Raw genomic sequence first — 57,671 nt, forward strand, 5'->3', positions numbered from 1 at the left:
CGGTGAAGTCGCTCATGGCGAGCATCAGCTGGACCCGACTGGTCGGGCCGGGGTGCCGGCGCAGGTGCAGCGCGTCGTCCCGGTGCAGCGGCTGCCTGCCCTGACCGGGCCAGATCTGGATCACCTGGGTGCCGCTGATCTGGATCGAGGGAGTCATCTCCACCCGGGATTTGCCGATCCACATCGGCACCGGCTTCTGCATGATGGCGCGGGCGGCGCCCAGGTAGAGCTGCTGGGTCACCACCGGCGTCAGGTGGGTCGTGCGGGCGAACAGTGAGGACACCCGCTTGGTCCGGGTTCCGTTGTACCAGCTGTCCTCGAAGCTCTGGGCATCGAGTGACGGGCCGAAGTCGGCCCAGAGCGCCGCGAGGGTGCTGTCGTCGACGAAGTTCTCGACGACGACGGCACCGTCACGCTCCAGGATGTCGACCACCTCGGTCAGGTCGGCATCGGGGCCGACCCGCATCAGATCACGCATCACGCGTCACCCGTCTTCGCGAGGTTCACGGTCCCCGCCGCCTTGGCCCTCACCGCCGACGCGAGCGACTCCAGGTTCGGGTCCTCCTCGAAGATGTCGCCGATGTCGATCCAGACATCGAGCTCCTCCTCGATGCGGGACACCAGGCGGACCGCCGAGATGGACTCCCCACCCAATTCGAAGAATGTGGCGTCTTCCTGCCCGCTCGGCACCTTGAAAATGTCTTTCCAGATCTGTTCGACCTTCTTGTCGATGTCGCTGCTCATCGGCGTCCTCCGGAATGGGGTAGACGGATCACAATTGGGCGTCCGGTGCCAGGACCGCTCTCCGGAGCACCCGGAGATAGGCGAGCACCAGCTCGTTCGCTGATTCCCCGCGTATCACGTTCGTGTTGTACTGCAGGCAACCGACCAGGTCGTGATTGGCCGAATCGAGATCCAGCGTCCACAGCGCACCGTCCGGCACTTCCGGGCCGACGTCCTGAGGCAGCAGCCGCCGGCGTATTTCGGAGAACTCCAGGTCACCGATCAGCTCGCCGCTCATGACGTAGGGAAACTGGAAGACCTGGAAGGGGTAGACGGCGAGATTGTCGGCCATGAAGGTGCGGCCGAGATTGGGCGAGTCGGCCATGACCTGAGCAAAGGGAATCTGGTGCGCATAGGCCTCGAGGCAGGCCGCGCGTGTGCGCTTGAGCACCTCCCGGAACGTCGAGCATCCACTCAGGTCCGTCCGGAGTGGAATGAAGTTGAAGAAGCTGCCCACGGTCTGCTGGAACCGGGCCTCGCCGCGGTTGGACGCGAGTGTCGGCACCACGATGTCGGTGGCCCCCGTGGCGTCCCGGAGAAACACCTTGTACGCGGCGAGCATGACCATGAACGCGGAGCTGCGGGTGTCCTTCGCCAGGGCCAGGGCGGCCGAGGTGACGTCCGGGTCGACCAGGAACCGGTGGGCCGCCGTGTCCTTCGGACGCCCGGCGGACTTCGGCCAGTCCGTGCGCAGCCCGAGAATCTCCGCCCCCTGCAACTTCTTCCGCCAGTAGTCGCGGGACCTGGCCGCCGCGCCCGAATCGCTGGCACGCTGCCGTTCCCAGGCCACGTACTCGCGGTACTGAGCCGGCTCCACCAGGTCGGGCACGTCGTGCCCCCGCGCCGCGCCGTAGCTCACCGCGAGGTCCTGGATGAGCACGTGCATGGACCATCCGTCGACGGCCGTGTGGTGCGCGGTGAGCACCAGGACCGCGTCGTCGTCACTGAACTGCGCCAGGACGACCTGCACCAGCGGCAGGTCGGAGACCGGGTAGTCGCCGGCTTCGAGCTCGATCAGCAGCTCCTCGGCCCGACGATCCCGGTCGGCCGGATCGACGTGCCGCAGGTCGAGGACCCGCAGACGCGGCGGGCTCGCCGGGAGAACCCGCTGGTGCCGGTCCTGTTCGGCCCGGACGACCACGGTGCGCAACGCCTCGTGCCGGCGCACGACGCGGAACAGCGCCTCGCCCAGCACATCGACGTCGATGGCGCCGCGGACGCGCCACCCGTACACGATGCTGTAGCGCGGGCCGAACGGACCTCTGTCGTCGCCCTGGTCGAACATGCACAGGAAATCCTGGTTGAACGACAGCGGAATGTGATCGGTCTCCTCGGGTGAGACCGCCGCCTCGGCGTCAATGGATGTCATGGCCTCTCAGCCCCTCCTCGAATGAATCGACGACCACGGCCGGTCAACGCAGCTCGATGGCGTTGGAACGGGCGGCCTCCAGGAACGCCCCGCGGGACAGCGCGGCGGCCACCGACTCGATCTCGTCGGACATGAAGCGGTCCCGGTCCAGGGTCGGCGCGAGCGAGCGAACGATGTCGTGGGTCGCCTTGCCGACCGGGCTGAGCTGGCCGTACCGCTTGGCCACGTCGATGGCCTGCGCGGCCGCCAGCAGCTCCACCGCCAGGATGTAGTTGTTGTTCGTCAGCACCCGGCGCGCGTTGCGGGCCGAGATCAGGCCCATGCTGACGACGTCCTGGTTGTCGCCGTTGGAGGGCACGCTCTGCGTGCTCGCCGGGGCGATGGTCCGGTTCTCGGCGACCAGCGCGGTCGCCGGGTACTGCGCACCGGCGAACCCGCTGTTGAGCCCGGGCTGGCCGGATGCGACGAGGAACTCCGGCAGGCTGGACAGGTGCCGGTTGAGCAGCCGGTTGGTCCTGCGCTCGGAGAAGACGCCCAGTTGGGTCAGGGCGATCGTGACGTAGTCCATCACGAACGCGACCGGCTGCCCGTGGAAGTTCGCGCCGTGGAAGACCTCCTTGCCAGGGAAGAACAGCGGGTTGTCGTTGGCGGAGTTCAGCTCGACCTCGATCGTGTCCGACGCGTGGTACAGCGTGTCCCGGACGGCGCCGACGACCTGCGGGATGGCCCGCAACGTGTACGCCTTCTGGATGTAGACGTCGGTGCGCGACACCTCTCCGGTCTGCTGTGCCTGGGCCTGACGGCGCAGGTCGGCGTGGTCGAGTGCGAGGCCGGTGCCCGTGAGCATCGCCCGCATGTTGGCCGCGCTGTCGATCTGGCCCCGGTGCGGCCGGGCCACGTCGTGCCCGTCCGACTGGAACGGGCTGGTCGAGCCGAGCAGAGCCTCCACCACCAGCGCCGCGGTGATCTCGGCCTGTCGTACCTGTTCGAGCGCCCGCCCGACGACCAGACACCCGAGGCCCGTCATCGCCGAGGTGCCGTTGATGAGCGACAGCCCCTCCTTGAAACGGAGTTCCAGCGGCGTGATGCCATGCCCCTTCAGCACGGGGCCGGTCTCGGTGCGCCCGCCGTCGCTGAGGACGTACCCTTCGCCGATGACGGCGCTGGCGATGTGTGCCAGCGGTGCGAGGTCTCCGCTGGCGCCGAGCGACCCGATCTCCGGGATCGCCGGGGTGATGCCGAGGTTGAGGTAGAGCGCCAGCCGCTCCAGCAACTCGCCACGTACCGCGGAGTATCCCTTGGCCAGCCCGTTCAGCCGGGCGACCATGATGGCCCTGGCCACGTCCTCGCTGAACAGCGGGCCGACGCCTGCGCTGTGGCTGCGGACCAGGTTGGTCTGCAGCTGCACCTCCTTCGAGGTGCCGATCAGCATGTAGATCATCTCGCCGTAGCCGGTCGTGACACCGTAGACCGGAGTGCCCTCTCGGACGGTGTTCTCGAACATCTCCCTGCTCACGGCGGCTCTGTCCAGCACGTCCGACGCCAGGTGGCAGGCCGCGCCGTTCTCGGCGATTTCCCGAACATCCGCGACAGTCAACTTCTCGCCGTCGACGTTGACGGACGACGTGTTCTCAGGAACACCCACTTTGCACTCCTTCACTGGTTCGTGACAGCCCGCGCTGTGCGTGCTGACGACGAATGGACGTCGGCTGCGGTAGCAGCCGCTGTTGGTTCACCTCGTCGCCGATCCGCGCATTGGTCACCGGGTTTGACCCGAAGGCCTCATCGCTCATCGTGGGCTCGCCCGGTCGACGGCACACCTCAGGATGTGCGGTTTGACGGGTCGGCATGTGCGGCGTTCTTCCAGATTGCGCACCGTGCCGCGCACCCCGCCATCGGCCTTCTCACGGTGTAGCGTCGGCGGCGGCTGCCGGTATTCACAACGTCCTGATCCCTCGGGAAGGTGATCGATGCCCAGCGAAGACCCGATGGCCCGCGACCTCTACCTCGATCTGTTGAAGAGGGTGCTGACCAACGTCATATATGAGGACCCGCCGATCCCGAACCCGGTGTTCGACGGACAGGAGTTCAATCCGTGGGCCCGGAACACCGGCAGCGACTGGCCCAGCGTTGCGCACACAATGGTCGGAATGGCCAGGCTCAACAATGTGCAGCACTGTCTGGAACGCGCCATCGCGGACGGTGTGCCGGGCGACTTCATCGAAACCGGCGTGTGGCGAGGCGGTGTGTGCATTCTTGCCCGAGGTCTGTTCAAGGCCTACGGGATCACGGATCGCAAGGTCTGGGTCGCGGATTCCTTCGAGGGAATGCCGGTCATCGACCAGAGCGGTCATCCGGACGACCAGAGACTCCTGCTGCACGAGCACAACGCCGTCCTCGGCGTCACGGCGAAGGTCGTGCGGGACAACTTCGACCGGTACGGCCTGCTCGACGACCAGGTCGAGTTCCTGGTCGGCTGGTTCCGCGACACCCTGCCGACCGCGCCCATCCGCCAGTTGTCGGTGCTGCGGCTCGACGGAGACCTCTACGAGTCGACCCGCGATGCGCTGACCAGCCTCTACCCGAAGCTGTCGCCCGGTGGCTACGTCATCGTGGACGACTACCTGATGCCCGGCTGTCGCGCCGCCGTCGAAGAGTTCCGCGCGCAGCACGGTATGGAACACGACCCGATCGAGAGGGTCGACCGGTGGAGCGTGTACTGGCGCCGTTCCCGGTAGGGGACACGAGGCTCCGCGCCGGCGAGGACGTCATCCGAAACGACCAGGAGGTCCGCTGTGGGAAGGCTCGTAGCAACGACATTCATGTCTCTCGACGGGGTCATCAAGAACCCCGAAGAGTGGCAGGGCCCGTTCTTCGGCGAGGACGCCGGCCGGTTCGCCGAGGAACGCCTGTTCGCCAGCGACGCTCTTCTGCTGGGCCGCGGCATCTACGAGGTCTACGCGGCGACCTGGCCCACCATGGACGACGACGGTGGGTTCGTCGAGAAAATCAACAAGATGCCCAAGTACGTGGTGTCCACGACCCTGGACAAGGCCGAGTGGGAGAACACGACAATCATCCGGGGTGACGTCGCGGACCAGGTGGCCAAGCTCAAGCAGGAATTCGAGCAGGACATCCTGGTATACGGCGTCGGCCAGCTCGCGCACGAGTTGTTGGCGCACGGCCTCGTCGACGAGCTGGAGGTGTGGGTACACCCGATTCTCGTGGGCAGGACCGGCGGGGAAGCGTTGATCGGTCGCGAGGGAAGTCGGCACGAATTCGAACTCGTCGGGACCGAGACCACCGAACTCGGCGTCATCATCTGCCGTTACCGGCCGGCGGTCGGGAAGGACTGACACTGCCCCGTTCGGGGTATTTCCCGCATCAATCGAAGCTCCGGTCCGGACGGAATTCCACTGCCCGGGCCGGAGCTTCGGCGCACCCGAGAAGACCACTGCGCAGAACCGCACGCGCGGAGATGTGGCCATTCGACCCGCGCGACACCATTGCCCTACGTGATCGCGTTCTGCCGCCTTGCGCCGATGCCTCGCGCGAGGTGCGAAAAGGAGGAGTCGAATGAAGAAGACTGACATCGACGTCTGGGTCGCCGATCTGCGCTTTCCGGGGTGGATGGACCGGTGGCACCAACAGGCAGCGGAATTCAGCCGGCTCCACCCGGAATACGAAGTGGTCGTCCGGGGCATGGACTTCTTCACGTTTCCGCAGGTGCTCGCCGAGGAGGCCGCCCAGGGGCGCCGCCCGGCCCTCGCGGAGTACTACTTCTACGCGAGCCAGGTCGCCCGCGACACGGTGGCCGCGGATGGCAGCCCCCTGTTCACGTCGGTCTCGAAGGCCATCGGCGACCGCACCGAGATCCTCGGCGAACCGGTCGTCCTCCACGACCTCCACCCGGCGTTCCGCGACTACTACACGTACGACGGCGACCTCGAGTCGATGCCGTCGGCCGGCACGACGAGCCTGCTCTTCGCCAACCGTGACCTGCTGGACCGGGCCGGGGTGTCCGGGCTCCCGCAGACGTGGGACGAGGTCACCGCCGTGTGCGAGCGGGTGGCCCGGCTCGACGGCGGCCCGTCGCACGCCATCACCTGGTCGAACCACGGCACGTTCGTCCAACAGGCACTCGCCTGCCAGGGCGGCCACTTCGTCAACAACCGCAACGGCCGGGACGGCCGGGCCACGAAGATCGACCTCACCTCGAAGGAGATGATGTCCTGGGTGAACTGGTGGCAGAAGCTCCACCAGGACGGCCACTACCTCTACACCGGTGAGATCCCGGACTGGGCGGGCACCCTCGAGGCGTTCCGGGACCAACGGGTGGCGATCCGGATCTCGTCCTCCAACGACGTCAACTACATGGCACTCGCGGCCGAGATGGGTGGCTTCACCATGGACGTGGGGGCCTTCCCCCACAACGATGACGTCCCCTACGTCGGCAACGCCGTGGCCGGTACGTCCATCTGGCTCGCCAACGGCCTGGACGAGGTGACCCAGGAGGGTGCGCTGGCCTTCCTCATGTGGCTGCACAATCCCCGCAACGCCGCCCAACGGCACAAGGACAACAGCTTCGTTCCGATCACCCGCGCCTCCTACGAGCTGCTGGCGGAAGAGGGCTGGTTCGACACGCACCCGCACCACTCGATCACGTACGACCACGTCAACGACTTCCCGGCGGGGGTGTCGGCCCGGCCGGCCGGCGGCCGACCGCTGACGGAGGGCGCGTTGTTCGGGGACTTCGCGGGCGCCCAGGACATCATGACGCACGCCATGCACGACGTGCTCACCCACGGAGCCGACCCGCTGGCCCGGTTCACTCAGGCCACCGCCGAGGCGCAGAAGCTGCTGGACGACTACAACGCCTGGGTGAGCCGTGTGCCGCGGGACGTCGCCAACATCCCCAACAGCAGCCACCGGGTGGAGTTCTGGACCGACGCCAAGCCGTACACCGCCCAGGATCTCGAAGACGTCGTACCGCTCAACAGCTGACCAGACAGGACAGGCGCAGCCATGACAGTCAACATGACCGCCCCCACCCACGGCCTGTCCCGCCCGCCGGAGCCGGACCTCACCCCGGCCGAGGTCATCGCGCGGGCCGAGGCGATGATCCCGATGCTGCTGGCACGGCAGGCCGAGACCGAGGAACGCACGTACTACGCCCAGGACACGCACGACGAGTTCGCCAGGGCGGGCTTCTACCGGATCCTCGTTCCCCGACGCTACGGCGGCTACGAGTTCGGCATCGACACCTTCATGCGGGTGGTGACGACGCTCGCGCGCGGCTGCCCGTCGACCGGCTGGATGTTCTGCCTCGGTGCGGTGCACGCCGTGGTGACCGCCACGATCTTCGAGGAACGGGCACAGGACGAGATCTTCGGCGTCGGTGACTTCATCTGTCCCGCCACCGTCATCCCCAGCGGCACCGCCCAGCGCAGCGCCGACGGCGGTTGGGTGCTCAACGGCACCTGGTCCTACTGCTCCGGTGCGCCGTACGCCACGCACTTCCTCGGCCACACCCTGATCGCCGCCGACGAGGGCCAGGAGCCGACGCCCGCGCTCTTCATCGTCCCCCGCGACCAGTGGCGGTACCTGGACGACTGGGGCCAGCAGTTGGGGCTCAAGGGGAGCGGGTCACACAGCATCGTCATCGAGAACGGGTACGTCCCCGAGCACTTCGTCCTCGACACGCACATGAGCATGTACACGGTCAGCGACGAGACGCCGGGGGTCCGGCTGCACGACAACCCGCAGTACGGCGGCGGGCCGCTCAGCTTCATGATGCTCGAGTCGGCCGCCCTGGCCGTGGGCATCGCGCAGGGAGGGCTCGACGCCTACGCGGACCTGATGCGGTCCAGGACGACGTCGTTCCCCCCGATCCTGCCCAGGACCGAGGATCCCGACTACCAGATCTGGTACGGCGAGGCCGCCGGCCGGCTGGTCACGGCCGAGGCCGCCCTTCTCGGTGCGATCCAGCAGTGGACCGACCTGTGCGCTCAGGGGCCGGCGGCGTTCACCAAGGAACGGGAGTGGCTCATCGCCACCATCTGCCGTGAGGTGGTCAGGCTCAGTTGGCAGGCGGTCGAGAAGTACATATTCCCCACGGCCGGATCGAGCGCGGTGCGTCACGGCCAGCGCATCGAACGGATCTGGCGCGACCTGTCCATGATGCAGAGCCATGCCGGAATCTCGATCGTCATGAACACCATGGCCAATCGGGAGCTCACCAGGGCCCGGTTCGGCCTCGAGTAGTGCGTCGTCCGCCCTCCCGGCCGGTCGCCGCCCACGGCTGGCGGCCGGCCGGATGAGCAGGGCAACCGCAGAGATGCGACCCGCCGCGCGGGCGTGTGACGCTCAATCGCGAGGCCGGCCGGCGGCCGTGTGCACGGCACGCCTCGCGGACAGCCCGATTTCCCAATCAGAGGTGGGAGACAACAACCATGGAACAGCGCTGCCCTGTGCTCGACACCTCCGGCAAGGACATACACGGTGAGGCCGCCCGCCTTCGGGGGCAGGGTCCCGCGACCCGGGTGGAACTTCCCGGTGGCGTCCTCGCCTGGTCGACCAACAGCTATGCGGTCATCAAGCAACTGCTCACCGACCCGCGGGTGACCAAGAGTGCCCGCAACCACTGGCCGGCGTTCATCGACGGCGAGATCCCGCCGGACTGGGAGATGATCAGCTGGATCGCGATGGACAACATGGTCACCGCGTACGGCAAGAACCACGTCCGGCTGCGCAAGCTGGTCGGCAAGGCGTTCACCGCGCGGCGTACCGAGGCGATCAAACCGCGCATCGTCGAGCTCACCAACGAACTGGTCGAGGCCCTCGCCCAGGTCAAGCCGGGTGAGGTGGTGGATCTGCGGGAGCGGTTCGCCTACCCCCTGCCGGCCCGGCTGGTGGCGGACCTCATCGGCATGTCCGAGGACGCGCGGGCGAAGACCGCGAAGGTCATCGACATGATGGTGGACACCACGGTCACCCCGGAGCAGGCCCAGTCCATCCTGCTCGGGTGGCGGGGTGCGATGGCCGAGCTGATCGAGGTCAAGCGGCGCGAGCCGGGGGAGGACATCACCAGCGACCTCATCGCGGCCCGCGACGAGGACGGCTCCCGACTCAGTGAGGCCGAGCTGACCGACACGATCTTCGCGATCCTGGGCGCCGGCTCGGAGACCACCATCAACTTCTTCGACAACGCGATCACCGCGCTGCTCACCCACCCGGACCAACTCGAGCTGGTCACCAGCGGCCGGGCGTCCTGGGCCGACGTGATCGACGAGACGCTGCGGGTGGAGTCGCCGCTGGCGCACCTGCCGCTGCGGTACGCGGTGGAGGACATCCAGCTCGACGGGGTGACCATCCCCAAGGGTGACCCGATCCTCATCAACTACAGCGCCGTGGGGCGGGATCCGGCGCTGCACGGCGACACCGCCGGCAGCTTCGACATCACCCGGCCGGACAAGGAGCACCTGTCCTTCGGGCACGGCCCGCACTACTGCCTGGGCGCCGGCGTGGCCCGGGCGGTCGCCACGATCGGCCTGTCCACCCTGTTCGGCCGCTTCCCGGAGCTGTCCCTGGCGGTCCAGCCGGACGACCTGCGGCCGCTGCCGACGTTCATCATGAACGGCCACCGCACGCTGCCGGTACGGCTCACCAGCCCGGTGCCGGCGGGGCTCTCCGCCGCCTGATTCTCCGCCGGACCACTCCAGGTCCGGCCGGCAGGATGCCTACTTCCGCTCTCGACGGCATCCTGCCGGCCGGCACCGGTCCCGCTCGGCTGCGCGACTGTCAGCACGCGCCCGCGTTCGACGTGCCGGGCCGACCTTCGCGGCTCCAATCCGGTCGTCCGGCTTCCACAGTGGACGGCCGTACAACAGTGGTTCGAAGCTGCCCGTCAGCGGTCACAGGGAGAACGCAATGTCAGAGGTGCCCGGCCCGGGACTCCGATGTGATCCTGACTGCATGACCGACTTTGATGGTAAGAACGTACTGGTCACCGGGGGTGGCAGCGGCATCGGGCTGGCGACCGCCCGGCGGCTCGTCGAGGCCGGCGCGCGGGTGGTGATCGCCGGCCGCAACGCGGACCGGCTCAACACCGCGGTGAAGACCCTCGATGCCGACGACCGGGTGCTGGCGGTACCCACCGACGTGTCCCGCCTCGCCGACCTGGACCGGTTGTCCGCGCAGATCCGGGAGCGGTTCGGCCCGCTGCACGGCGTGTTCGCCAACGCCGGGATCGGGCTGAACGCGCGCACCGCCGACGTCACCGAGGCCGACTTCGACCAGGTGGTCGGCACCAACTTCAAGGGCGCGTTCTTCACCGTGCAGAAGGCGCTCCCACTGCTCGCCGAGAACTCCTCGGTGGTGCTGAACGCCTCCTGGCTGGTGCACAGGGGGATGGCCACGGGATCGCTGTACGCGGCGAGCAAGGCCGCCGTTCTCAGCCTCGCCCAGACGCTCGCCCCCGACCTGGCCGGGCAGGGGATCCGGGTGAACACGATCACCCCCGGCCACATCAGGACCGAGATGTTCGACGGCGTGACCGGAAACGATCAGGTCCGGGAGTTCTTCCGTGGCCAGGTGGCCCTCGGTCGGCTGGGCAGGCCCGAGGACATCGCGGACGTGGTGCTGTTCCTGCTGTCGTCCCGGTCGTCGTACATCACCGGCCAGGAACTTGTCGTCGACGGCGGGCTGGTCGGTTCCGTTCCGGCCTGACCGGTCGACAGGGGAGAAGAGAGGAGGAAACCGGATGGAAGACGGGACTGGAACCCGCGCGGTCGTGATGGGCGGAAGCCTGGCCGGACTGTTCGCGGCCCGGGTGCTCGCCGACGCGTACGACGAGGTGGTCCTGGTGGACCGCGACGAACTCGTCGGCGTGGAAGGGCCGCGACGGGGCTGCCCGCAGGGGCGGCACATCAACGGGCTGCTCGCCCGCGGCCAGCAGGCCATGGAGGAGCTGTACCCGGGGATCACCGAGGAGCTGTTCGCCGACGGGGTGCCCACCGGCGACCTCGCGGGCAACGTGCGCTGGTACTTCAACGGCCAGCCGATCAAGCAGCAGCATGCCGGCCTGGTGTGCGTCGCCGCCAGCCGACCGATGCTGGAGAAGCACATCCGGCGGCGCACCGCCGCCCTGCCGAACGTCGTCTTCGCCGAGCGGCACGACATCCTGGGCCTGCACACCACGGTCGACGGGCGGCGCGTGGACGGGGTCCGGGTGCACCGCCTCGGCGAGGGTGGCGTCGAGGAGGTCATCCGCGCCGACCTGGTGGTGGACGCCACCGGCCGGGGGTCGCGGGTGCCCATCTGGCTGGAGAGTCTCGGCTACCCGCAGGTCCGGGAGGAGCGCAAGAAGATCGGTCTGGGGTACGTGACCCAGCACTACCGGCTGCGCGAGGACCCGTACCACGGCGACCTGTCCATCAACCCGGTCGCCTCGCCGGCGCTGCCCCGCGGTGCGATCTTCACGAAGACCGACGGCGGACGCGTCGAACTGACCACGTACGGGATCCTCGGCGACCACCCGCCCACCGACCAGGCGGGCCTCTACGCCTGGCTCAAGTCGCTGGCCGTGCCGGACATCTACGACGCTGTGCAGCACGCCGAGCCGCTGGACGAGCCGGTCGCGTTCCGCTTCCCGACCACGCTGCGTCGCCACTACGAGGAGATGGACCGGTTCCCGGACGGCCTGCTGGTCACCGGCGACGCGGTCTGCTGCTTCAACCCGGTCTACGCCCAGGGGATGACCGTGGCGGCGCTCGGCGCGCTCACCATGCGCCAGCACCTGCACACCGGCGCCGCCCCCCAGCCGGGGCAGTACTTCCGGGACCTGGCCCGGGACGTCATCGACCCGCCCTGGGAGATGACGAACACGGTGGACCTCAGCTTCCCCGGCGTGGAGGGGAAGCGCACGCTGAAGGTGCGGATGGCGCAGGCGTTTCTCAAGCGGGTCCAGCTAGCGGCGACGCGCGACGGATCCGTCGCCGCCGCGTACATGCGGGGGGCCGGGCTGGTCGACCGCCCGGAGGCGATGATGCGCCCCGGCTTCGTCCTGCGGGTTCTGGTGAAGTCCTTCGGCCGGGCGGCCGCGACGAACGGGACGGCGCCGAAGGTCACCGACCGGACGCCGGCCCCGGCGGGGTGAGGGGGGCCGGAGCCGCCGCGGGCGGCTGGTGCGTGCCGGGGTCGGCCGGGGTCGGCCGGCCCCGGCACGCACCGTGACCACCGACCGCCCGGATTCCCGCTCGGCCACCACCGGCGCTGGCGTGTCGCCAGCCGTGATCGCCAGGACGCCCCTTGACCGCGACGTAGACTCCTCACAGGTGACGACCCGGGCCGGTCACATCGACCGCCCGCCCGTCGTCACCTGCCCTGGCAGCCACACGAAGGGGAGCCTCCGGCGAGATGATCCGGCGTTCCACGACCACCGTCGAGGAGGCCGTCGCCGACGCGCACCGCCACGAGTGGGCCACCGTGCTGTCCTCGACGGTCAGCGCCGCCCGTGACTTCGACCTGGCCGAAGAGTGCGTGCAGGAAGCGTACGTGGAAGCGCTGGAGGCGTGGAGCCGCGACGGCGTCCCGCACCGGCCGGGTGCCTGGCTGACCACCGTGGCGAGACGGAAGGCGCTGGACGCGCTGCGGCGGGAGCAGACGTTCCGGTCCAAGCTGCCGCTGCTGGTCGAACCGGAGGACACCGACCAGGGCGACCGCGACGACGATGCCGCCGTACCGGACGACCAGCTCAAGCTCATCTTCACCTGCTGCCACCCGGCGCTGTCCCAGGAGGCGCAGATCGCGCTGACCCTGCGCCTCGTGTGCGGCATGAGCACGACCGACATCGCGCGGGCTTTCCTGGTCTCCGAGTCGACCATGGCGGCCCGGCTGACCCGCGCCAAGAAGAAGATCAGCACCGCCCGCATCCCCTACCGGGTCCCCCGTGCCGACGAGCTGGCGGACCGGCTGGACGCGGTGCTGACGGTGATCTACCTGCTCTGCGCCGCCGGGCACACGGCGCCGTCCGGGGACCAGCTGATGTCCGAGGACCTGGTGGACCGCGCGCTGGACCTGACCCGCACGCTGGTCACGTTGATGCCGCGGGAGCGGGAGGTCCAGGGCCTGCTCGCGCTGATCCTGCTCACCAACGCCCGCCGGGCAACCCGCGTCAACGACACGGGCCGCCTGCTGCCGCTGATGAACCAGGACCGCACGGCCTGGGACCACGCGGCCATCGACGAGGCGCACCAGTTGGTCGTCGAGGCATTGCGGGAGGGCAGTCCGGGCCGGTACACACTGCAGGCCGCCATCGCCGCGCTGCACGCCACCGCCCCCAGCTACGCCGAGACCGACTGGCCGCGGGTCCTCGCCTTCTACGACCGGCTGCTGGCCGTCTGGCCCTCACCGGTCGTCGCGCTGAACCGGGCGATCGCCGTGGCCATGGTCGAGGGACCGGCCGCCGCGCTGCCCGAGATCGAGGCACTGGAGCGCGACGGCAGGCTGGTCGGCTACCGGTACCTGCCGTCGACCAAGGCGGATCTGCTCCGGCGGCTCGGCCGCCACCCCGAGGCCGTCGCCGCGTACCGGACCGCCCTCGACCTGGCCCCCAACGACGCCGAACGTCAATTCCTCGCGACCAGGATGGCCGAGATCAGCGGCCGCTAGGCCGTCCGGTGCACCGCGCACTCTGGAAGGGCTTCAGCCCGCAGGGCGGATGCCACGATGGAGATCCACGAAGCCACCAACGGCGAGGGATGAAGTCCGATGAAGACGCGTCCGCTGACCGGTGCCGAATACATCGAGAGCCTCCGCGACGACCGCGAGATCTACATCTACGGTGAGCGGGTCAAGGATGTGACGTCGCATCCGGCGTTCCGCAACCCGGTCCGGATGACCGCCAGGCTCTACGACGCCCTGCACGACCCCGAGCACCAGGGCGTACTGACCGCCCCGACCGACACCGGCAGCGACGGCTACACGCACCGGTTCTTCACCACCCCGCACTCGGCCGAGGATCTGGTCGCCGACCAGCAGGCCATCGCAACCTGGGCGCGGATGAGCTACGGCTGGATGGGACGCAGCCCGGACTACAAGGCCGCCTTCCTCGGCACCCTCGGCGCCAACGCCGACTTCTACGAGCCGTACGCGGACAACGCCCGCCGCTGGTACAAGGAATCCCAGGAGAAGGTCCTCTACTGGAACCACGCCATCGTGCACCCACCGGTCGACCGGAACCGTCCGCCGGACGAGGTTGCCGACGTGTTCATCCACGTGGAGGCCGAGACCGACTCGGGTCTGGTGGTCAGCGGCGCCAAGGTGGTGGCCACCGGGTCCGCGCTCGCCCACTACAACTTCATCGCCCACTACGGCCTGCCCATCAAGAAGAAGGAGTTCGCGCTGGTGGCGACGGTGCCGATGGGCGCGCCCGGCGTGAAGCTGATCTGTCGCCCGTCCTACACCGCCACGGCCGCGATGATGGGCAGCCCGTTCGACTACCCGCTCTCCTCCCGACTGGACGAGAACGACACCATCCTGGTGCTGGACAAGGTGCTCATCCCGTGGGAGAACGTGTTCATCTACGGCCACCTCGGCAAGGTGCAGTTGTTCACCGGGCGCTCCGGCTTTCCCGAGCGGTTCACCTTCCACGGCTGCACCCGCCTCGCTGTGAAGCTGGACTTCATCGCCGGCCTGCTGGCCAAGGCGCTGGAGATCACCGGCACCAAGGACTTCCGCGGCGTGCAGAGCCGGCTCGGCGAGGTGCTGGCCTGGCGCAACCTGTTCTGGGGGCTCTCCGACGCGGCGGCCCGCAACCCCGTGCCGTGGCGTAACGGGGCGGTACTGCCCAACCCGCGCTACGGGCTGGCCTACCGGTGGTTCATGCAGATCGGCTATCCGCGGGTCCGGGAGATCATCATGCAGGACGTGGCGAGCGGGTTGATCTACGTCAACTCCAGCGCCGACGACTTCCGCAACCCGGACGTCCGGCCCTACCTCGACAAGTTCGTCCGTGGCTCGGACGGGGTCGACGCGGTGCAGCGGGTCAAGGTGATGAAGCTGCTCTGGGACGCGGTCGGCACCGAGTTCGGCGGGCGCCACGAGCTGTACGAGCGCAACTACGCCGGCAACCACGAGAACACCCGGGTGGAGCTGCTCTTCGCCGACATGGCCTCGGGTGACGCGGAGAAGACGGCCGCCTTCGTCGACGAGTGCCTCGCCGAGTACGACCTGGACGGCTGGACCGTGCCGGACCTGTCGTCCTTCGACGAGCTGCGCGGTGTCCGCAACAACATGCTCAACGGGTGACACCGGTGGCCGCGGAACGGGTCGACTTCGGCCGACACTACGACGAGCGTTCGCCCATCACCGACGAGCTGCGCGACGGCCAGGTCCACATGTGGTACTGGTACGACCGCCGCGACGACGCGTCGCTGACCGAGGCGGTGCTGCGGATGACCCGGAAGGTGACCGACACCCTGGGCCTCCGGCCCGGCGAGCACCTGCTGGACGCGGGCTGCGGGCCGGGGGAGACCGCCGTGCACGTGGCCCGGACCACGGGCGTCCGGGTCACCGGGATCACGGTGAGCGGTTTCGAGATCGACCGGGCCAACGAGCGGGCCAGGGCCGGCGGCGTCGGCGACCGCGTCACCATCCAGTACGGCGACTTCATGGACCTGTCGTTTCCGGACGACACCTTCGACGCGGTGCTGGCGCTGGAGTCGCTCCAGAACGCCCCCGACCTCGGACGGGTGCTCGGCGAGCTGTACCGCGTGCTGCGCCCCGGCGGCCGGATCTCGCTGTCGGACTTCAGCCTGGAGTCGGCCCGCGAGCCGGAACGGATACGCCAGTTCATGGCCGCCATCGAGCTGCGCGAGCTGCCCACGCTGGCGCAGTGGCTGGATCACCTGCGTACGGCCGGCTTCGAGGTGGAGGAGTACACCCAGTGCGGGCCGCGGGTCTTCGGCCGTAAGGCGAAGTACGTCGAGGCGGCTATGGTCCGGCAGCGGGAGCTGGTGGAGAAGTTCGGGGCGCCGGCGCTGGCCGAGTTCGGCCGGCGGCACCACGGGTTCTTCGCCCCCCGCCGGGACCAGATCGGCTACGTCATCATCGCCGCCCGCAAACCCTACCGGTGAGCCGGGCCGGACCGGACGCAACGATTCACCCCCGGACCGTGCGGTCCGGGGGTGAATCGGGATCGAGGTTCGAGCGGTACGCGCTACCGGTACGCCGGGTCGAGGACATCGCCCCGGAACAGACCGGTCGGGTCGACCCGAATCCGGGTCCGGTCCACCCTGTCCGCCTGCACAGGGTCGAGGTGCCCCTGCGGATGCTCCCGGTTCTCCACGAACGTGGGGGCGGTCCGGCCGGTGTCCCACGGGGTGAGCGCCGCCCGGATCTGCGCGCACCGAGCCGTGATCGCCGCGGTGCTGTCCTGGTCCACCGGCACACCGGCAGCGGTGTACGCGTACGCGGCGGTGAGGTGGCTCAGCGCGCCACCGGCCGGGTCGGGCACCGCCAGCCGCCCGCCGAGCTGGCGCAGCCCGGCCGCGACCAGCGGCGAGTCGGGGTCCACCGTGGCCTCGAGGAACGTGGCGGCGGCATCCGCGTCGAGTTCGCCGAGCAGGAGGTGGTCTCCGACGACCGGAACCGGGTCACTGGGCTCCAGGTGCACCTCCAGCACGGTGGCCGGGGTGGCCACCTGCCAGTTGTCCAGCACCGGCTCGGCCACCGCGCGCAGCGGCCCCAGCAGGTCGTCGGCCTGCTGCTGGGCGGTTGCCGGGTCCGCGCCGGGCTCGGCGAGCACCGCGCCGTCCAGTGTGAGCACCGGGCCGCCGGTGAGCTCCGGCGGGACGCCCGGCACCGCGGGCATGTTCAGCACCCGCAGCGACGTGGTTGCCGTCCACGGCGCCTGCCGGGTCCAGGCCAGCCAGTGGTCCAGCAGTCGCGCGGCGTGGGTGACCGGCCAGAACGACGCGCCGGTGACCACGGTGGCGGCCGGGAACAGCGCGAACTCGACGGCGGTGACGACTCCGAAGCCGCCGCCTCCGCCGCGCAGCGCCCAGAACAGCTCCGGGTCGGTCGCCGCGTCGACCCGGCGCAGCTCGCCGTCGGCGGTGACGAGCTCCACCGCCCGCAGACTGTTCACCGCCAGCCCGGTGTACCGCCCGTAGAAGCTGAGCCCGCCGCGCAGCAGGTAGCCGACGACGCCGACCAGGGGGGACGAGCCGTGCGCCGCGGCCAGCCCGGAGCCGGCCGCGGCGGTGACCACGTCGCCCCACTGCGTGCCGGCCGGAACGCGGGCCACCCGCCGGGCGGTGTCGATCTCGACACCGCCGGCTAGCCGGGTACGGATCAGCAGCGCGTGGTCCATCGGGGCCGCGGTCGTCGAGGCGTGCCCGGTGGCGTGAACCCGCACCTCGAGCCCTTCGGTGCGGGCGTGCCGGATGGCGGCGCGCACCTCGTCGACGGTGTGCGCGGTGGTCGCGGCGGCCGGCCGTACCGGCGCGTGCAGGTTGAACACCCCGGTCGCGGCCGCGTACGCCGGGTCGCCGGGTCGGGCGACGGCCCCGGGGGCACCGACCGCCGTCATGCTTTCGTCTTCTCGGCGGTCACGAAGACGAACGTGCCCTGACCGGAGATGTCCCGCACCGTCATCCCCGCGTCGGTCAGCCACTGGCGGATCTCGTCCACCGTGAACAGCAGCATCCCCTCCAGGCGGCTGGGGAAGTAGTGCGACGCCTGGAAGTACCGGGCGATCGGGTCGTCGTCCCAGCGGAACGTCATCATGGTGAAACTGCCGCCCGGCCGCAGGCACCGGCCCATCTCGGCGATCCCGGCGGCCGCGTCGTCCGGAAAGGCCTGCAGCGCGTTCCAGCAGTTCACCGCACCCAGGCTGGCATCGTCGAAGGGCAGGGCGGTGGCGCTGGCCAGCACGGCCGGCACCTGGGGCAGCCGGGCGCGCAGCACGTTCAGCATGGGCAGGGCCATGTCCAGCGCGATCACCCGGTCGGCGCCCACGGTCCTGGCGACCACCTCGGTCCACCGGCCGGCGCCGGCGGCCACGTCGAGCACGGGCCCCTCCACCGGGCGCAGGTGCCCGGCCAGGTACCGGTCCTCGTCGGCGGGGGTCACCGCGTTGTCCCAGTTGGCGCCGGCGATCCGCAGGAAGGCCGGGCGCAGCACCGACTCGTAGTAGATGCCGAGCGTCGGCATGGCGGCCAGCTTGCTCAGCAGGTCCGCGGTGACCTCGTCGGCGGTTCCCTCGGTGATGCCGGTGGTCAGGTCGAGCACGCCGTTGGCGATGGGGTAGGCGGTGCCGCAGCTGGCGCAGCGCACCCCGTCCGCACCGAACGACAGCCGGCCGCCGCACCTGCGGCACCTGAACGCGGCCGCGTGCCGGGCGAGGATGTCGCCCTCCGGCGCCGGGCCGGGCTGTACCGGCCGGTGCGGGGGGACAGCGTCGGTGACCACTGCCGGCGCGCCGTGTCGGGCCGCCCAGTAGGCCTTCGCGCCCGAGTACGCCAGCACGGTACGGCTGTCGTTCTCCCAGTTCGCGGCGACCTGCGCAGGGGTGAGTGTGCGGGTCTGCGCCTGGTGGTAGGCGCGCTCGGCCTCGTCGAGGGGCCACGCCGACGGCGACGGCCAGACCCGGCCCAGGTCCGGGTCGTCCGGGTCCAGTCGTTGCAGGCTGCGCTCCAGCCGGCTGCGGTCCTCCGCGTCGAGGTCCAGGTCGGCCACGGCGGCGAGGATCTGGTCCCGGTCGTCGGTGAACTGGCTGAGCAGGTAGAGCAGGGCCAGGGTCAGCGGCTCCCGGCTGTCGCGGTTCTTCACCAGCTCCAGATAGCGGGGGAGGCCCTTGCGCACCTCGGCGGCGACCGGGCCGTCGGTCGCCGGGTGCTCGGCCTCCGCGAGGAGGCCGAGCAGCACCAGCAGATGCCCCTGCCGGTCCTCGCCGATCCGGTCCAGCGACGCCACCAGGGTCGCCGCCGCCGGGCGGGCCAGCTCGGTCAGGGTGCCGTCGCGCCAGAGCGCGCCGGCCAGCCGCTGGAACTGCGCGTCGATTCGGTCGGGTGTCGCATCCGTGAAAGCCGTCAGCAGTTCGGCCACCGTCGCGTGTGTCATGCAAGAAACCCTGGTCGCTCCATGTCGCCTCACGCACATCCCAGATTGCGGCCGCAGGACATTCTCGGAGATGCGACGTCGCCGGGCGAGGTATGACGCTGGCGTTGACCGGCTGTGGAGGGCGATACGACCTGGGCGGCGACGACGAGCGCGTCGATCGCCTCCCGCAGGCGTACCCGCCAACTCCCGGACCGGACCGTACCCCGGCGCAGATCGCGACCGGGCCGACCCGGCCCTCATCTCGTGACCACACGCCCGTGGCCTTCCCGGGTTCACCGCCATGACCCGGTTCGGCCACGGCTGCCGCCCGCCCAACCGACGGAGGAGATGTGTACGCGACGACCTCGCCGCTCCAGGACGGAGTGTGGTTGCAGCACCGGATGGACCCGGGGTCCCCGGCGTACCAGGTGGGTTGGGCCTACCGGCTGACCGGCGCACTGGACCTGGCCGCGCTGCGCGCCGCCTGGCGCGCGGTGGTGCACCGACACGAGATCCTGCGTACCACGCTGGTCGAGCGGGACGGTCGGGCCGTGCAGCTGGTCAACCCGCCGGGCGACGTGACCCTGTCCATTGAGGACACCCATGAGTCGCCCGAGACGTGGTGTGCGCGGCGGGTGTGGGAGCCGGTCAGCCTCGCCGACGGGCCGCCCGCCACGCTGAGCGTGGCCCGACTCGGCCCGGCCGAGCACGTCCTGCTGCTCAGCGGGCACCGGGCCGCCCTGGACGACCGTTCCGCCGCCATCGTGCTGGACGAGCTGTCCCGGTACTGTGCCGGCCGCCCGCCGGCCGGTCCGCCGCCCGCCCAGTACGCCGATTACGCCCGCTGGCAGCGCGGTCTGGCCGGCACGCGGCGGTGGCACGACCTGGTCGACTGGTGGACCGCGGCGCTGTCACCCGCGGTGCCGCCGCTGGTGCTGCCGGCGGACCGGGCTCGCCCAGCCGGGCCGTCCTGGCCCGGCGGTGAGGTGCGGTTCGACTGGGATGAGCGGATGGGGCGGGCGCTGGCCGGGTTGGCCGCCGCGGCCAGCGCCGCGCCGCGCCTGGTGCTGGTCGCGGCCTTCCTGGCGCTGCTGCGGCGCTGGGGCGGCGGGGACCGCGTGGCGGTCGCCGTGCCGGTCCCGGTCCGCCCGGAGGCCGCCTTCGCCGGCCTCGTCGGGCCGTGCGCCAACCCGCTGGTGCTCTGCGTCGACCTCTCCGACGGGCCCACCTTCCGGGAGTTGCTGGACCGGGTGACGCGCACCGCCCGGGCCGCCGCCGACCACCGCGAGCTGCCCTTCCCCGACCTGGTCCGGGCGCTGAACCCGGACCGCGACCCGCGCCGCGTCCCGTTCTGCGACGCCATGGTGGTGCTCCGGGACGACCCGGAACCCTCGTTGCGCCTGCCCGGGGCGGTGGTTCGGCCGCTGCTGCTGCCGGCCGGGGCGGTGGCCACCGATCTCACCCTGACCGTGGACCGCGCCGGCCCCGCGGTCCGCGGTGCGCTGGCCTACCGGGCCAGCCTGTTCGACCAGGCGTCCGCACGGCGCCTGGTCGAACAGCTCCGCACTCTGCTCGCTGCCGCGCTGGCCGAGCCGGGTACGCCGGTGGACGCGCTGCCGCTGGAGGAGCCCGACCGGTTGCGCGCCGCGGTGCTCACGGCCGACCAGGTGGCGGTCGGCGCACCCCGGCTGTCCGCGCCCGCGCTGGTGCACTTCTGGGCGGCGCGCCGGCCGGACGCGCCGGCCGTGGACGGCGGCGCCGAGGTGCTGACCTACCGGCAGCTCGCGGCGCGGGCCGCCGCAGTGACCCGGGCGCTGCGCGCCGGCGGCGAGGTGGCCGGAGCGCCGGTCGCGGTGCGGATGCCGGTCGGGCCGCGCCAGGCCGCCACCCTGCTCGGCGTGCTCGACGCCGGTGCGCACCTGGTGTGCCTCGGGCCCGGGGACGTTGGGGAGCGGGGCCGGGCCGTCCTCGCCGACCTGCGGCCGGCCTGTCTGTTGCTGGACCGGGCACCGGATGGGGACCGGCTGGCCGCCTGGTACCGCGACGAACTGGCCGGTCGCGTGCTCGACGTGACGACGCTGCCGGACCACGACGGCGAGCCGCCGGATCCGCCACCGGCGCTGGCCGACCGGGCGTACGTCGCCTACACCTCCGGATCGACCGGCCAGCCCAAGGGCATCCCCCAGTCGCACGCCACGCTCTCGCAGTTCGTCACCTGGCTGGGCACGGAGTTCCGGATCGGCCCCGGCTCCCGGGTCGCCCAGTGGGCGGCACCCGGCTACGACGCCAGCCTGTGCGAGGCGTTCGCGGCGCTCGTTGCCGGCGCCACCCTGTGCCCGGTAGCCGACCGGATCCGCGCGCATCCCGAGAAGCTGCTGGAGTGGCTCGCGACCGAGCGGATCACGCTGTTCCAGACCGTGCCCAGCGTCGCCCGCGAACTGCTGGCCGTCCTCGTCCGGCAGGGTGGCGCCGAGCGGCTCGCCGCCCTGGACCATCTGCTGCTGGCCGGGGAGGCACTGCCCGCCGAGCTCGCCGAGGGCCTGCGTGCGGCCCTGCCCTGGGTCCGGCTGATCAACCTGTACGGCCCCACCGAGTCCATCCTGGCCACCTGGCACGACGTCACCGGCCACCCGGGCGGTGGGCCGGCGGGGGTACCGGTCGGCCGGTCGATCCCCGGCCGGCAGGTGCTGGTGCTGGACGACCAGGACCGGCCCTGCCCGGCCGGGGTCACCGGCCAGTTGGTGGTCCGCGGCCCCTACGTCACCCCCGGCTACCTGGGCGCGGCCGCCGAACAGACAGCGCCGTTCCGGTCGCTGCCCGACCTGCCCGGGTACGGCATTCCGGCCGGCCCCTGCTACCGCACCGGTGATCTGGGCCGGCGGAGGTTCGACGGGCTGCTGGAGTTCCGGGGGCGCCGGGACCTCCAGGTCAAGCTGCACGGCACCCGGCTGGAGCTGACCGACGTCGAGGCGGCGCTCGCCGGGCAGGAGACGGTGTCCGAGTGCGTCGTGGTCGCGGTCCCCGGCCCGGACCGGATGGTGGCCCGGCTGGCCGCCTACGTGGTGCCACGGTCCGCGCCGGACGGGACGATGCCCGGCGTGGCCACCTGGCGGTCCGCGCTGCGTCGCCGGTTCGGCAGGGCGATGCCGCCGGTCTCGTTCACCACGATGGACGCGCTGCCGCGCAACCTGGGCGGCAAGGTGGACCGGCGGGCGCTGCCCGATCCCGATCCGGTGTCGGCGGCGGACCCGCCGGAAACCCCGGTGGAGCATCGGGTGGCCGGGATCTGGGCCGAGCTGCTGGGCGCCGCTCCGGCCGGCGCCGACCAGTCCTTCTTCTCCGCGGGCGGGCACTCGCTGCTGGTACCGCGGCTGCTCGCCCGGGTCCGGGAAGCGTTCGGGGTGGACGTGCCGCTGTGGCACTTCTTCGCCGACCCGACCGTGCGCGGCCTGGCTGCCCTGGTCGGATCGCCCCTGGTCACCGAGGTGGCGGCATGACGCACGGCGGAAGATGCGGACGCCGGACGGCGGATGCGACGGTGTGTGCGGGGTGCGGCTTCCGTGTCTCGTCTGAGCCTTCTAATGGGAGGAAATGGTGCTGACCACCGATGTCCCGACGCGGGAACAGCTTGTTCATCGCGCGGCTGAACTGGTACCGGTGCTGCGGAAGAACGCGGCGTGGTCCGAGGAGAACCGGCGCATCCACAACGAGACCATCGAGGCGCTGGCCGACGCCGGTGTCTTCAAGATGCGGGTGCCGACCCGCTACGGGGGGTACGAGTCGGACACGCGGACCCTGGTCGACGTCGCCACCGAGCTGGGCAGGGGCGACGGGTCCGCCTCGTGGACCGCGTCGGTGTACTGGATTCCGACCTGGATGGTGGGTCTGTTCCCGGACGAGGTGCAGGACGAGGTGTTCTCCACCCCGGACGTACGGGTGTGCGGCACGCTGAGCCCGTCCGGGATGGCCGCCCCGGCCGACGGCGGCATCGTGCTCAACGGCAAGTGGGGGTTCATCACCGGCGCCCTGCACAGCCACTGGCAGGAGATCATCGCGGTTCTGGTGAGCCCGGACAGCGAGCCGATGCCGGTCATGGCGCTGGTCCCGACGTCGGAGCTGCAGATCGTCGACGACTGGTACACCGCCGGCCTGAAGGGCACCGGCAGCGTCAGCACGGTCGCCCAGGACGTCTTCGTGCCGTCCGCCCGGGTCCTTCCGCTCGGCCAGATCATCCAGGGACAGTCCGCCTCGAAGGCGAACGCGGACGCCCCGATCTACCGTGCGCCGCTGCTGCCGGTTGCCGCGGCGTCCTCGGTGGGCACCGTGCTCGGGCTGGCCGCGGGCGCCCGGCAGGCGTTCTTCCAGCGGCTGCCCGACCGCAAGATCACCTACACGAACTACGCCAGCCAGCGTGAGGCGCCACTGACCCACCTCCAGGTCGCGGACGCCTCCATGAAGATCGACGAGGCGGAGTTCCACGCCCACCGGCTGGCCACGGTGGTGGACACCAAGGGCGTCGAGGGCGCGGCCTGGACGGTCGAGGAGAGGGTGCGCGCCCGCGCCGACATGGGCGCCGCCTGCCGGCTGGCCAAGGAGGCCGTGGACATCTTCAACACCGCCAGCGGCGGCTCGTCGATCTACGCCGACGTGCCGATCCAGCGCATCGAACGCGACATCCAGGCGGTCAACCTGCACGCGCTGATGCACCCGAACACCAACGCCGAGCTGTACGGCCGGGTGCTGTGCGGCCTGGAGCCCAACAGCCTCTACATCTGATCCCGCAGACACGGGAGGAAGGCGATCACAATGACTGTCACGGACGCGGACAAGGCGGCCGTCGCCGCCGTCCCCGGGCGCATCGTCGCCGCCTGGGCCAAGCACGACGGCGCGGCGTTCGCCGACGTCTTCACGGCGGACGGCACCATGATCCTGCCCGGCGTCTTCCGCAAGGGCCGGGCCGAGATCGAGTCCTACATGAGCACCGCTTTCCAGGGCCCCTTCAAGGGGACCCAGGTCACCGGGCAGCCGCTGGACCTGCGGTTCCTGGGTCAGGACGCGGCGCTGGTGATCACCGTTGGCGGGGTGCTGGCCCCGGGCGAGGCGAAGGTCTCCGATGATCGGGCCATCCGGGCCACCTGGGTGGTGGTGAAGCAGGACGGGCAGTGGCGGCTCGCCGCCTACCAGAACAGCCCACGCGGCGACAGCTAGTGAGAGTGTCGTCCCCGCCGGGCTTCTGCCGCTCTCCGGAGCAACCGGAGACCGGCGGGGACGACGTCCGTACGCTCAGCTTTTTCGAAGATGCCGAACAGGTCGACGGACTCCCATGATTGTGTGGTGCGGGTCTACGACATGATCGTCAGCTATCGCCACCGGATGGCGGACCTCCTGGCCGGCCTGACCGACGAGCAGGTACGGCAGCGAACCCTCTGCGAGGCGTGGACCGTCCACGAGGTGGCGGCGCACCTGATCAGCTTCCTCCGATTCGGCCGGACCAAGCTCTACCTCGGGTTGCTCACGACGGCGGCGGACCTCGACAGGGTCAACCTGCGCCTCACCGAGCGGGAGGCCGCACGGCCCACCGGCGAGATCGTCGAGTTGCTCCGTCGGTACGCCGATTCTCGGATCGCCATCCCCCGGGCGGGTTACGACCCCGTTCTGACCGACCTTGTGCTGCACGAGCTGGACATCCGCCTGCCGCTCGGCATTCCCGGCGCCGTCCCGGAGAGGCAGCTGCGGGTCGCGATCCACCATCTCGCCACGAAACCCGCGCTCGGTTTCACCATGAACTCCCGGCTTCGGGACCTGCGGCTGGTCGCCACGGACACGGGATGGAGCCACGGCAGGGGCCGCCTCGTACGAGGTGACGCCGAGACGCTGCTGCTCGGGATGGGCGGGCGGCGGTCGGCATTCGACCGGCTCGACGGCGACGGCGTACCCCTGCTGGCCCAGCGGGTGGCCTCGCCGCCGCGACCCGGCGCGGCCCGGCGGCTCGGGATGGTCCTCGACGTCCTGGTCCATCCGGCTCCGGCAGAGCGTCGCTCCCGCGCCGCCGCCGGCTGAGGTCGTCCGCGGGAGCCGCAGCCCTCACCCGTCGGCCGTGGACCGGCCGCCGCGCAGGACCCGGAGAACGATGGCCGGGTGCAGTAGCCGGGCCGGCGGGTCGACCAGGTTGAGTACCCGCAGGAAGGCGGAGCCGAGCACCGGATCGGTCTGCGCCGCGGCGTGCAGCCGGTGCACGTAGGCGTTGACGAAACGAACCTTCGGTGTCCGCCTGCCTTCGACCTGGGGGAACCGCAGGTCGGTGCCCACCGCGATCGACCACGGCCCGTCGATGAGTTTCGCGGCACCCCGGAAGAACCGCCGCCACAGCTTGTCGCCGCCGCTGGTCAGCAACCGCCGCAGCAGCAGCCCTTCGTCCGCGGCCACGGTCATGCCCTGCCCGTAGAGGGGGTTGAAGCTGCACAGCGCGTCGCCGATGACCAGGTAACCCAGGGGAAAGCGGCGCAGGCGCTCATAGTGGCGCCGCACACTGGCCGGGTACCGCATCCGGGCGGGGGCGCTGACCGGGGTCGCCTCACGCACCAGTTCCGCGATGTGCGGCATGCCCAGCGACTCGGCGAACCGTACGTAACCCTCGTCGTCGACGGGCGGTTCCTCGCCGAGTACGCCGCTGAGGGCGACGGCGAACCGCTCACCCTCCTGCACGGCCACGATGCCGGTACGCGGGCGTTCGGGTCGAGCGTTGGTGAGGGCGCCGAGGAGCCCGTCGAGGTGCCGTGGATCGCGTTGGTAGAGCCGGGTGACGTACGTGACCTCGATCGGCACCCGTTGCTCCCGGGGCGTCGGGTAACCCAGCTCGCCCAGCCACAGCGGTGTGCGGGACGCCCGGCCGCCGGCGTCGACGACCAGGTCGGCGTGGAGTGTGCCCCGCTCGCCGTCACGCTCGGCCACGGTGACCCCGACGACCCGGCGCCCGTCACCGGAGGTGACGAGGCTCGACACCTCGGTCCGGGCACGGAACCGCACGTTGGGCAGCTTCCCGACCCGGGACCGCACCGCGTGTTCCAGGAGGGGCCGGCTGACACCGAGGCCGATGAGCCCGCTGGGGGAGCGCCGCATCGGGTAGCCGTCGTTCTGCCAGTGCACCTGCTCGTTGAGGTCGACCAACGGCGCACCCATCGCGTTCAGTTCCTCGCTGAGCCCGTCGAACAACTCGTCAAGGGCCTGGCGTCCTCGGGCCAGGAGCACGTGCAGCTGCCGCGACTGCGGCACGCCGCGCCGCGGTGCGGCGGCGTCCGGCATCGAGTCCCGGTCGACGACCGTGACCTGGTCGTACACCTCGCTCAACACCTGGGCGGCGATGAGGCCACCCATTCCGGCACCCAGTACGACGGCGTGGCCCGCGAACACCATGTCCGGACGATAGGCGCTCCGCCGTACGCCGGTCGTCTTCCGCCGTGCTCAACGGTCCGCGGGTACGCCTTGTCCCCAGCGCAACGTCGGAGTGGGGCCGCCGGTGACCAGCCGCAGACAATCGATGCGGCGGGCGACCAGCGCCGGTCAGCCAACGGGCACGGCGCGGCGCCGCCTCGGCAAGCGCCGACGCGAAGGGCAGCTCCCGGCGCGTCGCCCCCGCCCTGTGAAGGAGTCCAGATGTCCGGCAACTACGTGAACCCAGCGACGATGGATCCCAGGGAGTTCGCGCGGATGGTCAAGACGACCTCGGCCGACGAACTCCGGCGGATGATGCACGGCAACCAGCGCGCCGCCGTGCTCGACGAGCTCTTCGCCCGGATGCCCGGTGTGTTCCGCGCGGACCGGGCGGGTTCGACGAACGCCGCGATCCACTGGCAGATCGGGGACCGGCCGGACGGCGGCGTGGACATCTACGAGCTGGTCATCGCGAACGGGACCTGCACGCTGTCCGACAGCCCAGACAGGGAGCCGAAGCTGACCTTGATGCTCGGCGCGGTCGACTTTCTGAACCTGGTGACCGGCAATGCGCATCCGGTTCTCATGGTCATGCGGGGCAGGCTGAAGACCAGGGGCGACGCCGCTCTGACCGCCAGGTTCCCGAAGTTGTTCGACATTCCCAAGGCGTGACCTTTTCGCCACGACCCCACCCCTTCCCGTGATGCGGCGAATCGGCCAGGACGTGACGCTGCCGCAACGACGAAGAGGACCGGGCCACCCCGCCCGGCGCATGCTCGATCTGCAGCATGCGTACGGGCTTGCCAGGAGAGCCAAGCCCGACATGCCGTCGGAGAAGAGAGGTCACAGAATGGTCCAGCAGTCAAAGGTGGTTTCCGACCTGGTGGCAGACGGAAACGAGGTCGACAGCCTGGTGAGCAACCTCGACGAGGCGGGGTGGCAGACGCCTACCCCGGCACCCGGGTGGACGATCGCGCACCAGGTCGCGCATCTCGCAGCGACCTTCCGGCTGGCGGCCCTCGCCGCATCGAATGCGGGAATGTTCAAGGACGTGACGTCCCGGCTGAGCCCAGACTTCGGCGCCAACGTGAAGGCGGCGATGGCGGAGTACCTCGCCGAGCCGCCGGACGTCCTGCTCCGCCGGTGGCGTGCCGAGCGGGCCGGCGTCGAGCAGGCGTTGTCCGCCCTGCCGGGAGACCAGATGGTGCCCTGGCTCGTCCGGCCCCTGCCGGCCGCGGTGCTGGCCGCCGCCGGCATGATGGAACTCTTCGCGCACGGTCAGGACATCGCCGACGGGCTCGGCGTCCGACGCACGCACACCGACCGTATCGGCCACCTCGTGGCCTTCGGGGTGCGGACCTGGGACTTCGGTTACCAGGCGCGCGGTATGCAGACGCCGGACGTCGAGTTCCGGTTCGAGCTCGTCGCCCCCTCCGGCACGGTGTGGGCATTCGGGCCGGAGGACGCCGAGCAGCGTGTCACCGGGCCGGCGGTCGACTTCTGCCTTCTCGTGACGCGCCGTCGCCATCACGCCGACCTCGGCGTCAAGGCCACCGGTGCGGACGCGGAGCGCTGGCTCGACATCGCACAGGCCTATCGGGGCCCCGCCGGCGAGGGACGCAGGCCGGGCCAGTTCCCCGCCCAGTGACGGACACACCGTAGGGGCCGCCACCGAAACCTGGTGGCGGCCCCTACGGTTGCCGGGCCCCGGACGAGTGCGCCGAGGCGTCAGCCGCCCGATGGCCCGCCGGCGAACCGCTGATTCACCAGGTGCTCGTAGGCCATCCGCCTCAGGGCCGTGTTGGCGACATCGACGAGGATGGCGCGGACGATGGCCGAGGCCCGGTCGCAGCCCTCGTCACGCTTCCCGAGCAGATCCAGTTCCCGGCTGGCGTGTTGCTCCGCCGCCTTGGCGTACGGCTCGAAGAACTCGACACCCTGACCGCAGTTGAGCCGGTCCATCGCAGCGAGCACCTGGGACAGGATGGCGCGAGCGGAGGCGTCGGGCTCGACCTTCCATCCCAGGCTGTCGATGAAGGCGGTGACCCGCGCCTGCTCCGTCGAGGTCTCCGCCTGATCCTTGGCCGTGTCGACCGGGGGGAGGGCACGACTGACCATCGTGAAGAGTTCGGGGAGGCAGCGGCCCTCGTCCTCCAGTGCCCTCAGCAGCTCCCGCACCGCCGACAGCTCGAGCTGCCCCAGACTGGTCAGCGTACGGATCATGCTGAGCCGTCGGCGGTGTACCTCGTCGTACTGCGCCTGGTTTCGCGCCGTGGGTCTCCCCGGCGGGAGCAGTCCCTCTCGTAGGTAGAACTTGATGGTGGCCACGGGCACGCCGGTCTGCCTGCTGAGATCCGAGATGCGCATCGAGGTTCCTCACTTAGCCAGCCTGCAAGACTTCTTCCAAGCGACACTCGTCAGCGACCGACCCCGCGCGGTTCGCATGACGGCGTTGAGCCGACCCTGGGCCGCGTTGGCCTACGCCGCTGGGCGGGAAGCGGTGCCCATCCGCATCATCTGGCGTCGCCCGACCGCGAAGGTGGGGACTCCGGACGGTGACGTGCCTTTCGCCACGGGTGCCAGGTTCGGCGCCCTGTCGTCCCGGGCCTCGTCCTCCGCCATCCTCTCCAACGCCAGCTTGCGGGTGTCCTGCAGCGCCAACAGGACCGGCGGATCCAGCGCGCGGACCGGCCGCGGCTCGACCTCGACCTCGACGACCGTCTCGTTGCCCACGACGATGGGGCCGTGGCTGGCGACGCAGATTCCGTGGCCGTCCGGTGCGTCGTCGGCCTCGCCGTCGGCCGGTAGCGACTGCGCGAGCAGGTACCAGGTTCCCGGTGGCACCTGCTCGAACTTGAACCGGCCGGAGCCGTTCAGCACGGTGCACCGCACCGGCTTGCCTTCCGGGATCCGGTCGACGAAGAGGCCGACGAACACCAACCTGGCCTCGCTGCCGCTGTGCTCGCGGATGTGGCCGGACACCTGTGCACCCGAGGACGTCGTGGCGCCGTCCTCCTCGCTCAGGATCTGCGGGGCGAACCCGGCACGCCGGCGGTAGGTCGTCGGGGGCATGCCGACGCTTCGGCTGAAGCGGGCGCTGAACGTGCCGACGCTGTTGTAGCCGACCAGCAGACTGATGTCCGCGACCTTGAGAGACGTCGTGACCAGCAGGTGCTTGGCCTGTTGCAGGCGAAGCGCCGAGAGGAAGCGGCCCGGTGAGACACCGGTCACCCGCTGGAAGATCCTCGTGAAGTGGAACTTGCTGAACAGCGCCGCACGCGCCATGTCGTCAACCGTCAGCTGTTCCCCCATGTTCTCGCGCATGGTCGTGATAGCGCGCCTTACAGCTAGCTCGATCGACTCCTCCACCGTGCCTCCGATCGCTCACAGTGCTGAGGCCCTGGGCGCGACTGCCTGGCGGTGCGGCTGGTGGGCATGGCTGTCCCAGCCCCCAGCCCTACGACAATAGTTGCGACGCTGCGATGAGTCACAAGCCAGAATAATCGCGTTTAGTAATCGAAGCAGATGAATTGCTCTGCGTCCCAGGCCCCAGCTGGCGGTACGTCCGTCCTGGACGAGATTAGCGATCCTTGGGCTCCTTGGCAATCCCACGGTCACGGCCCGACCACGTAGAGCAATCGTGAAGAGGGAATGTGGCGTGGGCAGCGCTTTCCAGGGTTCGCACAGCTCACGGAACGTCGGGTATGGATAGTCGAACGTTCCACTTGCCAGAAGGTGTCGACCCCGCGCGGGCGGTGCGGATCGGCCTGCTTCGGCGGTGCTCGGGGCGGGCGGGAGCACGCACCGGAATTGAAAAACGCATGTCACGTTCCGTGACGATCTGTGGGTTGAGTGGGCAGGTGTTCGATATCGGACATCACCTTACGTAACCGCCGAGCTGGACGTTCTATGATCGTTGAGGTGGGTGGGCATGTGACTGATAGTTACCCTTCGCGCGGGGGTTGACCGGGTCCGCCGTGCACTGATATCCACTCGGCGATGCGTTTAGGACGACATCCGACATCCGCGAACGATCCCTGACAGATCGTCGATTGTGGAGTCCGTGTCAATTACCAGACTGCCGTCCGGTGCGGGCTGTGGGCCGACGGGCGAACAATTCCTTGAGCCTTCCAAGCGATTGTTCAGACGCTCCGTCGGCGAATGTAATTGGCGGATAAATGCTTTTCGGTGTTGCCCGGGTATTGCAAGCGGCGATAGCGGCTATTCAGCGCGACATCGAATGGAAATGGGGCAGGTGCAGCCGTGCGTCGCTTGTGGATTTGAGCATGCAAACGCTCGGACAAATCGTTTCCAGGCACAGCTCGCCGGCGTAAAGGGCGACTGCGGGCGTTGACGGCGCCGTGGCGCGCATCGGGTGAGTCAACGGCGTTGCCAGGCGGACAGGCGCGCCACACAAGACGCCGCGACGCGAACTCCGGTCATGATCCGGAACTGCGACCGCCGCACCGAACAAGCTGGTCGTTACTCGGGATCAGGAATCCGAAGTCGTCGAGAACTCCTCGCCCAGCAAAGCACCGGCCCGCCGCGCGGCCGTGAAACTCGCCCACGAAGCGAGCTCGATGAGCGAGGCGCCGCTCACGTCCGCGCCGGCCGCGTCGACGACGGCGTCGGTGACCCGGTAGGCGGCCAGGGCGACCGACAGCGCGAGGCGTCCCGTCGGGCGCTCCTCCTCGGGCAGTCTGCTGACCGCGTCGTCGAGCCAGAGAGCGCCACCGGTCAGCGACGGCGCGCCGGCCGGCAGGAGATCGGTCACCAAACGCCGGACACCGGCCGGTACGGTCCGCCTGCCGCCCGCCTCGAAGACCGTGGCGGCGCGGGACATCGCGGCCGCGACGTGTGGCTGGCCCGCTGCCCACCGGAGGTCCGTCGGCAGTGGCGCAGCCGGCAGCAGATCCACCGAGGCCCCCGGCAGGGCCGGTACGCGGGCGAGGCGGCCCATCATCCGGGCGGCGACGCCCCGGGCCACCTCGCGCGCTCGACCTCGCACCGGTGGCAGCGGCGAGTCCTGCAGGAAGACGTTGACCATCCGGTTGTAGTAGTGGAAGGCGACGGCGACGCCCAGCAACTCGGGCGCGTGCGAACGCGGGAAGGGAGCGGAAACCGGCTGCATCGACCGGACGAGACCGCTCGCCCGCGCCCACCCCGCAAGCTCGCGCAGCGACGGGTCGGCGATGGCCTCGATCCGGTCCGCCATGACGTGCCCGGCATCCGCTCCCTCGGTGAGCCCGGCCAACGTGGCGCCATGGACGTCCACGCAGTACGGGCAACTGTTGGCCAGGGACACCGCCGCAGCGACGATCTCCTTGGCGGCGCGGCCCACCTCGCCCTCGACGACGAGCGTCTCGCGCAGGATCGCCCAGGCCGCCGCCAGGTGGTCCGGCGCCGGCGCGTGGAGCGCGACCGGTGGGGCGAGAAGCCCGAAGTCGTGCTCGACCTGTTGGTAGACCCGTGTGACGACTCCGGTGGCGCCGCTCGGCGGAATCCGAGGGACGTGGCGGATGTGCGCCAACGTGATCCGACGAGTGGTACGCGCGAACAACGAACTCACGCTTGCTCCATCCCCGCAGGACTGCGGCGTGGGCTCGGGCCGGCGCCGCCGTGGTGGGATCAGACGGTGTTGGCCACCGCGCGGCGGCCTGCCGTGGCGCCGTCGGGTGACGGCGCACCGTAACGGACGTTGACGCCCCGCGCTCTCGCTGCCGCGACGATTCCGGGCATCGCCCGCTCCGCCAGGGCGGCGATGGTGGACGCCGGATTGACCGTCAACGCCCCCGGGACGGCGGATCCGTCCGTGACGAAGATGCCCGGGTGGTCGCGCAACTCGTGGCGGTCGTCCAGGGCGGACGTCGCCGGATCGTCTCCGATGCGGCACGAGGCGAGCGGATGGACGGTGTACGCGCCGACCAGGTCGTTGGTCCACGGCATCACCCGGGCGAGCCCGTCGCGTTCGAGGATGTCCTTGATCTCCGCGTCGGCGAGGGCCCATCCGCGACGGGTGTTGGCGGTCGGTGTGTACCGCAGCGGGCCGTGCCCGAGCATCTGCTGGGAGAACCGGTTGGCGTTGCCGGTCTCGGGGAGCGGACCAAAGAAACCTTCGTTGTCGTCCTCGGACATGACGAAAATCGTCAGCCAGGACTGCCAGCGCCGGAGCAGCTCCTTTTTCTCCATCCCGAACCAGCTCGGCCCGGTCGCGTCCGGCACCTGCGCGAGGATCGTGCCGAGCGCCGGAGGAAAGTACAGCTGTTCCAGCGAGAATCGCTCATATTCCGGTAGCGAACCGTCGAGGTGGTCCCAGTTCGCCACCGTGGGTCCCCGGCCGATCTGATAGGCCTCGTACGCCTTCCCGCCCTCGCGAGTCAGGCCCAGTACGTCGCGGACGCGATCCTCGTCAAAGACGGCGGTGTTGAGCCGCTCGCCGTTCCCGGAGAAGTACCGGCCCACCGCGTACGGCATCGTGCCGAGTTGGGGCTCCGAGCGCCGCAGGATGACCGGCGTCGCGCCCGCACCGGCCGCCAGAATGACGATCTTCGCGTCGATCTCGCCGGCGTCGTGCAGGACCCGGTAGTCCTCCCCGTCGACGATCCGGTAATGCACGCGATAGCTGCCGTCGTGGTTACGGGTCAGACTCTGCACCTCGTGCAGCGGCCGGATTTCCGCGCCGTACGAGAGCGCGGCCGGCAGGTAGTTGAGGAGGAGCGACCGCTTCGCGTCGAACCGGCAGCCCGCCATCATCCAGTTGCAGTTGGTGCAGAGAGACAGGTCGACCGCGGATGGCGCCGGGTTGGCGGTACGACCCGCGTGGTTACAGGCCGCCGCCCAGAGGCCGCCCGCGTACGGCACCTGGTCCCAGGGGGTCGTCGTGATGGGCAGGGCTTCGGCCACCCGGTCGTACCACGGGTCCAGCGTGTCGCGGGTGATGGTCGCCGGCCACATGGGACGGCCGATGCTTCCCCGCCGGTGGAAGACGAACCGCGGCGCCCGGGGCATGGTGGCGAAGTAGACGACACTGCCACCGCCGACGCAGTTGCCACCCAGCACACTCATGCCGTCACCCACGACGAAGTCGAAGATGCGGGTGAAGGAGCTGCCGAGCTTGTAGTCGTGGTCGAACTCCTCGGCCTGCAGCCACGGTCCCCGTTCCAGGACCGTGACCTTGGCACCTCCGGCGGACAGGTGGTAGGCCGCGATGGCACCACCGAAGCCGCTGCCCACGATGAGGACATCGGTCTTTTCCACAGTGGTCATGATGGGCTGCCCGTCGACGTGGTGTGTGGGTGAAGGTCGGCCAGTTGGCGGCCGTACGAGAAGCGGGGGAAGCGCCACAGGCCGTCCTCCTGGGGCGGGGCGAAGCCGATTCCCAGCAGCCCGGGATGGCCCGTGGAGAGTGCCTCCGTGGTGCTCAGGTGGGCGCCGCTGTCGTACGCCATGTTGCTGAACAGCGCCAGGCCGACCCACATCTGCTTCTCCGGGTGGTCCGGGGCGCACAGCCTCGCCACCAGGGCGGTCCGGTCGGCGAACGACAGCGCGACGAAGGGCGGCACGTCGGCGTCGAGCGTGAGGTCGTGCTCGCGGGCGTACTCCGTGGCGTACTCGTCGAGCTCCATCGCCGCGACCTCGAGCGCCGGAGCGAGCCCGCCCGCCGGGTCTCCCAGGAGCGTGACCGCACCCGCCTCGACCGCGCCGGGGTCGTCGACGACCCCGGCGATCGCCCTGTCCTCCGGCGACCGTTTGGCCCCGGGAACGATGGTGTCCGCGAACGCTTCGAGGACCAGGATCTGGTCCGGATCGTGCTCCGCGTTTCCGAGTGGCACAGGCGTTTCTCCTCTCCGATCTCACACAACGGTGCGGGGCGGGAGCCGGAGACCTCATCTCTGTCGTTGCGGACGTCGCCGCCGGCCGGGCCACGCCCACCCCGGGCTGCGGTGATGCCGGAAGCCGGACGGCCGCGCAATCTGGGAGATGTAGGTGACGGTGGCCTACGGGAGATTGGGGGTTCGGTCGGGACCGGTACGCGGTGCCCGGCCGGGCATCCGGACGTCACGCAGGAGGATCTTGATGGCTGTTGGAAGTGTCCCGCTGCGACGGGACGGTCTCCTGGGAACGCTGAACGGGCGGCACCACCGGACCGGGGTCAACATCTTCATGCTCATCGTCGTCGCGCACTGGGCCGAGCACCTGACACAGGCCTTCCAGATCTGGGCCCTGGGCTGGCCCGTACCGCAGTCCCGTGGCGTCCTGGGGCTGGCCTTTCCCTGGCTGGTGACCTCGGAGTGGCTGCACTACGGCTACGCGATCGTCATGCTGGCCGGGCTGTGGCTGCTGCGCGACGGCTTCAAGGGCCGGGCCAGGACGTGGTGGACCGTCGCACTCGCGATCCAGTTCTGGCACCACATCGAACACCTGCTGCTGCTGATCCAGGCGCAGACCGGCACGCTCTTCTTCGGCAGGACCGTGCCGACCAGCCTGCTGCAACTGGTGCTGCCCCGGGTCGAGCTGCACCTGTTCTACAACTCCGTCGTGTTCCTGCCGATGGTGATCGCCATGGTCTACCACCTGCGGCCGAGCAAGGCCGAGGCGGCGATGGCGACCTGCACCTGCGCTCCGAAGGCGCGGGCCAGTGCGGTGGCTGCGCCCGCGATATGACGTCCACGACAACCACCGAGCCATCCACCTGGCTGACCTGGCATCAGTTGGGTGGATGGCTCATTGCCGCCATCGTCGTCTCCGTGGTGACGCTGGCCGTCGTGGCGGAACCAGCCGCGCTGCGGGTGGTCTCGTCCTACCCCGCCGACCGGGTGGTCCTCGACCGGCCACCCGCGTCGGCGACCGTGTCGCTCGACGGAATGCTCCGCCCGGCGGAATACCACCTGTCGGTCGGTCCCGCCGCCGGAGGCGGCCTGGTCTCCACCACCGCGGCACAGCTCGACGGTCAGTCCCTGGTGGTCCCCCTGCGGATCGTCGAGCCGGGAAACTACCGGATGGTCTACCACGTGCGGCTGGAGGACGGGCGGCAGCTCTCGGGCAGCTCGACGTTCTCGGTCACCACGGCCGGTGATCCGAGCGCGGCGTCGCCGCCGGTCTCGGCCGCACCATCGGACGCCCACGCCCACCAGTTGCACGACGACCCCCTGACGGTCGTGCTGATCGTCGCCGACCTCCTGCTGATCGTCGTACTCGCCGCGGTGTTCGTCCTGCGTCGGCGGCCGCGCGGCGTGTGACGCCGTCCCGGCAGATCGCACGGCAGGAGGCGTCCTCGCAGGATCTGGCGTACGACGATGGCCTCGCGGTCGTCGCCCCGGCGCCGCGAACCCTGAGGAGGACGATGTGCCGACCACCCTCGGCTCCCTGCGTCGGTTGATCCTGACCCCGTCCCTGGTGGAGACCACGTTCTCGCGTCGCGGCTTCCCCGTCGCCGACAACCAGGTCACCCGACGGCTGGAGGCGATACCCCAGGCGGTGATCTGCGGCTTCGAGTGGGGCGTCGACACGCGCAGCCTCTGGGAGTTGGAGCGCCGGCTCGAACTCGTCGACATCGAGATGCGGGGCTTCGCGTACGAGGGCGCGGCGATGGCTCTCACCGTGCTCGACGCGATGGGTACCGGCCGCGCCCAGCTCGCCCGGCAGTTCCTGAGCGGGCCCGCCGTGCCGCACACCTTCCTGACCTACATCGGCATCGGCTTCGCGATGGCCCGCCTGCCGCGTGTCCTCTGGAAGAAGGTGCTGCCGGATCTCACCGGCACGCCGTACTACCCGACGATGAGCTGGCTGGCCGTCGACGGGTACGGCTTCGACAAGGCGTTCTTCCACACCGAGCGGTACGTGACCAGGCAGGAGTTGCTTCCGGCCTATCCGTGGCAGGGTCGGGCCGAGTACTTCCCCCGTGCCGTCGACCAGGGCATCGGCCGGGCACTGTGGTTCATCCACGGCGCCGGCTGCGAGGCGGTCGCCGCAGCCGTCGAACGGTTCACCCCCGGGCGCCACGCCGACCTGTGGAGCGGCGTCGGGCTCGCCGCCACCTTCGCCGGCGGCGCGGACAGCGAACAACTGGTGGCGATGCGAAGCGCCAGCGGTGAGCACGCCCCGCATCTCGCCCAGGGCGCGGTGTTCGCCGCCCGGGCCCGCGACTTCTCCGGGCACGTGCCGCCACACACCGGCGTGGCCGTGGGCGCGCTCACCGGGCTCGACGTCGACGCCGCGGTCGTTCTGGCCGACAAGGTCGCCGACGAGGGCCTCGACTCCCCGACGGAGCCGCCGTACGAGGTCTGGCGCCGCCGGATCCGCGAGTGCTTCCCGGTCGCGGTCGGCGACAGCCCGGCCTAGCGCTCCTCGCGTCTCGACGACGATCACAATTCGCCATTCTTGGCGATTTCCACTATCCGCTTCTCGGCGACGAATAGCCGGATTGTGTATCGGTGCTCACCAAACATGTCTCACGTCGCGCAAACCTGAAGAAGAAAGTCCAGGTAGAGGCAGCAAAGATAGCACCATGGTGGACAGCAATGGAGACCCCGAGTGAGCGCTTTGGCGGCGTTGAGGCGCCGCATTCTCACCCCCGACGTCTCGGAGACGAGGCTCGACGTCCGGGGATTCCACGTGAAGGACGACGCATCCCGGGATCGCCTGGAGACGGTCGGAAGTACCTTCCTCGCGGGCTTCGCCGTGGCGGCCGAGGTCAGTCGGGTCTCCGACGCGACCGAACCGCTGGAGCGGATCCCGTCCAACTTCAAGGGATTCGCGTACGAGGGCGCGGCGATGGCCTTCGCGATCCGTGACGGCCTCCCGCTCGGCGGGCGGCGACACGTTGCCCAGTTCATCGCCGGCGCGGGCGAGCGGCACTCCTACATGGCCTACGTCGGCGTCGGTTGGGCGATGGCGAGGCTGCCGCGGATGTGCTGGTCGGCCCTCTACGGCGACGACCCGCTGCTGCGCTGGCTCGTGCTCGACGGCTACGGGTTCCATCAGGCCTACTTCAAGACAGCGAAGTACGTGCACCAGGCCTACCGGCACCGCGACTTCCCGTGGCCCGCCGACGACACCAGCGGATACGCGCCGCGCGTCATCGACCAGGGCGTCGGCCGTGCCACCTGGTTCGTGGCGGGCACGGACCCGAAGCGGGTCGTGCGGTTCTTCGAGGGGTTCGCCGAGGACCGCCGCCCGGATCTCTACGCGGGTGCCGGCCTCGCCGCCACGTACGCCGGTGGCGCCACCGAGGACGAGCTGAAGTGGTTCCGTGACGCGGCCGCTCCCTACCGCGCGGACCTGGCGCAGGGCGCCGCGTTCGCCGCGGGCGCCCGGCACCTCGCCGGTCTGACGTCGCCGCACAACGAGCTGGCGACGCGGGTGTTCTGCGGGATGTCGGTCGCCGAGGCATCCCGGGTCACCGACGAGGCGCGGGTCGGCCTGACCAACGTCGGAGTGCTGCCGTCCTACGAGGTATGGCGGCAGCGGATCGCCAGCGCGTTCGTGGAATCAGGCCCACCGCGTCGGCATCTGCCGAGCGGTCAGAAGCTCTCAGCGCGGACGCGATCGCCGCAGGAGGAGAACGAAATCAAATGACGAGAATCGCTGTGGTCGGGATGGCGTGCCGCTATCCCGATGCCACCTCACCCACGGAACTGTGGGAAAATATCGTCGCCGGGCGACGCGCTTTTCGCCGACTGCCCGACGTGCGGATGAACCTGGCCGACTACTGGGACCCCGATCCCACGACGCCCGACCGTTTCTACGCGCGCAACGCGGCGGTGATCGAAGGCTACGAATTCGACCGTTCGGCGTACAAGATTCCGGGCAGCGCATTCCGGTCGACGGATCTGACCCACTGGCTCGCCCTCGAGGTCGCCGCGACGGCCCTGGCCGACGCCGGCTTTCCGATGGCCGAAGGGCTGCCCCGGGAGCGCACCTCCGTGATCGTCGGGAACACCCTCACCGGGGAGTTCTCCCGCGCGAGCACGTTGCGCCTCCGCTGGCCGTACGTCCGGCGGGTGGTGGCGACGGCGCTGAAGGACCGGGACTGGGACGACGACCAGCTCGCCGACTTCCTCGGCGGGCTGGAGGAGTCGTTCAAGCGCCCCTTCGCCCCCGTCGACGAGGACACCCTGGCCGGCGGCCTGTCCAACACCATCGCCGGCCGCATCTGCAACCAGTTCGACCTCAAGGGCGGCGGCTACACCGTCGACGGCGCCTGTTCCTCATCCCTGCTGTCGGTGGTGACCGCGTGCAAGAACCTGGTCGACGGCGACGTGGACGTGGCGATCGCCGGTGGCGTCGACCTGTCCATCGACCCCTTCGAGATCATCGGGTTCGCGAAGACCGGTGCTCTCGCCACCGGTGAGATGCGGGTCTACGACCGCGGCTCCAACGGCTTCTGGCCGGGCGAGGGCTGCGGCATGGTCGTGCTGATGCGCGAGGCCGACGCCGTCGAGGCGGGGCACCGCATCTACGCGGTGATCCCGGGTTGGGGCATCTCCTCCGACGGCAAGGGCGGCATCACCCGGCCCGAGATCGGCGGCTACCGGCTCGCCCTGCGGCGGGCCTACGAGCGCAGCGGCTTCGGCGTCGACACCGTCGGGCTGTTCGAGGGCCACGGCACGGGCACCCGCGTGGGCGACCACACCGAGCTGACCGCCCTGTCGCAGGCCCGGCTCGCCGCCAACCCCGATGCGCCGCCCGCGGCGATCAGCTCCATCAAGGGGATGATCGGCCACACGAAGGCTGCCGCCGGCGTGGCCGGTCTCATCAAGGCCGCCCTGGCCGTGCACCACGAGGTGGTGCCACCGGCCATCGGCTGCGTCGACCCGCACGAGATCTTCACCGAGGGCACGCCGGCGCTGCGCGTCCTGCGTCGTGCCGAAGCCTGGCCGGCGGACCTTCCGGTGCGGGCCGGCGTCACGGCGATGGGCTTCGGTGGCATCAACACCCACGTCGTGCTCGAAGGCCAACGGCCGCGCCGCCGCACCCGGCTGACCGGCGCTACCCGGGCGCTCGCCGCCTCCGCTCAGGACGCCGAGCTGCTCGCCGTCGACGCCCGCTCGCCGCAGGACCTCGCGGCCCGTCTGAACCAGCTCATCGACTACGTGCCGATGCTGTCCTACGCGCAGCTCGCCGACCTGGCCGTCACCCTGCACCGGGAGCTCCGTGGCCTGCCGTTCCGAGCGGTGGTCGTGGCGACCTCGCCGGAGGACGCGGTGCGGCGGTTGACCCGGGTGCGGGAGGCCGTCGAGTCGGGCGAGACGTCGATGCTCAGCGGCGACGGTCGCTCTCTGCTCGGCCACGCCAGCGGGCCGGCCCGGGTCGGTTTCCTCTTCCCCGGGCAGGGGTCCGGACGGGGCATGAGCGGCGGGGCGCTACGCCGGCGGTTCGCCGAGGTCGAGGAGGTCTACCTCAACTCCGGCCTGCCGAGCAAGGGAGACGTCGTCGCCACCGAGGTCGCGCAGCCGCGGATCGTCACGGGGGCCGCCGCCGGCCTGCGCGCGCTCAGCCTGCTCGGCATCGACGCCACCGTGGCGGTCGGGCACAGCCTCGGCGAGATCGCGGCCCTGCACTGGGCCGGCGCCATCGACGAGGAGACGCTGCTGCGGATCGCCGGTGTCCGTGGCCGCACCATGGCGCAGCACAGTTCGTCCGGCACGATGGCCGGCGTCAGCGCCGCCCCGGAGGCCGTCGAACCCCTCATCGCCGACCTGCCGGTCGTCATCGCCGCGTACAACGGTCCGGCCCAGACGGTCGTCGCCGGCACGGTCGACGCGGTCCGGGCGGTGTGCGATCGGGCGACCGCCGCCGGTCTCAACGCCCGGGTCCTGCCGGTGTCGCACGCGTTCCACTCCCCGCTGGTGGCGCCGGCCGCGTCCGCCTTCGCGTCCGCGCTGGGCACGGAGCGTCTCGGCCCGGTGGAGCGAAAGGTGATCTCCACCGTCACCGGCGACGTGCTCGCCGCCGACACGGACATCACCGAGCTGCTCCACCGGCAGATCACCGACCCGGTGCTGTTCACGCAGGCCGTGGCGCTCGCGGCGAAGAACGTCGACCTGTTCGTCGAGGTCGGACCCGGTCGGGTGCTGACCGGCCTCGCCTCCGGTGTCGCCGAGGTGCCCGCCGTGGCGCTGGACACCGACGACGAGTCCCTCGCGAGCCTGTTGACGGTCGCCGGCGCGGCGTACGTCGTCGGTGCCGCCCCGCTCGAGAGCGCGCTGTTCGACGGCCGCCTGACCCGGCCGCTCGAGGTCGGCGCCCCGATGACCTTCCTCGCGAGCCCTTGCGAGCAGGCGCCGACCGTCGACCTCCCGGCCGCGCGAACCGTCGCGCCGCCGGCAGAGAAGGCCACGCAGGCGACCCCGGCGCCGGGAGTCGAGATGCCCGGGTCTGCGGAGTCGTCGGAGGACCTGCTGCGGCGGCTCGCCGCCCAGCGGGCGGAACTGCCGCTCGACCTCGTCCGGCCGGACAGCCGACTCCTCGACGACCTGCACCTCAGCTCCATCACCGTGGGTCAGGTCGTCAACCAGCTCGCACAGCAGCTCGGAGTTCCGCCGGCGCGGGTGCCGACGAACTTCGCCATGTCGACCGTCCGGGAACTCGCCACGGCACTCGACGAACTCGTCGACACCACGGCCGGCGGCGCGGCCGACGCACCCCCGTACGTCGTCGGCGCGGCATCGTGGTCGCGACCGTGGCGGGTCGACCTCGACGCCGTACCGGTCGGGCCGCGCTCGGCACCGGAGGGCACCGGGTCGTGGCACGTCCACGCCCCGGCCGAGCACCCCCTCGCCGAGCGTCTGCGGGCCGAGCTGCACCGGGCGTCGGTCGGCGGTGGCGTCCTGGTGTGCCTGCCGGAGCAGTGTGGCGAGGCTGATCTGCAACACGCCCTGGACGGCGCGAAGCGGGCGTTGGCGGGCGAGCCCGGCAGCCGCTTCGTGCTCGTGGGCAACGGGCGTGGCGCCGCCGCCATCGCCAGGACCCTCCGGCTGGAGGCGCCGCACCTGAGGGTGACCATCGTCCACCTCCCGGCCGACGCCGCGGCGGTCGAGCGGGTCGTTGCCGAGGTGGCCTCGACGGTCTCCTTCACCGAGGTCGTCTACGGCAGCGACGGCGTCCGTCGCGTACCGACGATGCGTGCCATGCCGGTGCGCGCCGACCGGTGGGAGTCCCCGCTGGGCGCTGAGGACGTGCTGCTCGTCACCGGCGGCGGCAAGGGCATCACCGCCGAGTGCGCCCTCACCATCGCCGTGGACAGCAAGGCCCGCCTCGCGCTGCTCGGTCGCTCGGACCCGTCCGAGGACCAGGAGCTGGCGGCGAACCTGGACCGGATCCGGCTCGCGGGGGTGACCGTCAGGTACGCGCGTGCCGATGTCACCGACGCGGATTCGGTACGCCGTGCGGTGGCGGAGCTGACCGCCGAGCTGGGCCCCGTCACCGCCGTCCTGCACGGCGCGGGCCGCAACGAGCCGGCGGGACTGACCAGCCTGGGCATCGACGACTTCCGCCGGACCCTCGCGCCGAAGATCGACGGCCTGCGCGCGGTGCTGGACGCCGTCGACCCGGCGCGGCTGCGTCTGCTGGTCACCCTCGGCAGCATCATCGGCCGCGCCGGCCTGCGCGGGGAGGCCCACTACGCGACCGCCAACGACTGGCTGGCCGAGGAGACCCGGGCGTTCGGCGAACGGTTCCCGGAATGCCGGACCATCTGCATGGAGTGGTCGGTCTGGTCGGGTGTCGGCATGGGGGAGCGGCTCTCGGTCGTGGAAGCCCTCAGCCGCGACGGGGTCACGCCCGTCACCCCGGAGCAGGGCCTGTCCATCCTGCGGCGGCTGGTGAACGACCCCGAGGCGCCCAGCGTCGTGGTCATCAGCGGGCGCACCGAGGGCATCGACACCGTCCGCAAGGACCTGCCCGAACTGCCGCTGCTGCGCTTCGTCGACCGCGTGCTGGTCCGCTATCACGGCGTCGAGCTCGTGGCCGAGGCCGACCTCAACGTCGGTACCGACCGTTACCTCGCCGACCACCTGCTCGACGGGAACCTGCTCTTCCCCGCCGTGTTCGGCATGGAGGCGATGGCCCAGGTCGCGCAGGCGGTCACCGGATCCACCGTCGTGCCGGTCATCGAGGACGCCGAGTTCGTGCGGCCGATCGTCGTACCGCAGCAGGGCAGTACCCGGATCCGCGTGGCCGCCGTGGTGACCGACGACGACGTGGTGCGGGTGGCCATCCGCAGCGAGGAGACCAACTTCACGGCGGACCACTTCACCGCGACGCTGCGACTCTCCGCCACGGAGCCGGCGGACGGGCCACCCGACCAGGTCGACGACGGCGGCGATCCGGTCCCGCTGTCCCCGATGGACGACCTCTACGGTCAACTGCTGTTCCAGGGTGACCGGTTCCAGCGGCTGCGCCGCTTCCACCGGTCCGCCGCCCGCCATGTCGACGCGGACGTCGAAGCGCTCGACGTCGACTGGTTCGCGCCCTACGCCGCGGCGGAACTGCGCCTGGGCGATCCGGGAGTGCGGGACGCGCTCATGCACGGCAACCAGGTCTGCGTACCGCACGCGACGCTGCTGCCGGCCGGTGTGGCTCGCATCCATCCCGGCGGCCCCGCCCTGGCGGCCGCTCGCGCCCTGCGCTACTGCGCGACCGAACGCAGCCGGGACGGCGACACCTACGTGTACGACATCGCCCTGCGGGACGAGAACGGCACCGTGGTGGAGCGGTGGGAGGGACTGCGGCTGCAGGCGGTCCGCAAGCAGGACGGTCGCGGCCCCTGGGTGGCACCGTTGCTCGGCCCCTTCCTGGAGCGTGCCATCGGCGATCTGACCGGCGCCCGGGTGGCCGTCGCCGTCGAACCCGACGACGCGCACCCCGACGATGCCGCACCGGGTGGTCACGTCGCCCGGCGCCGCGCCCGCACGGCCGTCACCGCGAGCCGGGCCTACGGCCGCCGGGTCGAGGTGAACTACCGGCCGGACGGGCGTCCCGAGGTACGCGGCGAGGCGCCGATGTCGGCCGCCCACGGCGCCGGCGTGACGGTCGTCGTCACCGGTGCCGGCACGGTCGGATGTGACGTGGAGACCGTCGTGTCGCGTACGGAGCAGGAATGGTCCGGCCTCCTGGGCCACCACGCCAGCCTCGCCGCGCAGGTCGCCAAGGACACCGGCGAGGACGCGGACACCGCCGCGACGCGCGTCTGGACCGCCGTCGAGGCGCGGCACAAGGCCGGGCTGCCACCGGACTCCCCGTTGACCGTCGCCGCGGTGCCCAGCGACGGATGGGTCTCGTTCCAGAGCGGTGACGTACGGATCACGACGTTCGTCACCGCCCTCCGTGACCTCGACACCCCTGTCGTCTTCTCGATCCTCACCGAAGGGAACGCCGCGCGATGACGCTCGTCTACTACGAGATCCGGCACATCGTCGGCTTCGAGGAGACCAACCTCGTGGGGAACGTCTACTACGTCAACTACCTGCGCTGGCAGGGCCGCTGCCGGGAGATGTTCCTCAAGGACAAGGCGCCGGAGGTCCTGGCGGACCTCCGCGGCGACCTGAAGCTGTTCACCCTCAAGGTCGAATGCGAGTTCTTCACGGAGATCACCGCCTTCGACGAGCTCGCCATCCGCATGCGTCTACTGGACGTGGCGCAGACACAGCTCGAGTTCGGTTTCGACTACGTACGGCTGACCCCGGACGGCGGCGAGACGCTCGTCGCCCGGGGGGCCCAGCGGGTGGCGTGCATGCGTGGACCCAACACCCGCACCGTCCCCACCCGAGTACCGGAGCCTTTGGAGCGCGCACTGGCCCCGTACTGGAGCGCACGTGTGTAGCACCCCGCAGGAGGTCTCGTGAACGCCCATCCCAAACCGGTCGAGGAACTCATCGACCCGAAGCTGCTCCGACGCGTCTACGGCGCGTTCGCGACTGGCGTGACCGTCGTGACGGTCGGCGGGCAGAACCCTCACGCGATGACCGCGAACTCGTTCACCGCGGTCTCGCTCGATCCCGCACTCGTGCTGGTGTGCGTCGAACGGAACGCCATCATGCACCGGGCGCTGCTCGACGGCCGGAACTTCGGCGTGTCGGTGCTCGCCTCCGACCAGGAGGAGGTGGCGCTGTACTTCGCCGACCGTCGCCGACCACTCGGCGCCGCGCAGTTCGAGTACGGCACCTGGCGTACGGGTGAGCACACGGGCGCGCCACTGCTCGAGGGCGCGGTCGCCCACCTCGAGTGCGAGCTGTGGCGGGCCTACGACGGCGGCGACCACACCATTTTCCTCGGCCGCCTCCTGGCGCTCGAACGGCATGTCGACGACGACGGTCTGCTGTTCCTGTGCGGCAAGTTCCGCGGACTCGACCAGCTTCCCGCGAAGGTGACGACATGACGACGCCCCGACGTGCCGGGCCGACACCACCGGGACCGCCGCGGACCGCGGCGCTGACGATGCTGGCGGTCATGACCCGCGACCGGCTGGGCATGATGACCTCCGCGGCGGCCAGGTACGGCGACGCGTCCCGCCTGCCGGTGGGGCACAAGGCCCTGTACTTCTTCAACCATCCCGACTACGCCAAGCACGTCCTCGCGGACAACGCGGCCAACTACCACAAGGGGATCGGCCTGGTGCACGCCCGGCGCGCTCTCGGCGACGGCCTGCTCACCAGTGAGGGCGAGCTGTGGCGCAAGCAGCGCAAGGTGATCCAGCCCGCGTTCCAGAGCCGACGGATCGCCGCCCAGGCGGGAGCCGTCGCCGCGGAGGGCGCGGCGCTGGTCGACCGGCTGCGCATGCGGGGCCGGCACGGGCCCGTCGACGTACCGACCGAGATGACCGGGCTGACGCTCGGCGTACTGGGTCGCACGTTGCTCGACGCCGACCTGTCCCGGTTCGCCTCCATCGGCGGCGACTTCGCCGCCGTACAGGACCAGGCGATCTTCGAGCTGGAGACCCTCTCCGCAGTGCCACCCTGGATCCCGCTGCCCAAGCAGATGCGGTTCCGGGCGGCCCGTCGGCGCCTGCAGCGGATCGTGGACCAGCTCGTCGGTGAGCGCACCGGGCACACCAACGACCGCGACGACGTGCTCTCCCGCCTCATCCTGTCGGCCAACCGGGAGGACGACCCACGGGTCGGACGCGAGCGGCTCCGCGACGAGCTGGTGACCCTCTTGCTCGCCGGGCACGAGACCACCGCCAGCACGCTCAGCTGGTCGCTGTACCTCGTCGACCGGCATCCCGAGGTACGCGAGAAGCTGCGCGCCGAGGCGCTCGAGGTGCTGGGCCACGGCCTGCCCACCTTCGACGACCTGACACGGCTGCGCTACACGGCGATGGTGGTCGAGGAGGTCATGCGGCTGTATCCACCGGTGTGGCTGCTACCGCGCAAATCCCTGGAGCCGGACCAGGTCGGTGACTATCACGTTCCCGCCGGTGCGGACGTGCTGATCAGTCCTTTCACACTGCACCGGCACCCCAGTTTCTGGAAGGATCCCGACCGGTTCGACCCGGAAAGGTTCGCGCCGTCGGCCACCAACGACAGGCCGCGATACGCCTACATTCCGTTCGGCGCGGGGCCCCGATTCTGTGTCGGTAACCACCTCGGCATGATGGAGGCCGTCTTCGTCCTCGCCATGCTGATGAGGGATCTGCGTCTCACCGCGGTCGGCGGCCGGGTGGTCCAGCCGGAACCGATGCTCTCGTTGCGCATCAAGGGCGGCCTGCCGATGACGGTGACCCCGCTGCAGTAGACGCACCGGAGCCGACAAGGAACGGTCGCGTGACGCTCCGCGTCCGCGACCGTTCCTTGCCATTTCAGAACAGACAGCGGCCCTATCGGCTGTCCATTGATTCCTACTTCATTCGTGCGGCAGTTCCGGACGCTGGTTTCGGAAGCACGAAACGAGAAGACTTCCCGCTTCCGCGGCAGTGACCATAAGCGTTGTCTGCGGATCGCTCGGACCCGTGGACATTTGCCAATCGGCGATCCGTCCGGAAACGACGGACCATGTCCGAGCCCTTCCATCCCGAGGGGGACCGTTGCCACCGGAACCAGTTGGCCTCGCACGACGACTCATCACGCCCGTGTTGGTGCTCGTGCTCGTCGGCACGCTCTTCACCGTCTCCCGACTGCCCAGCGCCTCCGCCGAGACACGTGCCGCGATCGCCTCGCGGTTCTCGTTCACGGAGCTCCCGATCGCGCTGCCACCCGGCCTGCCGCAGAGGGAGGTGCGCGTCGTCAATCCGAAGTACGAGCACATCAAGTCGTGGGTGTCGTCCGTCGGTGCGGCGATCGCCATCAACGACTTCGACGGCGAGGGCAGGCCCAACGACATGTGCCTCGTTGACACCCGGACCGACTCGGCCATCGTCACCCCGGTACCGGGTGGCGGCGCCACCTACGAACCCTTCGTCCTCAACCCGGCGCCGCTGCCGATGGGCCCCGCGATCTCGCCGATGGGTTGCGTGCCCGGTGACTTCAACCTCGACGGCAAGCTGGACCTGCTCGTCAACTACTGGGGCCGGACGCCCGTGCTGTTCCTGCAGAAGCAGAGCTCGACGAAGGTCGCGCTGGAGTCGTTCCACCCGTACGAGCTGATCCCGCAGGAGCAGACGACCGACGGCGTCTATCACGGCCCCCTGTGGAACACCAACGCCGTCGCGGTCGCCGACTTCGACGGCGACGGCCGGCCGGACATCGGCATCTTCAACTACTTCCCGGACAGCGCCGTCCTCGACCCGAACGGCCACCCGACGGTTCAGATGAACCACTCGATGTCGCGGGCCACGAACGCCGGCGGAGCCCACGTCCTGCGGTGGACGTCGGCCAGCTCGGGCGACCAGCCGACCGCGGTGTACAAGGAGCAGCCGGCGATCGACCCCCGGTACTCGTCGGGGTGGACCCTCGGCGCCGGGTCGGCCGACCTCGACGGCGACCTGCTCCCGGAGCTCTACCTGGCCAACGACTTCGGCCACGACCGCTTCTTCCACAACGTGTCCAGGCCGGGCCAGATCAGGTTCGAACTCGCCGAGGGCCGGCGGGGCGCACTCACCCCGAAGTCCCTGGCACTCGGCAACGACTCGTTCAAGGGCATGTCGGTCGAGTTCGGTGACCTTGAGGGGCGCGGCAAGTTCGACATGTTCGTCAGCAACATCACCCAGGAGTGGGGGCTGGAGGAGAGCAACTTCCTCTGGATGAACAACTCCACCTCGCCCGAGGACGCCAGGGCGAAGATGGAGGACGGCGTCGCGCCGTTCGACAACAAGGCGGCGCGCAAGAACCTCGCCTGGGTCGGCTGGGGCTGGGACTCCAAGATGGGCGACTTCGACAACAGCGGGCAGCCGGCCATCATCCAGGCCACCGGCTTCGTCAAGGGCACCATCAACCGGTTCAACTGGCTGCAGGAGCTCGCGATGAGCAACGACCTGCTCCTGGCCGAGCCGGACATGTGGCCGAAGGCCGTACCGGGCGTCGACATCTCCGGGTCGAACCCGATCGCCTTCTGGGTACGCGAGGACAACGGCCGGTACGTCAACATCAACAAGGAACTCGGCATCGCCGAGGAGATCCCGACCCGGGGCATCGCGATCGGCGACGCCGACGGCGACGGTGGGCAGGACTGGGCCGTCGCCCGCCAGTGGGCCGCGCCCGCGTACTACCGCAACAACAACTCCGGCGACGGTGACTTCCTGGGGCTGCGGCTCCACCGACCGACGCTCGGCGGGACCGCCTCGCCGGGCGAGGGCCCGGGCGGACTGTCGCCCGCGTACGGCGCCCAGGTGCGCATCGTCACCGCCGACGGCCGGGTGCAGCTCGCGCAACTCGACGGCGGCGGCGGCCACTCCGGCAAGCGCAGCTTCGACGTCTTCTTCGGCCTCGGTGACAGCGGCGACAAGCCGGTCTCCGCCGAGATCGTGTGGCGCGACCTGGGCGGTGTTGTGCACAAGCAGAAGCTCGACCTGAACACCGGTTGGCACGACCTGGTGCTGACCTCCGACGCGCAGGAGTTGACTACGCGATGACCGACGTCAGACACACCACGGACGAGAGGGTGACCGCCACCGGTGCTGTGACGGAGGGCAAGCCCGTCGTCGACGGCGCACAACCGGTGCGGGGCAGCACTGCCAACGGAAGGGGCCCAGGGGTCGCCGGGGAGCCGCCCCCGGTGCCCCGGGTGGACAGGCGGGACCCGCGCTACATCGCGCTGCGCAACTTCGCGATCTCGATGTCGATCTTCAACATCCTCGGCTACACGGTGCTCGGCTTCGAACAGCCGTGGACGTGGCCGCTGTTCGCACTCGCGGTCGGCTACACCGCCGAGATCCTCATCGAGTGGGTGTCCGCACGCGCGCACAAGCGCCGTCCTGGATACTCCGGCAACGGCATGTGGGGCCTCTACACCTTCCTGCTGCCGACGCACATCACCGCGCTCGCGGCCAACATGCTGCTGTACGCCAACGAGATGTTCCTGCCGATCGCCTTCGCGGTCGTGGTCGCCGTCGCCCAGAAGGCGGTGCTCCAGGCGCCGATCAACGGTCGGATGCGGCACTTCATGAACCCGTCCAACTTCGGCATCACGATCGCGTTGCTGGCCTTCGGCTGGGTCAACGTCGCACCGCCGTACCACTTCACCGAGAACGTGCCCGACGTCATCAGCCTCGCGGTGCCCATGATCATCCTCACGGCTGGCACGGTCCTCAACGCGATGCTGACGAAGAAGATCCCGCTCATCGTCGGCTGGGTGGGTGCGTTCATCATCCAGGCGCTGATCCGGCACTGGGTGTGGGACGTCGCGCTCTGGGCCTCGCTGGGGACGATGACCGGTGTCGCCTTCGTGCTCTTCACCAACTACATGATCACCGACCCGGGTACGACGCCGTCGAAGCCGAAGTGGCAGTTCATGTTCGGCGTCAGCGTGGCCATGGTGTACGGCGCGCTGATGGTCTTCAACGTCGTCTACACGTTGTTCTTCGCGGTCTGCATCGTCTGCGGTGCCCGCGGTCTGTTCTGGTGGGGCAAGTGGTTCGCGGAACGGAGGAGGGCCCGCGTCACCGCCCCCGCACCGGCCGCCGTACCGGACGGGATCGCGCTGGCGCGCTGATTCCACCGCTCTGACGAGTGCTCGCAGGGTCGACGGCGTGGCTGCAACCCACGCCGTCGACCCTGCGCCGTCAACCGGTCAGTCCGTTGCGGGCGGGATGCTCTGCTCGTACTGGAAGACGTTGTGGGGGTCGTACTTCGCCTTGATCTTGCGCAGCCGCTGGAAGTTGTCTCTCCAGTAGGCGCGTTCCCACTCCGCCATTCCGATGTTCGGCACGTTGACGTAGGCGCCGTTCACGTAGGGCCGCAGCGCCTGGCTGAACTCGGCGATCCAGGCCTGCGCGATCGGGGTCGTGGCCTCGCCGCTGTCCGGCTCCCCACGGGTGCCCCAGCCCACGCCGGGCTCGGAGTAGAAGAGCGCGTCGCGATGCGGGAACGCTGTGCCACCGAAGGGCTCACTCCTCTGAGCGCCCTTGCCGAAGGCCTGGGTGAAGAAGTTGCTGTCCTCCGAGGGCGCGTCCTCCATGAATGCGCGGATCAGGCTGATCGCCTTCGTCGGGAACGGCTCGCTGGTGAACTGCGAGAAGAACTTCCAGTTCGCGGGCTCGTCCTCGGTCGGAATCTGGAACCCCGCATAGGTGTCGCCCCAACCCCCGATCTGCACGGTGACCTGCGGGTTGCCGATCGAGAGGAGCGGTGCGAGCAGCTTGCGCGCCTCTGCCTCCGATCCCTCCGCGAGAACCCCGAAGAGCAGGATCTGGGCTGGGTGGACCTCGAGTTGGGTGCCCAGGCGGGGGTCGGTGAACGGTGCCGTGCGCTGCCAGGTGTCGAAGACGCCCTGCAGATCGTCGAGCCCGTCCCAGGTGGCCTGCAGGTAGGCGACACTCCGCAGTGGAGCCGCCTTGTAGGTGAGAGAGGTGACGATCCCGAAGTTGCCGTTCCCCGCCCCCCGCAGCGCCCAGAGCAGGTCCGCGTTGTGCCACGGGTCCACCTCGATCGCCTTCGCGCCGTCGGCGCCCGCGGCGACCACGATCTCCGCACCGATCAGGTTGTCGCAGGCCATGCCGAGGTAGCGGGTGAGGAAGCCGAAGCCACCGCCGAGCGTCGCGCCGGACAGGCCGACGCTGCCCTCCGTGCCGGTGGTGACCGCGAGGTCGTACTCGCCCAGGGTGGTCACCGCCTCCAACTGGTTGAGCCCGGCGCCGACCTTCGCGGTGCGAGCGGCCGTGTCGACGTGGACCGACTTCAGCTCGCTGACGTCGATCACGATCCCGTTGTCCACGTTCGACCAGCCCTCAAGGCTGTGGCGGCCACTGCGTACCCGCAGCGCGACGTCGTTCTGCCGTGCCCACGTGAGGGCGTTGACCACGTCCTGGGTCTCCTGAGCGAACACGATGACCAGCGGATAGCGAACGAACAGCTCATCCCAGCCGAGGCTCGCCTCCGCGTAGTCGGGGCTCTGCGGACGGACGATGCGACCGGTCAGCGTCGCCGGCGGGTATTTCTCGCCGGACGACCAACCCGGACCGTCGGCCGCGACGGCCGGCGCTCCCGCGCCCATGATGCCCGGGAGAACAACCGACCCGGCGCCGACGGCCGCCGTCGCCTTGAGAATTTCGCGACGAGAAAGGTCGCGCATGATCCATGTCCTCTCGATCGGAATGCGCGCAGTATTCGACCAAGAGAACCGTTGCCCTCCGGCTCGCGCGAAACTCACGCTATTACGGGAGCCGTCGTGGGAGATCTGAGATCTTGTCGCAGAACCCGGTCGGGTGATACCGGACTTCTCGCCCCACACCACGCCGGACACCCCGGCGTGGTGTGGTTTGCGGACGGCCGACGCCTGCCCGTCAGCCGCCAACGAGGTCGAACCGCTCCCATGGGCCGATCGCGGTCCGGTTGGCGATCAGGGGCGCGGCCCCGGCGTTCTCGGCGACCACGTACCGGTCGTTCACCGCGGCGCGCAGGCTCACGCTTCCGTCGCCGTGGCGAACCAGGTGGAACGTCTCCCACCGGCCGACCGCCGTCCGGTTCGCGATCAGCGGCGCCGCCCCGGCGTCCTCCGCGGTCACGTACCGGCCGTTGGCACGGGCGCGCAGCGCCACGGTGCCGCCGCCGATGTCGGTGAGGTCGAACTGTTCGGCCGGGCCGATCGCCGTCTGGTTGGCGATCAACGGTGCCGTGCCGCCGGACGCCGCGCTGACGTACCGGCCGTTGGCCTGGGCTCGCAGGCTCACCGGCCGCTCCGGGTTCGGCGCCGGGTCGACCGAGGGGTCGAAACGGTTGGCCCAGTACCGGGTGCGTTCCAGGTAGGCGGTCTGGGCGGCGGTACCGGTCCGCCCGTACGCGCCGGAGTACGTCAGGTAGCCGTGCCCGGCCGGCGGGTTCGCGCTCGCCGGCTCGATCGTCGAGCCCTCGTGCCACTCGTTGAACGAGGTGATGGAGACCCAGGTCGGCGGGCCGCCGTGCGACGTGCTCAGGGCGTTGGTCCACTGCTGGTCGTACATGGCACCGTTGGCCCGGTCGATCGTGGGTGTGGTGTTGCCCGGGACGGCACGGTCGTCGAGGTAGCCCGGGGCCACCGAGGGCGCCCAGACCAGGCCGTTGGCCCGGCAGAACGCGCTCGCGGTGGCCCAGCCGGGGGCGGTCGCCCCGGCGATCCCGTCGTAGGTGTACATCCCGCCGAAGTGGGCGACCTTGGTCGTGTCGGTGGTCTGGGCCAGCACGATGCTGGTGTCGCGGACCTGGGCCAGCGGCGACCAGTCGCTGATGCGCAGGCTCTCGAAGACGTAGAACGGCGCGCGGTTGCCGTGCGCCGCGTCCCGGTGGAACGCCGGGTGGCTGCCGTAGCGGTCGTGGAGGTACCTGATGTCGGCGACGGTCGAGGCGGCCGTCCGGCCCGCGTACGGCTCCAGGTGCCAGGCGACCCGAAGGCCGTACGCGGCGGCCGCGTCGAGCACGATCGGGGTCAGGTTGTCCTCGTACGAGCCTTGGCCCCACCAGCTGTGCACGAGCACACCGACCCCGGCGTCCCGGATCCACGCCATGTGCTGGCGCACCGTGGCCGGGTCGCCGGAGTCGTACGGGCCCAACGTCGGGTAGAAGTTCGCGCCGATGTCCTGCGGTGGGGTGTGGCCGCCCTGCGGCCAGTGCCGGTAGCTGCCGGCGACGCTGGGGTTGCCGTACCAGGAGTAGTAGAAGATGTGCACGTTGCTGGCGGTCGCGGCCATGGGTGCGGCCGCGCCGGTGGCGGTGGGCGGCTGCGGGGCCGCGTGGGCGCTCGGGGTGGCGGCGACGGCGAGGACCGCGGCCGCGGTGGCGACCACCGCGGTCAGGTACGACCAGAGCCGCCGTCGGGGGTGTGCGGACACGGGACCCTCCTTTCCGAGGGTCTTGGGGGGCCGACCGGTGCTGCGGTGGCCGGCCCCCGTGGGCGGGCGTCGGGGGAGCAGGCCGGGTCAGCTGCCGTGGACCTCCAGCTCCCACAGCGAGTAGCCGTACGCGGGCAGGGCGCGTTGGGTGCCGTGCACGCGCAGGTAGCGCCCGGTGGCCGAGAGCGGGATGTCGTCGACGCCGCCGTCGCCGGTGGTCATCGTGTGGATCGGCGACCAGGTGACGTTGTCCGGGGACACCTGCACCTGGTACGCCCGCGCGTACGCCGCCTCCCAGGTCAGCCGGACCCGGTTGACGGTGCGCGTCGCGCCGAGGTCGACGGAGATCCACTGCGGGTCGGCGTAGGCGCTGCCCCACCGGGTTGCCGGGTTGCCGTCGACCGCGTTGCCCGCCACGTGGGCGCTGCCGGTCTCGACGCTGGACGTCGTCACCGGCCGGCCCCGGGAGAGCAGGGTGCCGTCGGACGGGGTGCCGTAGACGTTGAGATCCCACAGCGAGTAGCCCCACTGGGTGGCCCGCTGGGTCCCGTACACCCGTAGGTACCGTCCGGTGCCGGCGACCGTGAGGTCGTCGACGCCGCCGTCGCCGGTGGTCGTCGTGTGGATCGGCGACCAGGTGACGTTGTCCGGGGACACCTGCACCTGGTACGCCCGCGCGTACGCCGCCTCCCAGGCGAGCCGGACGCGGTTGACGGCGTACGTGGCGCCGAGGTCGACCGAGATCCACTGCGGGTCGGCGTAGGCGCTGCCCCACCGGGTTGCCGGATTGCCGTCGACCACGTTGCCCGCCACGTGCCCACTGCCGGCCTCCACGCTCGACGCCGTCGCCGTTCGACCCCGGGCGAGGTCGGTGACGGGCGGCTCGCTCGGGCCGTCGGTCCTGATTCGCACGTTGCGGTAGTTGATGTCGAGGCCGGCGCCGTCGTTCTGCAACCCGATGTATCCGTTGGCGATGGCCCGGCTGCTGACGTAATCATTGATCTTGACCCCGTTGAGCCAGATCTCGACCCGCTGACCGTGCACGCCGATCTCGTAGGTGTTCCAGGACCCGGGTGGGTTGAGCGCCGCCGCGCGTGCCGCCTGGTTCGGGGCCTGGAAGCTGTAGACGCTGCCGGTCGTGCGCGACGGATCGGCGTCGGTGGCGTCGATCTGGATCTCGTGACCGGCGTCGACCGGGCCCCACGGGTCACCCTGCGGATCGGGGAACCCGATGAAGACCCCACCGTTGTCGTCGCCCGGCATCATCCAGTCGACCTTGAGCGAATAGTTGCCGAAGGTGCGCACCGGGTACCAGAGCAACCCCATCCCGCCGTACGAGGTCAGCGTGCCGTCGGTCAGGGTGAAGCCGCCCGGACCGGCCTGCCGCCACTGGGCGAGACTGGCCTGGGTGCCGTCGAAGATCGGCGTGTAGCCGGGCTCCGGCCGGCAGTCGGCCGGGGCGGCACCGGCCGCCACCCGGATCCCGCCGAGCAGCATCGCCGTGAAGTTCGGGTCGCTGTAGCTCTGCTCGGTGTGGCCGAGGCCCGTGTACCAGGCGCGCCCGCCGCCGTAGTTGTGGCACCAGGTGATCGGGTGGTCACCACCCATCGACCCGCCGCTGTACGACGACTCGTCGAGGCTGGCCAGCACCTTGACCGCCGAGCGGGGGTTGGTCCGGTAGTTGTACCACTCGTCGGTGCGCGTCCAGGTCGACGGCAGGTGCGCGGTGGACGGGTTCGCCCGGTCCTCGACCCGGATGGTGGCCTGCTGGATCGCCGGGTGCGAGGCGAAGTACCCGCCGACCAGACCGCCGTACCACGGCCAGTCGTACTCGGTGTCGGCGGCGGCGTGCACCCCGACGTAGCCGCCGCCGGCAGCCACGTACGCCTCGAAGGCACTCTGCTGGCTGGTGTTGAGCACGTCGCCGGTCGTGTTGAGGAAGACCACGGCCTGGTACCGGGCGAGGTTGCCGGTGGTGAACGCGGTCGCGTCCTCGGTGGCGGTGACGGTGAAGGCGTTGGCCGCGCCGAGCTGCTGGATCGCGCTGATGCCCTGCGGGATGGCGGAGTGCCGGAAACCCGCGGTCTTGGAGAAGACCAGCACGTTGGTCAGTGGCGCGGCGTCGGCTGGGGCCGGATTCACCGTCGCCGCACCGGCGGCGAGGGTGAACCCGGCGACCACGGCGGCGAGCGTCGCGGTGATGGCGCGTCTGCGCATGGGGACTCCTTGCGGGGTCTCGGACGGACAGGTCAGGGCAGGGTCCAGTTCTGCGCGGCCGTGCCGTTGCAGTCGTAGATCTGCAACTGCCGTCCGTTGGTCGGGGTGGAGGAGGGGATGTCGAGGCACCGGTTGGCCTGCGGGTTGCGCAGGCTGCCGTTGGGGCCGGACACCCACTGCTGGGCGCCGGTGCCGTTGCAGGTCCACAGGTGGATCGGCGTGCCGTTGGTGGTGCCGCTGGACTGCACGTCCAGGCACTTGCCCAGGCTGCGGATGGTGCCGTCGCCGGGAAGCGTCCACTGCTGGTTGGTCGCCCCGGCGATGCAGTCCCACATCTGGACGCGGGTGCCGTCGGCGGTGCCGCCGGCGTTGACGTCGACGCACTTGCCCATGCCCCGGATCGGGCCGGTGCGGGTACCTCCGGCCGGGGTGCTCACCCCGGCGCCGGTGAACGTGTAGCTGTCCAGGTCGAGCAGGGCGCCGCCGGTGCCGCCGGTGAAGACGACGTAGAGGTCGTGCGTGTTGTCGTCGGGTTTGGTGACGGTGGCGCTGACCTCGGTGTAGTTGTCCCAGCCGCCGGTGTTGGGCACGGTGACCCGGGCGACTTCGGGACCGGTCGGCGAGTCGTACCGGAAGGAGACCACGTTGCCGGCCTTGTCCGAGGAGACTCGGGCCCGGACCCCGGTGATGCCCTTCAGGCTCACCGCGTGGTGCCGGACGTACTCGCCGGTCTGGACGTCACCGAGCCGCCGGCCGCCCTCGGCGCCGCTGGCGTTGATCACCTGGGGGCCGTGCAGCGAGACGTAGTGCTCGGCCTGCCACTGCTTGGGCCAGAGCGTGACGTCCTTCTCCGCGGTCAACGGCACCGAGCCGGCGGCACCCCGGTCGGTGTAGCCGGCCCGCAGCAGGAAGAAGAGCACCGAGTCCGGCCCGGCGTGCACCGGTCCGGTGTTGACGATGAAGCCGCAGCCGGTGCCCTGGCCCTCCTCGTGGGCGTGCTCCTGGTGGCCCAGGGCCGCCCGGATCACCACGTTGGCGCACGGGACCGTGCCGTCCTGCGCGTCGCTCGCGGTGGCGGTGGCGGTCAGGTTCTCGTCCCAGGAGAACAACCCGCCGTTGGGGATGCCGTTGAGCGACACGGTGGGCCGGTTGTTGCCCACCACGACCGCCACCTGGGTGGTGCCCGAGCGGCCGGTCCCGTCCGACACGGTGAGCCGGGCCCGCTTGTCGCCGTTGCTGGCGTACGTGTAGGTGGGGTTCGCGGCGGTGGAGTCGACGGTGCCGTTGCTGTCGAAGTCCCAGGCGTAGGTCAGCGGGTCGCCGTCCGGGTCGGTGCTGCCGGCGCTGGAGAAGCTGACCGTGAGCGGGCTGAGGCCGTTGTCCGGGGTGGCCGAGGCGACCGCCGTCGGGGACCGGCCGCCGGCCACGTAGTTGATTTTGTACAGCCCGGCGGCGGCATCACCGGAGAAGTAGCCGTTGCCGTACTCCAGCAGGTAGAGCGAGCCGTCCGGGCCGAACTCCATGTCGATCGGGTGGACGAACGACATACCGGCGAGCACCGGCTCGATGACCGTCGGGTTGCCGGTGCGGGCGTTGCCGTTGTCGAACTGGACCTCCTTGACCCAGTTACGGCAGTACTCCGTGATGATCAGCTTGTTGTCGTAGTACTGCGGCCACTTCACCTCGGAGTTCAGGTTCGGGTCGAAGTGGTACACCTCGGCGTGGTTGGGCGAGCCACAGCCACCCGGGTTGTCCAGGGCCGGCCACTCCCGGCTGCCGCCGTGCTGCTCCCAGACCAGGGCGCCCCTGGTCGGCGGCAGCTGCTGCAGGCCGGTGTTACGCGGCGAGTTGTTCACCGGGCCGGCGCTGCCGCCGCACGGGAACCAGCCGCGCGGCGCGTTGGCGGCGAAATCCCAGTCGTTGTAGGCGACGTTGGGCCCGCCGCAGTACGGCCAGCCGTGGTTGCCCGGCGCGGTGGCCCGGTTCCACTCGTCGTACGCCGCCGGTCCCCGGTTGGCGATGGTCGCGCCCGCGTCCGGCCCGACCTCACCCCAGTAGAGGGTGTTGCCGTTCTTCTTGTCGATCCAGATTCGGTACGGGTTACGCACCCCCATGACGTAGACCTCTGAGCGGGTGCCGCTGGTGCCCGGCGCGAAGAGGTTGCCCGTCGGGACGGTGTACGTGCCGTTGTCCTCCGGGTGGATCCGGTTGATCTTTCCGCGCAGGTCGTTGGTGTTGCCCGAGGTGCGCTGCGCGTCGTACTGGGCGTCGCGGCTGGTCCGCTCGTCGATCGGCGCCATGCCCGCCGAGTCGCCGCCGGAGTTGGTGTTGTCGCCGACGGCGAAGTAGAGGTTCTCGTTGCTGTCCCAGGTC

At 70.4% G+C, this 57,671-nt stretch carries 42 protein-coding genes (2 of these 42 running past the window's edge); 26 read left to right on the top strand and 16 right to left on the bottom strand.

The window, feature by feature from the left end; translation table 11 throughout:
• The 4 genes in view from M8C17_RS20455 to cmdF are tightly spaced (at most 43 nt apart) and all read right to left on the bottom strand, a layout consistent with a single transcriptional unit that may run on beyond the window.
• Positions 1–478, bottom strand: partial view of a phytanoyl-CoA dioxygenase family protein gene (locus tag M8C17_RS20455; protein ID WP_252418123.1) — the 5' portion only. The gene continues 374 nt to the left of window position 1, outside the view; the window shows 478 of its 852 coding nt (coding positions 1–478); the start codon lies at positions 476–478; the stop codon falls past the left edge of the window.
• The gene (locus M8C17_RS20460) at positions 478–744 is read right to left on the bottom strand and encodes a phosphopantetheine-binding protein (protein WP_252418124.1); all 267 of its coding nucleotides are present in this window, start codon (positions 742–744) and stop codon (positions 478–480) included. Before M8C17_RS20460 ends, M8C17_RS20455 begins: the two co-directional genes overlap by 1 nt.
• A gap of 28 nt (positions 745–772) precedes the next feature.
• Complete coding sequence (locus tag M8C17_RS20465; RefSeq protein WP_252418125.1) at positions 773–2,152, bottom strand: condensation domain-containing protein; 1,380 nt, start codon at positions 2,150–2,152, stop codon at positions 773–775.
• A 43-nt stretch (positions 2,153–2,195) separates the two neighbouring features.
• Positions 2,196–3,797, bottom strand: a complete 1,602-nt coding sequence (gene cmdF, locus M8C17_RS20470; protein WP_252418126.1) for a tyrosine 2,3-aminomutase — start codon at positions 3,795–3,797, stop codon at positions 2,196–2,198.
• A 325-nt stretch (positions 3,798–4,122) separates the two neighbouring features.
• On the opposite strand from cmdF, the gene M8C17_RS20475 reads away from it, so the two are divergent.
• From M8C17_RS20475 to M8C17_RS20520, 10 genes are all read left to right on the top strand, one after another.
• A complete protein-coding gene (locus M8C17_RS20475) occupies positions 4,123–4,890 on the top strand; it encodes a TylF/MycF family methyltransferase (RefSeq protein WP_252418127.1) in 768 nt (255 codons plus the stop codon).
• A 57-nt stretch (positions 4,891–4,947) separates the two neighbouring features.
• Complete coding sequence (locus M8C17_RS20480; RefSeq protein WP_308209542.1) at positions 4,948–5,508, top strand: dihydrofolate reductase family protein; 561 nt, start codon at positions 4,948–4,950, stop codon at positions 5,506–5,508.
• Between the two features lie 220 nt (positions 5,509–5,728).
• Positions 5,729–7,156 carry an extracellular solute-binding protein gene (locus M8C17_RS20485; protein ID WP_252418129.1) on the top strand — a complete coding sequence of 476 codons (1,428 nt, stop codon included), beginning with the start codon at positions 5,729–5,731 and terminating at the stop codon, positions 7,154–7,156.
• 21 nt (positions 7,157–7,177) lie between these two features.
• The gene (locus tag M8C17_RS20490; protein ID WP_252418130.1) at positions 7,178–8,416 is read left to right on the top strand and encodes an acyl-CoA dehydrogenase family protein; all 1,239 of its coding nucleotides are present in this window, start codon (positions 7,178–7,180) and stop codon (positions 8,414–8,416) included.
• Positions 8,417–8,604: 188 nt separating this feature from the next.
• Positions 8,605–9,852, top strand: coding sequence for a cytochrome P450 (locus M8C17_RS20495; protein ID WP_252418131.1), 1,248 nt, complete (start codon positions 8,605–8,607; stop codon positions 9,850–9,852).
• 274 nt (positions 9,853–10,126) lie between these two features.
• Entirely contained in the window at positions 10,127–10,879 is a 753-nt protein-coding gene (locus M8C17_RS20500) for an SDR family NAD(P)-dependent oxidoreductase (RefSeq protein ID WP_252418132.1), read from the top strand.
• A gap of 34 nt (positions 10,880–10,913) precedes the next feature.
• Positions 10,914–12,308, top strand: a complete 1,395-nt coding sequence (locus tag M8C17_RS20505) for an NAD(P)/FAD-dependent oxidoreductase (RefSeq protein ID WP_252418133.1) — start codon at positions 10,914–10,916, stop codon at positions 12,306–12,308.
• A gap of 329 nt (positions 12,309–12,637) precedes the next feature.
• Positions 12,638–13,822 (top strand): RNA polymerase sigma factor, encoded by a 1,185-nt coding sequence (locus M8C17_RS20510; protein WP_252418168.1) that lies wholly within the window; start codon positions 12,638–12,640, stop codon positions 13,820–13,822.
• A 99-nt stretch (positions 13,823–13,921) separates the two neighbouring features.
• The gene (locus tag M8C17_RS20515) at positions 13,922–15,460 is read left to right on the top strand and encodes a 4-hydroxyphenylacetate 3-hydroxylase family protein (RefSeq protein WP_252418134.1); all 1,539 of its coding nucleotides are present in this window, start codon (positions 13,922–13,924) and stop codon (positions 15,458–15,460) included.
• Positions 15,457–16,287: a methyltransferase domain-containing protein gene (locus M8C17_RS20520; protein ID WP_252418135.1), complete on the top strand. Its 831-nt coding sequence runs from the start codon at positions 15,457–15,459 to the stop codon at positions 16,285–16,287. Before M8C17_RS20515 ends, M8C17_RS20520 begins: the two co-directional genes overlap by 4 nt.
• Before the next feature lie 83 nt (positions 16,288–16,370).
• Here M8C17_RS20520 and M8C17_RS20525 read toward each other — a convergent pair whose 3' ends face one another.
• Together M8C17_RS20525 and M8C17_RS20530 are read right to left on the bottom strand one after the other, a co-directional pair.
• Entirely contained in the window at positions 16,371–17,744 is a 1,374-nt protein-coding gene (locus tag M8C17_RS20525; protein WP_252418136.1) for an FAD-binding oxidoreductase, read from the bottom strand.
• Positions 17,741–19,276, bottom strand: coding sequence for a methyltransferase domain-containing protein (locus tag M8C17_RS20530; protein WP_252418137.1), 1,536 nt, complete (start codon positions 19,274–19,276; stop codon positions 17,741–17,743). Before M8C17_RS20530 ends, M8C17_RS20525 begins: the two co-directional genes overlap by 4 nt.
• 329 nt (positions 19,277–19,605) lie before the next feature.
• Between M8C17_RS20530 and M8C17_RS20535 the strand changes: the two genes are divergently transcribed.
• The 4 genes from M8C17_RS20535 (at position 19,606) to M8C17_RS20550 (ending at position 25,315) form a co-directional block, all read left to right on the top strand.
• Positions 19,606–22,752: an AMP-binding protein gene (locus tag M8C17_RS20535; protein WP_252418138.1), complete on the top strand. Its 3,147-nt coding sequence runs from the start codon at positions 19,606–19,608 to the stop codon at positions 22,750–22,752.
• Between the two features lie 94 nt (positions 22,753–22,846).
• The gene (locus tag M8C17_RS20540; RefSeq protein WP_252418139.1) at positions 22,847–24,031 is read left to right on the top strand and encodes an acyl-CoA dehydrogenase family protein; all 1,185 of its coding nucleotides are present in this window, start codon (positions 22,847–22,849) and stop codon (positions 24,029–24,031) included.
• 30 nt (positions 24,032–24,061) lie between these two features.
• Positions 24,062–24,463: an SgcJ/EcaC family oxidoreductase gene (locus M8C17_RS20545; RefSeq protein ID WP_252418140.1), complete on the top strand. Its 402-nt coding sequence runs from the start codon at positions 24,062–24,064 to the stop codon at positions 24,461–24,463.
• 126 nt (positions 24,464–24,589) lie between these two features.
• Positions 24,590–25,315 carry a maleylpyruvate isomerase family mycothiol-dependent enzyme gene (locus M8C17_RS20550; protein WP_252418141.1) on the top strand — a complete coding sequence of 242 codons (726 nt, stop codon included), beginning with the start codon at positions 24,590–24,592 and terminating at the stop codon, positions 25,313–25,315.
• 24 nt (positions 25,316–25,339) lie between these two features.
• Here the strand turns inward: M8C17_RS20550 and M8C17_RS20555 are convergent, their stop codons facing one another.
• Positions 25,340–26,668, bottom strand: a complete 1,329-nt coding sequence (locus tag M8C17_RS20555; protein WP_252418142.1) for an NAD(P)/FAD-dependent oxidoreductase — start codon at positions 26,666–26,668, stop codon at positions 25,340–25,342.
• Between the two features lie 240 nt (positions 26,669–26,908).
• Here M8C17_RS20555 and M8C17_RS20560 point away from each other — a divergent pair, with 240 nt between their 5' ends.
• Both M8C17_RS20560 and M8C17_RS20565 read left to right on the top strand, forming a co-directional pair.
• Positions 26,909–27,358, top strand: a complete 450-nt coding sequence (locus tag M8C17_RS20560) for an SCP2 sterol-binding domain-containing protein (protein ID WP_252418143.1) — start codon at positions 26,909–26,911, stop codon at positions 27,356–27,358.
• 178 nt (positions 27,359–27,536) lie between these two features.
• A complete protein-coding gene (locus tag M8C17_RS20565; RefSeq protein ID WP_252418144.1) occupies positions 27,537–28,334 on the top strand; it encodes a TIGR03084 family metal-binding protein in 798 nt (265 codons plus the stop codon).
• A gap of 80 nt (positions 28,335–28,414) precedes the next feature.
• Here M8C17_RS20565 and M8C17_RS20570 read toward each other — a convergent pair whose 3' ends face one another.
• From M8C17_RS20570 to M8C17_RS20590, 5 genes are all read right to left on the bottom strand, one after another.
• Positions 28,415–29,053, bottom strand: coding sequence for a MerR family transcriptional regulator (locus M8C17_RS20570; protein ID WP_252418145.1), 639 nt, complete (start codon positions 29,051–29,053; stop codon positions 28,415–28,417).
• 111 nt (positions 29,054–29,164) lie between these two features.
• Complete coding sequence (locus tag M8C17_RS20575; protein ID WP_252418146.1) at positions 29,165–30,010, bottom strand: helix-turn-helix domain-containing protein; 846 nt, start codon at positions 30,008–30,010, stop codon at positions 29,165–29,167.
• Positions 30,011–31,178: 1,168 nt separating this feature from the next.
• Positions 31,179–32,255: a carboxymuconolactone decarboxylase family protein gene (locus M8C17_RS20580; RefSeq protein WP_252418147.1), complete on the bottom strand. Its 1,077-nt coding sequence runs from the start codon at positions 32,253–32,255 to the stop codon at positions 31,179–31,181.
• Between the two features lie 59 nt (positions 32,256–32,314).
• The gene (locus tag M8C17_RS20585) at positions 32,315–33,952 is read right to left on the bottom strand and encodes an FAD-dependent oxidoreductase (RefSeq protein WP_252418148.1); all 1,638 of its coding nucleotides are present in this window, start codon (positions 33,950–33,952) and stop codon (positions 32,315–32,317) included.
• Entirely contained in the window at positions 33,949–34,518 is a 570-nt protein-coding gene (locus tag M8C17_RS20590; RefSeq protein WP_252418149.1) for a DUF5987 family protein, read from the bottom strand. Before M8C17_RS20590 ends, M8C17_RS20585 begins: the two co-directional genes overlap by 4 nt.
• A gap of 244 nt (positions 34,519–34,762) precedes the next feature.
• Between M8C17_RS20590 and M8C17_RS20595 the strand changes: the two genes are divergently transcribed.
• From M8C17_RS20595 to M8C17_RS20640, 10 genes are all read left to right on the top strand, one after another.
• Complete coding sequence (locus M8C17_RS20595; protein WP_252418150.1) at positions 34,763–35,350, top strand: hypothetical protein; 588 nt, start codon at positions 34,763–34,765, stop codon at positions 35,348–35,350.
• Entirely contained in the window at positions 35,347–35,925 is a 579-nt protein-coding gene (locus M8C17_RS20600) for a copper resistance protein CopC (RefSeq protein ID WP_252418151.1), read from the top strand. Before M8C17_RS20595 ends, M8C17_RS20600 begins: the two co-directional genes overlap by 4 nt.
• 106 nt (positions 35,926–36,031) lie before the next feature.
• On the top strand, positions 36,032–37,027 hold the full coding sequence (locus tag M8C17_RS20605; protein WP_252418152.1) for a DUF1702 family protein: 996 nt from the start codon (positions 36,032–36,034) through the stop codon (positions 37,025–37,027).
• A 192-nt stretch (positions 37,028–37,219) separates the two neighbouring features.
• Complete coding sequence (locus tag M8C17_RS20610; protein ID WP_252418153.1) at positions 37,220–38,263, top strand: DUF1702 family protein; 1,044 nt, start codon at positions 37,220–37,222, stop codon at positions 38,261–38,263.
• The gene (locus tag M8C17_RS20615; protein ID WP_252418154.1) at positions 38,260–44,073 is read left to right on the top strand and encodes an SDR family NAD(P)-dependent oxidoreductase; all 5,814 of its coding nucleotides are present in this window, start codon (positions 38,260–38,262) and stop codon (positions 44,071–44,073) included. The genes M8C17_RS20610 and M8C17_RS20615 overlap by 4 nt, the downstream gene beginning before the upstream one ends.
• Complete coding sequence (locus M8C17_RS20620; RefSeq protein WP_252418155.1) at positions 44,070–44,510, top strand: thioesterase family protein; 441 nt, start codon at positions 44,070–44,072, stop codon at positions 44,508–44,510. Before M8C17_RS20615 ends, M8C17_RS20620 begins: the two co-directional genes overlap by 4 nt.
• An 18-nt stretch (positions 44,511–44,528) precedes the next feature.
• Positions 44,529–45,065 carry a flavin reductase family protein gene (locus M8C17_RS20625; RefSeq protein ID WP_374558739.1) on the top strand — a complete coding sequence of 179 codons (537 nt, stop codon included), beginning with the start codon at positions 44,529–44,531 and terminating at the stop codon, positions 45,063–45,065.
• A complete protein-coding gene (locus M8C17_RS20630) occupies positions 45,062–46,420 on the top strand; it encodes a cytochrome P450 (RefSeq protein WP_252418156.1) in 1,359 nt (452 codons plus the stop codon). Before M8C17_RS20625 ends, M8C17_RS20630 begins: the two co-directional genes overlap by 4 nt.
• A gap of 340 nt (positions 46,421–46,760) precedes the next feature.
• The gene (locus tag M8C17_RS20635) at positions 46,761–48,692 is read left to right on the top strand and encodes a CRTAC1 family protein (RefSeq protein ID WP_252418170.1); all 1,932 of its coding nucleotides are present in this window, start codon (positions 46,761–46,763) and stop codon (positions 48,690–48,692) included.
• A complete protein-coding gene (locus M8C17_RS20640; RefSeq protein ID WP_252418157.1) occupies positions 48,689–49,771 on the top strand; it encodes an enediyne biosynthesis protein in 1,083 nt (360 codons plus the stop codon). The genes M8C17_RS20635 and M8C17_RS20640 overlap by 4 nt, the downstream gene beginning before the upstream one ends.
• A gap of 78 nt (positions 49,772–49,849) precedes the next feature.
• Here M8C17_RS20640 and M8C17_RS20645 read toward each other — a convergent pair whose 3' ends face one another.
• From M8C17_RS20645 to M8C17_RS20665, 4 genes are all read right to left on the bottom strand, one after another.
• On the bottom strand, positions 49,850–51,349 hold the full coding sequence (locus M8C17_RS20645) for an FAD-binding oxidoreductase (protein ID WP_252418158.1): 1,500 nt from the start codon (positions 51,347–51,349) through the stop codon (positions 49,850–49,852).
• A gap of 211 nt (positions 51,350–51,560) precedes the next feature.
• The gene (locus M8C17_RS20650) at positions 51,561–53,081 is read right to left on the bottom strand and encodes a hypothetical protein (RefSeq protein ID WP_252418159.1); all 1,521 of its coding nucleotides are present in this window, start codon (positions 53,079–53,081) and stop codon (positions 51,561–51,563) included.
• 87 nt (positions 53,082–53,168) lie between these two features.
• Positions 53,169–55,298 (bottom strand): ThuA domain-containing protein, encoded by a 2,130-nt coding sequence (locus M8C17_RS32185; protein WP_308209548.1) that lies wholly within the window; start codon positions 55,296–55,298, stop codon positions 53,169–53,171.
• A gap of 32 nt (positions 55,299–55,330) precedes the next feature.
• Positions 55,331–57,671, bottom strand: partial view of a ricin-type beta-trefoil lectin domain protein gene (locus tag M8C17_RS20665; RefSeq protein ID WP_252418160.1) — the 3' portion only. 530 nt of this gene lie beyond the right edge of the window; only the last 2,341 of its 2,871 coding nucleotides appear in the window; its start codon lies beyond the right edge, outside the window; its stop codon occupies positions 55,331–55,333.

The sequence above is a fragment of the Micromonospora sp. RHAY321 genome, assembly GCF_023896955.1.
In the GTDB taxonomy this organism is placed as follows: Bacteria; Actinomycetota; Actinomycetes; order Mycobacteriales; family Micromonosporaceae; genus Micromonospora.

Bases quoted from the DNA above. Each gene is read 5' to 3' on its own strand.
- M8C17_RS20460 (WP_252418124.1), bottom strand. From the start codon at position 744: ATGAGCAGCGACATCGACAAGAAGGTCGAACAGATCTGGAAAGACATT.
- M8C17_RS20465 (WP_252418125.1), bottom strand. From the start codon at position 2,152: ATGACATCCATTGACGCCGAGGCGGCGGTCTCACCCGAGGAGACCGAT.
- M8C17_RS20475 (WP_252418127.1), top strand. From the start codon at position 4,123: ATGCCCAGCGAAGACCCGATGGCCCGCGACCTCTACCTCGATCTGTTG.
- M8C17_RS20485 (WP_252418129.1), top strand. From the start codon at position 5,729: ATGAAGAAGACTGACATCGACGTCTGGGTCGCCGATCTGCGCTTTCCG.
- M8C17_RS20490 (WP_252418130.1), top strand. From the start codon at position 7,178: ATGACAGTCAACATGACCGCCCCCACCCACGGCCTGTCCCGCCCGCCG.
- M8C17_RS20495 (WP_252418131.1), top strand. From the start codon at position 8,605: ATGGAACAGCGCTGCCCTGTGCTCGACACCTCCGGCAAGGACATACAC.
- M8C17_RS20500 (WP_252418132.1), top strand. From the start codon at position 10,127: ATGACCGACTTTGATGGTAAGAACGTACTGGTCACCGGGGGTGGCAGC.
- M8C17_RS20505 (WP_252418133.1), top strand. From the start codon at position 10,914: ATGGAAGACGGGACTGGAACCCGCGCGGTCGTGATGGGCGGAAGCCTG.
- M8C17_RS20515 (WP_252418134.1), top strand. From the start codon at position 13,922: ATGAAGACGCGTCCGCTGACCGGTGCCGAATACATCGAGAGCCTCCGC.
- M8C17_RS20525 (WP_252418136.1), bottom strand. From the start codon at position 17,744: ATGACGGCGGTCGGTGCCCCCGGGGCCGTCGCCCGACCCGGCGACCCG.
- M8C17_RS20530 (WP_252418137.1), bottom strand. From the start codon at position 19,276: ATGACACACGCGACGGTGGCCGAACTGCTGACGGCTTTCACGGATGCG.
- M8C17_RS20540 (WP_252418139.1), top strand. From the start codon at position 22,847: ATGGTGCTGACCACCGATGTCCCGACGCGGGAACAGCTTGTTCATCGC.
- M8C17_RS20545 (WP_252418140.1), top strand. From the start codon at position 24,062: ATGACTGTCACGGACGCGGACAAGGCGGCCGTCGCCGCCGTCCCCGGG.
- M8C17_RS20555 (WP_252418142.1), bottom strand. From the start codon at position 26,668: ATGGTGTTCGCGGGCCACGCCGTCGTACTGGGTGCCGGAATGGGTGGC.
- M8C17_RS20560 (WP_252418143.1), top strand. From the start codon at position 26,909: ATGTCCGGCAACTACGTGAACCCAGCGACGATGGATCCCAGGGAGTTC.
- M8C17_RS20565 (WP_252418144.1), top strand. From the start codon at position 27,537: ATGGTCCAGCAGTCAAAGGTGGTTTCCGACCTGGTGGCAGACGGAAAC.
- M8C17_RS20570 (WP_252418145.1), bottom strand. From the start codon at position 29,053: ATGCGCATCTCGGATCTCAGCAGGCAGACCGGCGTGCCCGTGGCCACC.
- M8C17_RS20575 (WP_252418146.1), bottom strand. From the start codon at position 30,010: ATGCGCGAGAACATGGGGGAACAGCTGACGGTTGACGACATGGCGCGT.
- M8C17_RS20585 (WP_252418148.1), bottom strand. From the start codon at position 33,952: ATGACCACTGTGGAAAAGACCGATGTCCTCATCGTGGGCAGCGGCTTC.
- M8C17_RS20595 (WP_252418150.1), top strand. From the start codon at position 34,763: ATGGCTGTTGGAAGTGTCCCGCTGCGACGGGACGGTCTCCTGGGAACG.
- M8C17_RS20600 (WP_252418151.1), top strand. From the start codon at position 35,347: ATGACGTCCACGACAACCACCGAGCCATCCACCTGGCTGACCTGGCAT.
- M8C17_RS20615 (WP_252418154.1), top strand. From the start codon at position 38,260: ATGACGAGAATCGCTGTGGTCGGGATGGCGTGCCGCTATCCCGATGCC.
- M8C17_RS20620 (WP_252418155.1), top strand. From the start codon at position 44,070: ATGACGCTCGTCTACTACGAGATCCGGCACATCGTCGGCTTCGAGGAG.
- M8C17_RS20630 (WP_252418156.1), top strand. From the start codon at position 45,062: ATGACGACGCCCCGACGTGCCGGGCCGACACCACCGGGACCGCCGCGG.
- M8C17_RS20640 (WP_252418157.1), top strand. From the start codon at position 48,689: ATGACCGACGTCAGACACACCACGGACGAGAGGGTGACCGCCACCGGT.
- M8C17_RS20645 (WP_252418158.1), bottom strand. From the start codon at position 51,349: ATGCGCGACCTTTCTCGTCGCGAAATTCTCAAGGCGACGGCGGCCGTC.
- M8C17_RS32185 (WP_308209548.1), bottom strand. From the start codon at position 55,298: ATGCGCAGACGCGCCATCACCGCGACGCTCGCCGCCGTGGTCGCCGGG.